We start from the raw sequence: 57,671 nt of genomic DNA, 5'->3' as shown, positions 1-57,671 counted from the left end.
ATACGAACAGGTATTGTTTCATGGCTGGATCGTTATTGTGATCTGTTTTACAATCTGTAAAGCGGAGGTCAGGGAAGAGGTATCCGGATATATCTGTCCGTCACTTCCGTCCGGCGAACTATGTCCGACCAGCGTAGCGACATACGATGTAAGATCCGACAACAGGTCGATATCCGCAGCATAAATAACGGCAGGTTGTCCGCTCCCCTCCTTTCCACCTGAATAATTCTTATCTCCCTCCTGAGCCGATTTTGGATAGTTGTCATTAAAATCGGTGGAATGATTGATCTCTATTTTCACTCTGAACTGCTTCAATCCTTCTGCAGGCTGCATCTTAACATCGAAACCGTCATGCGGGGTCGCTCCTGTCAGACCATCCGTAAAAGGTTCTTTTTTGGTCGGTAGATACAGTCCGTCATCATATTTTACTCCACGTGAGTAACTCCAATGCGGCAAAGACTCCTTCCTCCTGTTTTTACCTGCCATTTGCCAGCTCTGGGTCGCGATCTTATGAGTCACATAAACAGTAGATAGATAGTTGCCGTCCTTGTCTTCCAACCATATAGCAATCTGAGGAGGATTCTTTTTGCTTATTCCCAGGAACAAGGGAAAGTCATGCAGCCATGATTCGCCTTTCTCCAACGTGATTTTCAGGTCATTCTTTTTATATTCCACCAAATCATTGTTGCATGAACAACAAGCCAGCAAAACCATGCAGGCTCCAGCAAAAATACTTGTCTTATTCATTTTTATAATTTTTAATCCAGTTATCGATCAATCGGTCTAATCCTTTCTCCAGTTGTTCCCAGCCTGTCTCACTTTGCAGTTTGAAGCCATTGTAAACCGGACAATTTTCTTCCAGCAGGACAAGATAAGTGATGGAAGAAGTCAGGACAGTCGCCATAACGGCGATATCCTCTTTCGGCCGGTTCGTTAATCGGCTGACTGCTTCAATCAGCCAGATGCCTTTTGCCTCCCTCCTTTCGCGTAACTCTTTTATTACTTTATTTTTCGCTGAAAGCTCCCAGCGATACAACCGTCTCAAGGTGTAACTGTCGCGCAACATCGTGATCTGATCACGAAATAACTTCTTGACAAAGTCTCCCAAATGTGCTACATCAGGCAATTCCGGCTCCAGGTTGATCCAATAGTCATTCCGTTGAATATAGGCGACGATCAGTCCGTCCAACGATTCAAAATAACGATAGATCAACATCTTCGACAATCCGGCTTTTGCTGCCACGGCATTTACTCCGAGGTTTTCAAAACCGTCTTCCTCTATCAAGTCATCTATCGCCTTCAGGAAAGCCAACTCTGTCAGTTCTCTGTTTTTACTCATTCTTTCTTTTTCCATCATTCTTACTGTTGTTACCATTCGGTCACAAACATAAGTTACCCAGCGGTAACATCACAAGAAAAAACTAATTATTTTATTTATTTCTTCAGAAAAAGCGATCCGGTTGCTTTCTAAACAGAGATATATTCGTATGTTTACCAAGTAAAAACATACATAACGAATAAACCTGTTAAAAATGATAGAAGCACCGGAAGCCTTGTACATCTCCGAGCAGATGAATCAAACGATTAAAGGGAAAAGAATTACATTTGTCAGCGCAGGATATACACCTCATAAGTTTGCATGGTTCTATGGAGATCCGGCTAATTATTCGGGGATGCTTACCGGTAAGATAATCGGGGAAGCCCATGCCTATGGTGGTCTGATCGAGATAGATATAGAAGATGTGCGTTTATTATTCGGAGACGGGATGAATATCCGGTACTACGCTCCCGGTGAAAAGATACCGGAAAAACACCAGTTGCTCATTGCTTTCGAAGACGAGAGTTGTATCATGGGATCCGTCCGGATGTACGGGGCAGTCATGTGTTTTCCTGACGGTGCTTTCGATTGCAGCTTCAGCTCCTATCGTGAAGGGGCACGTACCAAACCACAAGTGCTTTCGGAAGCTTTCGACAAAACCTATTTTCTGAGCCTGATAAACAGTGAGGAGAAACAAAAGAAAACGGCAAAGGCTTTCCTTGCGACCGAGCAAACGATACCGGGATTAGGAAACGGAGTTTTACAGGACATCCTGTTCAAAGCATGTATCCATCCTAAGACTCGTATCAACATATTATCTGAAGAACAGAAAGATACGTTGTTTCATTGCACTAAAGCGACACTTCAGGAAATCTATCAGGCAGGCGGACGTAATTCGGAAACAGACCTGCTCGGAAATAAAGGCCGCTATATCCCCATATTATCCAAAGATACAACCGGCAAGCCTTGCCCGGTTTGCGGAGAAGATATACGCAAAGAGAGTTATATGGGAGGAAGTATCTATTATTGCTTTGAATGTCAGAAGTTGACTCAACCGTAAGGTTCCATATCTTCACATACCCAGTCGGAGCTATGTTCTATTGTATAACGTAGCTTTCCTGGTTCTTGGTGAGTATCAAAGAACATGGCTATTTTTACGGCACCTGCTTCTATCCAGTAAACGATCTTTAAATTCGAATGCTGAACAAAAGTCCGAAAACATTGAGGATAGTCTCTTAATGTAGGCTCTACATAACCTAAACCCGGAAAATCAGCCAAAACCTGAAGACATTCCTTTATTGAAAAATATATTTGGTTGGCTCTTGACTCTCCATACAAGACTTGATTAAAAGCTTTCAATTCTTTTAATTGTCTTTTAGCCAAAGGAGACATGATACGTTTTAACTTTTTCATCTATTGCCAGCTTCCTCTTCAATACCCCATTCTTTTTCCAATTCAGCAAAAACTTCATCCGCATCCAACATCCTCCCATTCCGATCATCATCCAGCACCTGATCGATCAGGCTACGAAAATGTTCTGCGGAACGAATCTGAAAACTCTCCGGAGATGACAATGGCTCTCGATCACCTTGCTGTTGGTAAGCAAATATCTGATCTTCCAGAGAGATCAGCAATTCTTCGTCTTCTATTTGACTGATCTGCTTTATCAAGTCTTCCCGACGCCTGTTTATTGAATTGATCGACATGATTTTGATTTTTAAAGTGACTTCACAAAGATAGAAATAATATTATTGTAATTCCGGATTTTATCCGTTTCAATTTGTATGTTTGCAGTATGAAATGGACATATTCTTTTATCGCATTATTCTCTATCCTGATTGCCTGTAACAGCAATACAGAATCAAAAGACAGTCAGGAAGAAAACCAAACATTGGAAACAATCTTCAACCGCAAAAGCGTACGCAAATATACACAACAGCCGGTTGAAAAAGAGAAGCTGGAAACATTAGTCCGTGCAGGAATGGCAGCCCCTTCATCCAGAGACCGCCGCCCCTGGGAGTTTATCATCGTAACAGACCGTGATATCCTGGATACCATGGGAGACGGATTACCCCTGGCACGTATGCTGAAAGAGACTAAACAAGCCATTATCGTATGTGGCGATACCGTCAAATCCGGCAATGCCTGGCAGTTGGATTGTTCTGCTGCTGCACAAAACGTACTGCTGGCTGCCGAATCGTTAGGACTGGGAGCCGTATGGACTGCCGCCTATCCTTATCCCGAACGGATGAATGTTGTACGGGAAGCATTGCATCTTCCCGACCATATCGTTCCGCTGACAGTTATTCCGGTCGGTTACCCTACGGGAATAGAAAAGCCGAAAGATAAATTCAACAAGAAACAGATACATTACAACGGATGGTAAAAAGTAAATCCCGGTATCACTCCCCTGCCTTTTGGCTTTCAGGAGTAATACCGGGATTTTATCTATCATTTAATTCCGGGAAAAAGATCAGAATCCGGCATGTTCTTCTTTATTGATCGACTGGTCCGAATCGCGTTTCTTTTCTCCGCTATACATCCATTCGATCTCATCTTCGTACGTCTTGCCGTCTTTTACAACGACCGTCTTTACAATATTCTTACCCATATCGAGCGTCACATTATCTATAATATAATGTACGGGCGTATAACCTTCACGGATACCGGCCAGTTCTTTGCCGTTCAGGTACACTTTCGGCGTACCGATATTTGAATAAACCGTCACTGAAGTTTCCTTTTTCTCACGATCCCAGTTACGACGTTGTGTCAGGTACAATACCGGATCTTTGCTCCAGTTGGCCTTATACCAGAAATAAGAATCTTTCTTAATCTTACGGTCAAAAGTAACCAGTCCTTTCATATTCCGGGCCGGAACACCGCCACGCACCCACATCGGGGCACAGAAGTCAAACGTATTCCAAAGGTAAGAAGCAATGATATACGGATGGGCCGCGATCACGCTCCACTGATATTCGTGAGTCTTGGTAGCAAATGTCTCCGGATAAAATTCTTTTGTCCAGTTCAGGGCATCTCCCAGATATTCGGTCTGATGGTTCAGGTTGGCATCAGCACCGTACTCGGTCAGCATCAGTTTCTGATGAGGATATTCTTTTTCCAATCCTTCCACCCAGGGTTTGATATCCTGTATTTTCTTTTCATACCAACCGAAATAACGGTTCATTCCCTGAATATCGGCAACCAGGTTCACCGGATGTTCCATATGACCATATCCGTTTACCGATACTGTGTAACGATCCGGATCTTCCGTCTTAGCCAGGTCATGCAGAGATTGCGTCAGTTCTTTGGTATATTGATGCGGCTGATACACTTCGTTATGCAGTCCCCACACATAAATAGACGGGTGATTGAAGCTCTGGCGGATCATTTCACGCAACTGGTTCCGGCAGTTTTCTGCTTCCTGACCCGTGACACGGTTCACAAACGGTATTTCCGCCCAGATGATCAATCCCAGGCTGTCGCAGCGGGAATATAAATAATCCGACTGCTGGTAATGAGCAAAACGGACGGTTGTCGCACCGACATCCATGATCGTAGCCAGATCGAAGTCATGGTTCTCATTCTTCAACGCACTACCCAGTCTCCACCAGTCCTGATGACGGGTAACACCATACATCGGATACTTCTCACCGTTCAGATAGAATCCTTTACCGGCAACGATCTCATATTTACGCAACCCTAACGGCTGTACCATTTCGTCGATCACCTGTCCGTCTTTGATCAGACGGCTGACAACCTTATACAGATAAGGATTCTCACGTCCCTGCCACAAAGTCGGTTTCTTGATCGTGAAAGAAGACTCGTAAGCCTGTTCGCCCTGTGCCGTCAATTCGAAAGACTGACTGTTCGTTGCAATCTGTTTCCCTTCCTGGTCATAGATCGTATTCTGCAAAGTCACAGGGACCGGTTGCAGAGTACCGTTATCCAGTTTCACCTTTACTTTTACCTCCGCCTGTTTCTTAGACACATTCTTTTGGGTAATATAAACACCCGGAGAAGCACAATCAGTCACACTGATGTTATACGGTTCTGTTACGATCAACCATACCGGACGATAGATACCGCCATACACCCCGAACAGATTATGGTTGACGGGAATCACATCCGGACGCGATTTATTGTCCGCTTTCACCATAATCTCATTTTCTTCTCCCGCTTTCAATAACGGACCGATCTCACAGGCAAAAGCCGAGTATCCTCCTTTATGGGTAGTAGCCAACACTCCGTTCACAAACACTTCGGAACAAGAGCCGATACCTTCAAAACGTAAAAAGACACGTTTATCCTTTAATTCCGCAGGGAAAAAATATTGTTTCTTGTAATAAGCAGCCCCTTCATAAAAGCTATTAGCCTGTACCTGCATATCTTTAGCATTCCAGGTATGGGGTATTTCCACTTCTGACCAACCACTATCCCATTTTCGGGCATTTACAGCCAACTCTTTTTCAGCCGGAGCCTTCTTAAATGACCAGCCGGAATTAAAAGATTCCACTTTCCGGCCTTCCGCCTGCATCGACACAAATCCCAGACAGGCTAATAATAAGGTTAAACTTAATACTCGTTTATTCATGATTTGTTAATTGAATGAGTTGCAAATATACCTCCGAGCATCCGTTTCTGCTAATAAAATCATCTCATTACCGATTAAGATCGTCTCTATTTCGGCAAATAGCTCCATATTTATTACCTTTGTACAGATAAAAACAACTATATTGCTCCTGCAAAACCACACGTTGAATACATATGGCGAGAATACACAAACAAATACACATACTTATCATTTTACTCATCCATACCATTTCCGGTTATGGAAACAACAACAACCCGTTCTTCTTTTCACACCTGGGAGTGGAAGACGGGCTTTCCCAAGTCTCAGTGCTTAATATTTTCCAGGATTCGGACGGATATATATGGTTCGGAACCCGTAATGGGGCAAACCGTTATGATGGATATGAATTTAAACTGTATCAAAACGAAGTAAACAACCCGGCTTCAATCAGTGATAATTATATCCGCAAGATCAACGAAGACAAAAATAAAAACATATGGATAGGAACCTCCAACGGTGTGAACTGCATTGACTATAAAACACAGCAGATCTCCCGTTTCTATCCCAGAACAATTAATCCCTCAATTACGACTAATGCCGTCAATAACTTTCTATACCATACCAACGGCGATTTATATGCATTCACCACCCGAAGCGTATTAAAATGTAATCCGGATAAAACGGTAGAGGAAATGTCTTTCCTGAAAAATTTCGAGGCTCCTATTCACTCTGTCATTCAGGATAACGACGGAGATATCTTTCTCGGAACGGAAGACAGAGGATTATATATATTCTCCAGCGACTGGAAACGAAAAAAACATTATCTTCCGGATAGCGCCAATAATCGGCAGAAACTACCTAATAGCACTATATCCACTTTATTAAAAGGTCCTGATAATAACATTTTCATTGGAACCAATGAACACGGGCTATGTATATATAACAAAAAAGATGAGACTTTTACCCGGCTGGACACAGACAACTCCGGCCTGAATAACAATTCGATCCGTCACCTTATTCCATTCGGTAATGACTCTATTCTGATCGGCACATTCAGAGGTTTAAATATACTGAATACTCAAACTATGATTATCAAGTCCATCGATATGGACATGAATGCAAAGGGGGCACTCAGCCATTACTCCATTCACAGCATGCTGATCGACCGTGATCAAACATTATGGGTCGGAACCTATTCTGCCGGAGTCAATTACCACAGCCCGTTTTATAGACCGACCTCATTCATCACGCCGAATGCCTTTGCCGGTATCATAGGACAAGGTCAGGAAGATAACGACGGTAATATGTGGTTCGCAACGGAAGGAGCCGGATTACTTTATTATAATCCGAACAATGAGGAACAAAGGATCTATCCCATTAAACCGTTACAAGCCGGGAATTATGAAATAAATATCCTCAAATCCATTTTGATACAGGGAGATTCTATTTTTTGTGCGACCCATTTCGGGTCTGTTTATCTCTTTTCGATTCATAGTAAACAATATCAAAAAATACATGACTATAAATATAACGACATTAATACCTTATATATTGACAGCAGAAAACGGTTATGGATTCCGACCAATACACCAAGCCAGACAGTTATAGTCGATAAAGGGAAAACAATCAATAAATTCAATGTCGATGGCAGAGAAAAACAATTCAAAGGAATGTGCCTGATCAAAGAACTCGAACAGGATATCTTTTTATTTGGTGCGATCAGCGATAGTGTTTTCGTCTATGACATGAACGAAGAAACAGTAACGGACCTCACTGCCCGGTTACAGAACGGTGAGAAAAACAAACGATTAGGAAGTATCACCGGTGCATTGAAAGATGTCGAACAATACATATGGATAGCCACCACCAAAGGTGGTTTATTCCGGCTGGATAAAGAGTTGAACTTAATACAGAATTATCAGAAAGAGGATGGACTGTCGGAAAGTTACATCAATTCGCTTTCCATCGATAAGAATGGCGATATATGGGTGGTCACCGTGAAAGAACTATATAAATTAAACCGTCCGGAAAATAAATTTGAACTGATCAGTCCCATTGACAGTCCGACACAAGAATACACACTCTATGCCAATAATTGTGTATCGAAAGACGGAACCCTCTATTTCCCGGGAAATAAAGGAATACTGGCGATCAATCCGCAAAAAGTGATAACGAATCCCAATATTCCCCCAGTTTATATAACCTCATTGCTTATAAACACTCAGGAAGATCCGGAAGGGCAAGCAACCTATCAGGAGTTATTGCCTCTGCAGTATGATAATAACGTCACACTTGAAGCCAACCAGGGAAATATCACGATCCGGTATTCAGCTTTAAACTTTATCCATTCTCAGGATAATTCCTACGCTTATATAATGGAAGGAGCCGACCATAACTGGCATAATATCGGTCATCGCCGGGAAGCTTATTACAGTAATCTATCACCCGGAAAATATACTTTCCGGGTAAAAGCAGCCAACAACGACGGCATTTGGAATACCCGGGAAGCAATACTGCATATCACCGTCAATCCTCCATTCTACAAAACGTGGTGGGCCTACCTGATCTATTTGTGTATCATATCCCTGATCGTTATATGGATCGTGCAGCGGCAACACCTCAAACACGAACGGGAACGGGAAGAAAAATACAGGGAGCTGGAACAGGAACGGATGAACGAACTGCATGAAGAACGGATGCGGATGTTCACCAACTTCTCACATGAACTGAGAACACCCCTTACATTGATCATTAATCCGTTGAATGATCTTCTTCAACGGGTAACCTTCTCTCCGGAAGTGAAAGATGCCTTGCAACTGATCAAGAAAAATACAGGAAGAATGTTACTGCTGGTAAACAATTTAATGGATATCCAGAAATATGAAGCCGGAAAAACAATCCTCCAGAAGACTCGTTTTAATTTTAGTGCGTTCATACAGGAAATGTATCATTCATTCGAAAGTGTTGCAGCGAACCGGGAGATTACTTTCACACTGGATAATAAATTGCCGGAATCATTCTTCACTTGTTACGATGAGGCGGAGATCGAAAAAGTCTTTTTCAATCTGTTGTCCAATGCATTCAAATTCACTTCGTCCGGTGGTCAGGTAACCATCCGCATACGGCAAATAGCCCAGCCCTATTGCGAAGGTTTACCGATGTTCCCGGAACAGCAAGTTTCTACTTTGATAGAAAGCAGTTACTTGTTTATCGAAATAACAGATACCGGAATGGGATTCAACCAGGGAGAAGCCGACAAAATATTCGAGCCATTCTACCGTGCCAAAGAAGATATCTACAAACAGGTATCCGGTACCGGTATCGGCCTTAGCCTGACTCGTTCCATCGTCCAGCAACACCAGGGATCTATCTGGGCTACAAGTGCCGAGGGAAAAGGCACTTGCTTTATGATACTCCTGCCGGATACGGAAAAGCAAAAAGAGCAGGCTAATGACGTTTCCCGTTCATATCCTTCCGAGATCAATAAGAAAGTAGCGTTGCTGGTTGAAGAAACAGAAACCCGTAATAAACAAACAGTCTTACTGGTTGACGATAATCAGGAAGTATTGGAATATCTGGAACAGCAACTCCAACACGACTACATTGTCATGAAGGCGATCAATGGAAAAGATGCTCTTGAACAAATAGATAAAACGTATCCGCATATCGTTATCAGTGATGTGATGATGCCGGAAATGAATGGACTGGAACTCTGCATGAGAATCAAAGAAGATCAAAACTTTTGTCATATTCCGGTCATTCTGTTGACAGCTAAATCGATGGTCTCACAAATTGAAGAAGGGCTGGAAGCAGGAGCAGACGATTATATCGTAAAACCGTTCCAGGTCTCTTTACTGAAAGCCCGTATAAAAAATATCCTCTCACTCCGGGAGAAATTGAAAAATATCTACGGAGAATCATCGACACTGAAACAGCTCGGCGTGGAAGAACCGGAAGAGAACAACGACTTCCTCAGTCAATACATAGATATTGTGAAAGCCAATATATCCAATCAGGAACTGGACGTGTCAGTGATCTACCAGGCTTTGGGTATGAGCCGGGCAAACTTTTACAGGAAAGTGAAAGCCGTTACCGGCTTATCCCCTATCGAGCTTATCAAGAATATACGCCTGGAAGCCGGAGCAAAGCTACTTAAAGAATCGAGTATGAATGTGTCTGAAGTAGCGCAGCATGTAGGTTTCAGCAGCCGTTCTTATTTTGCCCGAAGTTTTAAGACGGTTTATGGAATGTCACCGACCGAATATCAGGAAAGTAAACAATGAGACATTTATACTCACATTTGGGATAATTATACTTATCCCAAATGCAGTTCTTTTATTCTTTTGGCTATTGTTAATCATTAATAAAAGAAACTATGTATTCATTGTCATTAAAACACATGGCAGCACTGGCCGGGCTGAGTGCCGCCACCTTGTTGCCCGTAAATCTGATTGCAGAAACGGCCGTCAGCCCTTCCATCGAACAAAACACCCGGTCAGGCTTTGATAAACAGGAAATATTATCGGTTGCCGGAAAAGTTGCCGACTGGCAGATCAAAGAGTTTCCCAACAATAAATATGCAATCAGCGAACCCAAAGGTTGGATTGCCGGTGCTCTCTATTTGGGAATGTACGACTGGGCCGAACTCTGTGGCGATACCCAATACTTCGACTGGCTGAAAAAGGTCTTCAACCGCCAGCACTGGCAGGTAGCCGACCGGATGTATCATGCCGACGACGTTTGTGTCTCACAGACTTATCTGGATATGTATAATAAGTACAAGGAAGAAAAAATGCTTCTCCCTACCGTGGCCCGCATCGACTGGGTCATCAATAACCCATCCAAAGGAGGATTGGATATCGATTATAGCAAACCTGTCACCTATGAAAGATGGTCCTGGTGCGATGCCTTGTTCATGGCTCCCGCCGTTTATACCCGCCTTTACACCCTCACCGGCAATAAAAAATATATGATGTTCGCCGATACCGAATTTAAAGCCACTTACAATCATTTATACGATAAAGATGAAAAACTCTTTTTCCGTGATAGCCGCTATTTCGGTCAGAAAGAGGCAAACGGCAAAAAAGTCTTTTGGGGACGCGGAAACGGCTGGGTGATCGGCGGTCTGGCAGAAATATTGAAAACATTACCTGTTGATGATACGGAATATCGTCCCTTTTACCTCCAGTTGTTTCAGGAAATAAGCGAACGGCTAGCCGGACTGCAAAGCAAAGACGGCTATTGGCATGCCAGCCTGTTGGACCCGGAAAGTTATCCGTCGCCGGAAACCAGTGCGACCGGTTTTATCGTCTATGGTCTTGCATACGGGGTGAATCAGGGGTATCTTCCGGCAGATAAATACCTTCCTGTTATCGAAAAAGGATGGAAAGCTCTTGTCTCGGCAGTAGAACCAAACGGTAAACTGGGATGGGTACAGCCAGTCGGTGCCGATCCGCGCAAAGTGACTCGTGATATGACAGAATTATACGGAACGGGCGCTTTTCTGATGGCCGCATGCGAGATTTATAAAATGAAAAAATAACATCGGACAAAATCATATTATGAAACACATTTTACAAATAATAGCTTTATTTTTTTTCTCAGTCCTCAGTTTATCCGCCCAGGATTGGCTGATCGACGGTTCTTCCTACAAGTCAAATGTACAGACTACCCATGAGGGGAAACGTCTCGAACTGAGCAACGGCCTCCTGCGCCGCACTTTTCTGCTTGCCCCTAACGCAGCAACCATCGCCCTTGACAACCTGATGACCGGAGAAAACGAATTACGGGCAGTGCGCCCTGAAGCCCTCCTTGTCATCAACGGAAAAGAATACCCTGTCGGAGGACTGACCGGGCAACCCGTCAATAACTTTCTGACAGAAGAATTTATCGACACGATGCAGGCTTGCGACTCAGCCTTTACGTTAGTCGATTACCAGATAAGCGAAAGCAAAGAACGCTTTCCCTGGAAACCCAACTCTCAATGGATCTCGAATGTATATCCCTGGCCGGCTCCGGGAAAACGGATCACATTCAATTACCAGGCACCGGCAACAGCTCCCCGGGAATGTAAAGAGCTGAGAGTACGCGTCATCTACGAACTGTATGACGGTGCCCCTATCCTTGCTAAATGGATCGAGATCGAAAACAAAGGAACGGAAACCGTTACGCTCGACTCTTTCAAATCTGAAATACTCGCCTTAGTGGAAACCGCCCCGAAAGTACATTACGGCGAACCGCACGAAGTACGCATGATGGCACAAGAGCCGGGTGTTTACACCCAAGATTTTCGTAAACAACCGGTACAGACAGATGCACCACGTGACTATATAGACCGTTTCACCCAGCTGTTTGTCGTTACCGACTATGCCATGGGCGGCGATATGGAAGCAATGAAAGACAATCCGGCTGTCCGCTGGGTATTCGACCATCCCGAATATGAATTTACCGGAATACGTTACTACGGACAATACAAACCCGCTCGTCTGGAAGTCACTCCCCTACTCGGCCCAGGAATGGAAATCAAGGCCGGTGATAGTTTTGAATCCTGTACGGCATTCGAGATGCTACGGGATGCGACCGACCGGGAACGACGTGGCTTGGCAGAATGTAAGTTCTGGCGCATGATGGCTCCCTGGACACAAGAGAATCCGATATTTATGCACGTACGCCAATCGGATAGCGAAGCGGTCAAACAGGCCATCGACCAATGTGCCGCCGTCGGCTTCGAAATGGTCATCATGACTTTCGGCAGCGGATTCAAGATTGAGAATGATTCAGCTTCTTATCTGCAACGAATGAAAGAATTAAGCGACTATGCCGCCGGAAAAGGTATCGCCATCGGAGGTTACTCCCTGCTGGCTAGCCGGGGAGCAAAAGAGACAGACGCCGCAATTAGTCATAGAACCGGGAAACCGGCCAAAACACGTGAAGAAGGTAGCCGGTTCGGCGTATCTCCCTGTATCGCATCCGATTGGGGAGATACCTACTTCCGTAAATTACAGAATTTCTTTACGACAACAGGCATGAACGTCTTTGAAAACGACGGTTCGTATCCCGGAGATCCCTGCACTTCCACTTCTCACAGCGGGCACAAAGGGTATCTCGATTCCCAATGGCAGCAATGGAAGAAAATCAGCTCCTTCTATCGTTGGTGCCGGGCGAACGGAGTCTATCTGAACGTTCCGGACTGGTATTTCCTCAGCGGTTCCAACAAAACACCGATGGGATATGTAGAGACCAACTGGTCGTTACCCCGTGCCTATCAGGAAATCATCGAACGACAAAATATCTATGACGGAACCTGGCAGAAAACACCCAGCATGGGATTCATGTTCGTTCCCCTCACCCAATATCACGGAGGAGGTGAAGCTGCTACGATCGAGCCTCTGAATGAGCATCTGGACCATTACGAAACACGGCTCCGGAATCTGTTCGGGGCAGGCGTACAAGCTTGTTATCGCGGACCGCGTCTATACGATACCGAAGCAACAAAAGAACTCGTAGACAAATGGGTCTCTTTCTATAAAAAATACCGTCAGATACTGGATTCCGACATTATCCACCTCCGCCGACCCGACGGACAAGACTGGGATGGGATCATGCACGTAAACCCGGCACTGAAACAGAAAGGCTTCATCTCCGTTTACAACCCGCTGGATGTTCCTGTACACAAAGAGATCAAAATTCCTCTTTATTATACAGGGCTGACCGATAAGGTAACCATAAAAGAACAAGACAAAAATATACAGGTATATGCATTGGAACGCGACTATTCCGTTACCATTCCTATTACCATACCGGCCAAAGGATACAACTGGTATATCGTTGAATAACATCAACAGAAGACTAATTAACTCGACTTTATACAAAATGCACTCCTTAGTTATATTCAACTTAAGGAGTGCACTTTAAAGTATAATTCTATCTTTTTTATCTGAAGGCTTCCACCCGATACCCCTTTTCCCGTAAAAGACAAATAACTCCATTTTTACCAGGTAAATGACGAACACCGACTGCTATGAATGTCGGATTATCTTTAATTAATCCGGGTAACTTTTGTACCCAGTCCCGGTTCCTTTGGTCTATCATCTTTTCTAAAAAATCGTCATATTCCTTACTATACAGAGGTTCATCCTGAAAAGCCGAACGAATCTTTTTCTCACAATCAACTATACGGTTTATATCCTGTGACCGGTAAGCACTATGCAATTCATCTATCAAAAGAGTCTGTACTTTCTGGTCTCGTAAAGCGATGATCAACTGGGAGGCTTCCTCTTTCAGATTACCCTCAGGAAATAACATATCCAATTGTTCCTTGATTGTCTCCAAACCCAACACATTATATTGCTTGTCTTTTGCACTTGTGTACAATACCACATCCATGACCTGAGTTCGCATACTATCAATTTGCCCCTGGCTGTATCCTGCCTTCACCAGCTTAGCTTGTTCCTCCATCTGACTAAGTACCAATGCCAGAAAAGCCGGCTTCAAATACATTTTATCCAAAGGAACATTCATTCGGCTAACCAACACAGAGTCCAGAAATGAATATTCAGGTTCATCCAATAAATTTGTATAAGAAGTATCCCTTGGCAATTTGGGGTCAAACGAAGACATAAACTCTTCCATATTATCTATATTTTCTGCTTCTCCCACATATTGCGTACAGGTATCGAACGCTTTTTGAAAACCGGGAATACTATCAACATAACTATACAATATATCGAAAGTTCCATGCCACGTTCCCAAAAGATAAGAAGGCTTTTCAAGCCCATTTCCAGAGATTTCCCACAACACACCTCCTTCAAGATCCTTTTGGGAAGAAAAGGAACAAGACAAAAAGGCAAAAAATAAGACAAGTACTGAAACCAAATTTTTATACATAACAGCCTATCTTATAAGGGTAACTTGCTTACATCCACCTCAGGAACAATGCCGTTCGGCTGACGGGTAAACATAGATTTAAACTCTGTATTATCATTGAAGAAACCGCCGTTACGAAGGAAAAACATATTATCAGCTACGCCACCGGCATAATCCTGACGAACCCCGGCACGGGCTGTAGCATCATAAGTAAACATACCTTCGGTAAGTTCTTTCCATTCCCCTTTTGCCGTACGTGCCCATTGGTTTCCGAAACGGACGCTACGTTCCAGATAGCCTTGTCCGGGTATAAAGTTTTCAAGGAAAGAATGTGCTCCGGTATACCACACATTTGTCTGCGGACGCAAGAACCCGGCTATCAGGCGCCATTGATTTTCTTCAGGGGCAAAAAACCAGGCATAATAAGCGGTATTTCCTTTCCCATCCGGATGAACGCGTGTAATTACACGATAAGTTTCACCTGCTTTCCAGGGATAAATCAAATAACTTTGTCCGCCAGAACCCTCATTACCAAACTCGCCGATATGAACGTCCTTTCCCTGTGCCAGTAATTTAATACGGTGATCTTCCGGTATCGCTTTCGGATCATCCGTTTCAAACGGGCTCCATACAGAAAATAAAATACGACGCTCTTTGTCGCTATTCGCCTGGATACCACAATATCCTTCCCCAAAACCATTGGTCATAAAATAACTACCTATTTTATCTTCTCCCTCAGGTACAGTTATTTCATTATAAAAATATTCAATCGGTTCTTCCGGCAAAGTATATTTCATGTGCACCGAAGGTCCGCGCATTCCCCAGTAAGGTTCAAAATCACGTATAAAATAAAGAGGTTCCCGGGCAGCCGGACCATCTATCAACAGTTCGGAAATACCGGCAAACTGAGTACCTTCTTTTTTCTCTCCCTGCAAATCCACACGCACATAACCTGGTTCGGAAAGTAATATGCTACCTACCGGAATAACCGTTTCCGCAGCATCTACGACCTTCACATCAAAACTCTTTCCGCCAAAAGTAACCTTCACCACCGACGGACCTTCCGTAGCAGAGGCTTTCAGGAACAGTTTCAATTCTCCTGCCTGGCTTACCTTAAACCACGATGAAAGAACAGCTTCGGGTCCCGTCCACGATTTGATACCTTCGGTTGAGACTTTCGCTCCATCTTTCCCTGCTGTCACATAGGTATTTCCACCCAACGGAACAACCACCGCATCCGCTGACAATTCTAACTGTTTCCCCTGGCAACTACACATCAGGACAGCTATACCCATTAAAAAAACTTGTTTAATCTTCTTCATTTTCTGTTTTTAGATTTAAAGCAAAACGGGACGGAAGTAACCTCGCTACTCTCCATCCCGTCTCCTGTTATTTTTTCCGCTACTAATCTACGGATATTATTTGATCATATCAAATCCTGTGTAAGGAATCAGCGCTTTCGGAATACGGATACCTTCCGGTGTCTGATTGTTCTCAAGCAATGCAGCCACAATACGCGGCAAAGCCAAAGCACTACCATTCAAGGTGTGACACAGTTGAGTTTTTTTGTTTTCATCACGGTAACGGCATTTCAGACGGTTCGCCTGATAATTGTCGAAATTGGAAACAGAACTAACTTCCAGCCAACGTTTCTGAGCTTCGGAATAGACTTCGAAATCAAAACAAAGAGCCGCAGTAAAACTCATATCGCCACCACACAGACGAAGGATACGATACGGAAGTTCCAGTTTCTGAAGCAAACCTTCCACATGATCCAACATCTCCTGATGAGATTGTTTTGAATGTTCCGGCTTGTCGATACGAACCAGTTCCACTTTAGAAAACTCATGCAGACGGTTCAGCCCACGTACATCCTTACCGTACGAACCTGCTTCACGACGGAAACACTGTGTATAAGCACAGTTCTTGATCGGCAATTGCTTTTCATCGATGATCACATCGCGATAGATATTTGTTACAGGCACTTCTGCCGTCGGTATCAGATAAAGATCATCTACCTCACAATGATACATCTGGCCTTCTTTATCCGGAAGCTGACCTGTACCAAAACCGGAAGCAGCATTTACTACTGTCGGCGGCATGATTTCCATATAACCCGATTTGCGGGCTTCATCCAGGAAGAAATTGATAAGGGCACGCTGCAACTGAGCGCCCTGTCCTTTGTAAACCGGAAAACCGGCACCGGTGATCTTCACTCCCAGATCGAAGTCGATCAGGTCGTATTTCTTAGCTAATTCCCAATGAGGCAGCGCATCTTTCGGCAACTCGGTTTCCATGCCACCCATTTTCTCTACCACATTATCTTCGGCAGCTACACCTTCAGGAACTTCATCATAAGGAACATTCGGAATTGTATAAAGCAGGTTCTGCATCTCTTCCGAAGCCTGATCCATTTCAGCCTGGATACCCTTGCTGATTTCCTTGATCTCGGCAACACGCTTTTTAGCAGCTTCGGCTTCTTCTTTTTTGCCTTCTTTCATCAGGCCACCGATTGCTTTCGACAGCGAATTTACCTCTGCCAGGTTTGTATCTAATTGATTCTGTGTACTACGTCTTTTATCGTTCAGTTCGATCACCTTAGCGATGCTTTCTTGTGCACCCTTAAAGTGTTTCTTCTCCAGGCCACGAATTACGCGGTCTGTTTCTTCCGTAATCATTTTAAGCGTCAACATACTTGCTCTATGTTTATTTATTTTGAAGTGCAAAGATACATAAAAATGCAACTTCTGCTCAGATGTTTACAAAAATATCTTACTTCACCCGACCACCTGTTATCCAGCTCCGTGTATAATAGGGTTCGCTCAAGTTACTTACTATAACTCCTTTCGAAGTACTGGTATGGATAAATTTACCGTTTTTCAGATAAATACCGACATGGTTAGGTACTTTTTTCTTACCGCTCCCTGTCCTGAAAAACACCAGGTCGCCTTCCTGCAATTTACCCCGACTTACCTTCCGGCAGTTATATTTCAGCATATCCGCCGACGAACGGGACAATTGTTTTCCATAAACCTCCCGAAAGACAATCGCCACAAATCCGGAACAATCGACTCCCCGTTTCGTACTTCCTCCCATCCGGTGAGGCGTACCGAGCCATTTGGCTCCCTCATTATAAAGGAATATATTATCATCGGGAGTAATACGGACTCCATACAAACGCGATAATTCTTTAGGCCCTTTAAAGTCAGCCGGAAGTGCAACACGCTTCTTGCTACCGCAGGAGGTCAGTGCCAGAATAAACAAAAGCATCCAGAGATGGGATATGATAAAATTTCTACGAGTCATGACTTATCATACAACTAATTTTAGGGATATAACCACAAATATAGTATATTTCCAATAAGCTTTTAGGGTTGTAGCCCCAAAAAACCTGCAATACTATTCTTTTGTTATGGTTATAACCCTAAACAGAAGTCCTCAAAGACAGGATATGATGAAATTTCTACGAGTCATAATTGTTCTATAAGACCTATATCAGACTCACTCCGTCTTTATCGACTTCACCGGATTGGCAATGGCAGCTTTCAGTGATTGGAAACTAACTGTCAGAAGGGCTATCAGGGTGATCAGCAAAGCAACCCCAACAAAGATATCCCAACTGAGCACAATACGATAAGCATAATCTTTCAGGTAACGAGTACCGGCATATAATGAGACAGGAATGCCTATTACAAAAGAAATAAGCAGAAGCACCATATACGCTTTCCCCAACAGGAAAAGTATATCTATTATCTTAGCACCCAAAACCTTACGGATACCGATTTCTTTGGTTCGTTGTTCGGCAGAGAAAGCACTTAACCCCAATAATCCTAAACAGGATATGAAAATAGCCAGCACGGCAAACAAGGCGGACAGTTTTTCTACCAGATGTTCATTCTCGAATAAACGATCGAAATCGTCAGTCATAAAGGTCGGTTCGAATGCGTGATACGGCGTAAAAGAACGTAATACAGTTTGCACCTGCCCTATTGCTTTGTATGTCTCGATATCCGGTTTCAGACGGACAAACAATAGGTTCGTTCTTTTCGGATCATAAAAAAACAATGCCGACGCCGGTTCGATTGCATAAAAATCATCGAACACAAAATCTTTCATAATACCTACGATTTCCCATTTACGTTCTGCCGACTGTCCGATCTGTCCTCCTATACGTCCTTCTTTTCCCATTCTTTTTGCCAGAGTTTCATTGATAAGAACCCCAGCCTCCCCTTTATTATTTTTCTTAGTCGGATCAATATCCGTTCCGTCTATAAGTTTTATACCGGCAGCACCGATTAAACCTTCCGATACAAAATTCACAGAGACATAGGCATCATCCTCCGGATCTTTCCCATTCCAGACCCAGGGATTGGTTTTCATACTCGAATTCAGGATCTGATTGGCAGAAAATCCACATTCCTCTACCACACCTGTATTTCTCAATTCGTTCAGCACAGCCGATGACGAATTATATAACTCAGCCGTGACAGAAAAACTCACCAGATTGTCTTTTACTATCCCGATATCACGTTTTTGTATCAGTTGTATCTGAAGATAAATAACAAAAGTGCTGCAAATCAGAATAAATGCCATCGTAAACTGAAATACGACTAACCCCTGACGTATCCATGCGGCACTCCCCCCTTTACTCACTTTCTGCATTTTCAATGTAGCCAACGGATTGTAAGAAGATAAATACAAGGCTGGATAGCTGCCTGCCAGAAAAGTACAGAATAACCCGATTACCAACAACCCTATCACAATCGTCGGATTAAGAAGACTGAAGGATAACCGGACACCTATAAATTCATTAAACAAGGGAAGACTCAGCCAGATCAACCCGACCGACAACAAAAGGGCTATCGACGTTATCAGTCCCGACTCCACCAGGAATTGCCTGATCAGGTACTTCCTTTTAGTCCCGAACGTTTTCCGTACCCCGACTTCCAATGCCCGCTTTTGAGAACGGGCTGTCGACAGGTTCATAAAATTAATACAAGCAATCAGCAGAATCAATACTCCGATCAGAAAAAAGAGCGAAACAGTCTTAATGTAACCCCCTCCGGTTTCCACCCCATTTTTATACTGCCCGTATAAAAGCATTCTATTCAAAGGATAAAGAAATATATGAAAACTTTTATACGTCGGACCAGCTTTCAGGAAAGACAGTTTGTCCAATTTATCATTCAACAATTTTAAATCGACACCCGATTCCAGTTCGACATAAGTATGCAACCAGGAAGCCCCCCATTCGCCTATATCGAATACTTTTTTTACTTTCTGCTCCATGATACGAAAAGGAATCACCCATTCAAACTGAAAGGAGGTATTATCCGGCATATCTTCAAACACACCCGTCACTTGATATATAGCCCCTTCATTGACAAGGCCTTTTCCTATGGGGTTTTCGTCCCCGTAAATCTTCCGGGCCATCGAACGACTGAGGATGATCGAATATTGGGGTTCAAAGACATAGGATATATCTCCGTATATAAACTCCATTCCGATCATATTAAAGAGAGAAGAATCGGCATATGCACCTTTTTCCTCAAAAGAGTTTGTCGTATTCTCCGGCACAAAAACGAGTGTTTCACTATTGTACCTGGCACAACTTTTCACTTCCGGAAAGTCATCATCCAAAGCTTTTGCTAGTAAATTATTTGATTCAAAAGAAGTGATACACTCACCCGATCCCGGATAATAGTGATAAGCACTGACATATATATTCCGGGAATTGGGGATTGCCTTATTGAAATTCACCTTGCTCTCGACCCAAAGAAAGATCAGTGCTGCCGAAGTGATCCCGATTGCCAGCCCGATGATATTCAATAAACTATATGTTTTACTCCGGAAAATAATCCGGATAGATCTTCTTATATTCATTTGTGTAAGCCTTTAGTTTGCAGTGTAAGCCAATTCTTTCAGGAAATTTTCTGTAACCGGTTTCCCATCCAGCATGTGAACGATCCGATGACTGTAACGGGCATCATGTTCACTGTGCGTCACCATAACGACGGTAGCACCCGCATCGTTGAGAGAAGTCAGCAGATCCATAATTTCCAGACCATTCTGGCTATCCAGATTACCGGTAGGCTCATCTGCCAGGATCAGCTTCGGGTCATTGACAATGGCCCGGGCAATTGCCACTCTCTGCTGCTGTCCGCCGGAAAGCTGTGACGGGAAATAGTTACGGCGGTGATTTAACAGAACACTTTTTAAAGCCTTTTCCACCTTCATCTTCCGCAGGGAAGCTTTCATTCCGCAATTTTCCAGAGGTAATTCGATATTCTCAAATACGGTAAGTTCCTCGATCAGATTGAAGCTCTGGAAGACAAACCCTATATTCTCCCGCCGCAAGTCACATCGTTTATTTTCATTCAGGCCGGTCATTTCGACGCCATTAAGAAGATAAGAACCCGAAGTAGGATCGTCGAGCAATCCCAGAATATTCAGCAAAGTAGATTTACCACATCCTGAAGGCCCCATGATAGCAACAAATTCATGTTCCTTTACATGAAGCGACATATTATCCAATGCAATCGTCTCAACTTCATCCGTCCGGTATACTTTTCTCAAATCATTTATTCGAATCATAGTTTTATGAATTATTCAGTATATTACATATTATCAGGAACAAGTAGCGTACCAAAGCATTAACGCACTATCTATTAACCCATTAGTCAAATGCGCTAATTTCCAAAGTGTCCATTAACGGACACCTTCTGTATGCCTGTGGACAAAAAACAGAAACGACTTTGGGATTCACCTCATTCTTGATATATTTGCAACCTACTAAAAAAGAGTTGTTATGAACTTACACCAGGCAAATATACTGATTGTTGATGATGATAAAGACGTTCTGACCGCAGTTCGTTTCTTGCTGAAGATGGAAGCAAAAACGGTATTGACCGAAACGAACCCTGAAAACATCCATAAACTGATCATGACAAACGATATCGACATTGTTATGTTGGATATGAATTTCAGAAGCTCCATCAATACCGGCAATGAAGGTTTGTACTGGTTGAAGGAAATCAAGAAATGGAAACCGGCTCAATCCGTTATCATGATCACGGCCTATGCCGATATAGATCTGGCAATCAAAAGCCTGAAAGAAGGGGCGGCCGACTTTATCGTTAAACCCTGGCATAACGAAAACCTGATAAATCTCCTGACGGAAACATTATATAAACAGACATCTCCTGAGATCAAAGAAAAGATAAATGAAAGGAAAACAGATGTAAAGATTATAGGTGCTTCGGAAAGCATGCAGCTATTGTTCCATAAATTACAAAAGATAGCACCTACCGATGCCAATATATTAATATTGGGAGAGAACGGTACAGGTAAGGATCTGGTAGCCCGTTATATTTATCAGTTATCCCTCCGCCGAAATTACCCGTATATAAAAGTGGATGTAGGTTCCCTGACAGAGACTCTTTTTGAAAGCGAGCTTTTCGGACATAAAAAAGGAGCCTTTACAGATGCACGCGAAGACCGAACCGGATTAATCGAGGCGGCCGACAAAGGCACGCTCTTTCTGGACGAAATAGGTAATATTACTTTGCAACAACAGGCCAAACTGCTGACCGTATTACAAAACCGGGAGGTAACACGCCTGGGAGCCAATGCACCGACACCGGTGGATATTCGTTTATTATCCGCTACCAATCTTCCGCTACGGGAACTGGCTAATGAAACACATTTTCGCAGGGACTTGATCTACCGGATCAATACAGTAGAAATAACGGTGCCTCCTCTCCGTGAACGGGGCGAAGATATCATCCTGCTGGCAGAACACTTCCTGGAGATATATGAGAAAAAGTATTTCAAACAAAAGTTCCGTTTATCCGACTCAGCCAAAAAGAAACTGATGCTGTATCATTACCCGGGAAATGTACGCGAATTGCAATATACCATAGAAAGAGGTGTTATTATGTCCGACAGCAATGTGCTGAAAGCGGAGGATATCACCTTCTCGCCGATGGAACAACCGGAAGAAAACAACCAACCGATACCGACCCATAATCTGGAAGATCTGGAAAGAACCGCTATCGAACAGGTGATCCAAAAACATAACGGAAACATATCACAGGCTGCTAAAGAGCTGGGACTGACCCGGGGAGCTTTATACCGTCGGTTAGAAAAATACGGACTATGACTATCCTGTTATCCAGTATAATTGCCGTACTCCTTATATATATAATGTACGTACGGAAAAAGACCAACCGGGAGATCGACGAATTTGCCGAGTCTATCCTTTACAAAGATTTCTCAAGAAAATATCCCCGGTTCCAGACCATCACGGATGCTTTCCTGAACCTGGCAAGCGAAAAAGAAGCGCAGCAACATTATCTGAAAGAGATGTTGGAACTGGTCGACACCGGCATCCTCGCCTATGAGATAGAAACACACGAAACATTGTGGATGAACGACTCCTTCACAACCATGCTCAATATTCCCCATATAAAGAACATCAACTGGTTGAAAAAACAAAATGAAGATCTGTTCAATGAATTGCTCGATATTCCGGTAAATGAAAGTACATTGATCACGATCCATGCCCGGAAACAAACCATCAAAACGATGACCAATGCCTCCGTTTTCCAAACAGGAGGAAAAACCTATAAACTGATAGCCTTCCATAATGTAAGCGCTACTATGGAAGAGGTCGAATCGGGAGCCTGGAAAGGGTTGCTTAATGTGATGACCCATGAAATAATGAATTCTATCGTCCCCGTCTCCTCCCTTTCGGATACGCTCAGAAGAAAAATACATGTCCTGAAAGAAAGATCATCCCAACTGTCAGAGCCGGATCTGGAAGATATGGAACTGGCATTGGATACAATACATCGCCGCAGTAATGGATTGCTACGTTTCGCCGAGACGTATCGTAGTTTGAGCCAGAAGATAGTGCCCGATATGAAATCCTATAACCTCTACGACCTGTTGAACTCCATTCATTCCCTGATGAACCCTTCCTTGCAGCAAAAAGGGATCGAATTCACTCTCAAAACGGACGATCCGGACGTAACGGCCTATATAGACAGAGATCTGATCGAACAGGTGATAATCAACTTCGTAACCAATGCCACCTATGCTATTTGCGAAAAAAAGAAGCCGGAAATACATCTCTTCTCCGGTTGCGATACCGAAGGGCATCCTTATGTCACCGTTGCCGATAACGGATGCGGTATATCCGATGCGGTACGCGACAAAATATTTATCCCCTTCTTCAGTACAAAGAAAAACGGTAACGGCATCGGCCTGAGTATCTCCCGGGAAATCGTCAAGTTACATAACGCAAAGTTGCATGTGCAAAGCCAGGAAAAGTCAGGAAGTGCTTTTACTGTTTTGTTCAATCCCCAAGGCTAATATTTGTTTCATCCTAGTGAAACGTTTGTTCCTACTTGAAGAAACAACTGTTTCTCCTAAGTGAAACAAAATAAAAAAGCGAAACATCCTTTCGGACATTCCGCTTTTCTTATTCTTTTCGAGTAAAGCGAATTATGCTTCTGCTACGATTTCCTGAATAGAAACGAAAGATCTGTTTTCTTTACCTCTACGGAAAGTAACAACACCATCTTTCAAAGCGTACAACGTATGATCTTTACCGATACCAACGTTTTCACCCGGATGATGAACTGTACCTCTCTGGCGAACCAAAATGTTACCAGCTTTAGCTACTTCACCACCAAAAAGCTTAACACCTAATCTCTTACTTTGTGATTCACGGCCGTTCTTAGAACTACCAACACCTTTTTTATGTGCCATTTCTTTTTTTCTCCTTTAAACGTTAAGCAACAATTTCTTTTACACTCACTTCAGTGAACTGCTGACGGTGACCGTTCAGTTTACGATAACCTTTTCTTCTCTTCTTGTGAAAGATCAGCACTTTATCACCTTTTACCAGCGGAGACAGTACTTCACATACTACCTTTGCGCCATCAACTGTAGGAACACCTACTTTTACATCACCATTGTTGTCAACCAACAATACTTTGTCAAACTCAACAACAGCACCGCTTTCTGCGTTCTGAATGTGATGAACGAACAATTTCTTTCCTTCTTCAGCTTTGAACTGCTGTCCGTTAATTTCTACGATTACGTACATCTGTCTTTTTATATTTAAACAGGTTATGTCCCGGGGGTGGATACATATTAGGTATCACTTGTTTACCCTCTGCAGAATTTCAGACCGCAAAATTACTGTTTCCGAATATATTATGCAAGGATTAACTGGATTTTTTTATTCATCCCAGAAGAATTGTTTATCTTTATGACTGAATTTTATCAGTTGAATAAAATATTATTCCGTATGAAATACAAAATAACCACTTTAGTCGAAAACTGTGTCTACGGACGCCAACTCCGTGCAGAACATGGTTTGTCATTATATATCGAAACCCCTGAATATAATATACTTTTCGATACAGGCGCCTCCGACTTGTTCATTCATAATGCCCATATACTGAACATTGATCTGAAAAAGGCAGACTACCTGATCCTTTCACACGGACACAGCGACCATACCGGAGGCTTACGGCATTTCATGGCATTGAATGAAACGGCAAAGATTGTCTGTAAACAGGAAATTTTTTGTCCTAAATTTAAGGATGACAGAGAAAACGGGATCAGGGAGGTACCGGTGTCCGAACGCTCCCGCTTCTTATACATTAATAGTATAACAGAACTGGTTTCCGGAGTTTTCATTTTTCCTCAGATAGAAATTTCCGATCCGAAAGATACACACTTCGATCGTTTCTATACCCGGGGCAATACGGGTAAAATCCCTGATAACTTCGAAGACGAACTGGCAATAGCTCTGACAACTAATAATTCTTTTTCAATCATCAGTGCCTGTTCACACCGGGGGATCACTAATATTTACCGGACAGTACGAGATAGATTCCCTGCCTTATCTCCCGATCTGGTCCTGGGAGGCTTCCATATCCACAATGCTGAAACAGAGAAATTTGAAGTGATCGCCAATCACTTTAAAACAAATCCGGTCGAACGAATTGGTACTTGTCATTGTACAGGGGTCGATAAATACGCCCTCTTCCATCAACAATTCAACGACCGCGTATTCTACAACTACACAGGAAATGTTATCGAGATAAAATGACTACTTAAAACTTTTTCAGCTCCTGATACAATCGTTGTACCGGCAACCCCATCACATTATAAAATGAACCGTTGATGGCTTCCACACCGATATACCCGATCCATTCCTGTATACCATAACTACCGGCTTTGTCGAACGGACGATATTTATCTACATAATAGATAATATCATCCTCTTCCAGCTTCGCAAAGCTGACGGCCGAAGCTACAGAGAAAGAGACACTCTTCTCTTTGGTCGTCAAGCAAACTCCTGTCACGACCTCATGGACATGATCGGACAAATAGTTTAACATTTCGATCGCCTCTTCACGATTCGCTGGTTTACCCAAAATACGATCGTAAGTAGCCACGATGGTATCAGCCGTAATCAGCAATTCATCATCAGTCATTTTTTCCAGATACGCTTCCGCCTTCCTACGGGCGATATGCAAAGGAATCTCTTCTGCCGTCAATGTTTCGGGATACGATTCATCGATACCGGGAATCACCTCGACCTCAAACTCGAGATCAAGTCCGGACAATAATTCTTTCCGGCGGGGTGAGTTAGACCCCAATACAATCCGGTATTTACGTAGGTTAGTCAACATATGTTTCATTGTTATTACCATCCGAAGGCTTCCGCGCTCATCCAATGGCCTTGTGCTTTCATTGTTTGTTCTATCACATCGCGGGCAACACCTTCGCCCCCGTTACGCAAGGAGATATACCTGGCAATCTGTTTGATTTCCGGTGCGGCATCGGCAGGAGCTACAGGCAATCCCACCAGCTTCATCACATCATAATCCGGAATATCGTCGCCGGCATACATAACCTCTTCCGGTTTTAACCCGGTCTTTTGCAGAAAATCATGGAAGTCATGTATCTTTACAGCACTGCGCATATATATATGTTCGATACCCAACCGGGAGAAACGGATTTGTACGGCTTCCGTATAGCCACCGGTAATAATCCCTACCTGATAGCCTTTCTTTACAGCTAACTGCAAGGCGTAACCGTCTTTGATATTGACTGTACGCATCGGATCGCCATCAGGATGAAGCGGGATCACGTCGCACGACAACACACCGTCCACATCGAATACAAATGCTTTTATCTTTGTCAGGTCATAATTGATACTACTCATTTTGGGCCTCCTTATGTATGCTCCGGCTCAGAAGCTGGTAGATCGCTTTCATATCCGGATCGTCCAGCATAGCCAGATGTTTATTGATCACATTTTCATCATACCGGATCGCCGGACCGGTTTGAGCGGCTGACGGCGACATGGAATGTATTTTGGCTGCCGTTTCATCGATAAGCGGCAACAGGACATCCGCCGGGATGGATTCGTTTTCCAGCAATTTATAAGATAATGTATAAATATGATTGGTAAAATTACAGGCAAACACAGCTGCCAGATGCAGACTCCGGCGCTTTTCAGAAGACATGAAACGGACATTTTCAGAAAGAGCGCTGGCTATATTTTTCAGATAATCTGCCTCCTTCTCCGTATTGGCTTCCAGGAAAAAAGGGATTACGTCGAAACTCACATTCCGGCCTTTACTGAAAGTCTGCAAAGGATAAAGAACTCCGAATCTCCGGGTATATCCTTCAAAAACATTCATCGGCATACTTCCAGCCGTATGAACCCACATGCCGCTGTTCGGTTTGACTTTGGAAATCACCTCCTGCAAAACCGTATCCTTTAAAGAAAAAACATACAGGTCCGCATCCTCCTGCAAGGCAGACAGATCGTTGGTCCACGGACATCCCAGCTGCACAGCCAGCTGACGGGCACTCTCTTCCGTATGGCTGTACACCTGCCCTATCTGCATTCCGACCCGTTGCATGGCAAGCGACAAACGTGTTGCCAGATTTCCGGCTCCGACAAAAACTATTTTCATGCTTCCTTATTTTCTTCCGGCATTTTAAATGTGCCCAGGTGAATCTTCTCCCACTGCAAATGAGCTTCATCAAACGGCTTACGCTCCTGGTCCTTATAACCGAAACCGATTATTGAAAGGACTTCCAGCTGATAAGGGATATCGAGCAGATCACGTACATAAGTATTTGCGTCGGCATCGTCTTCCGTCTGACGGTTACGTATCTGGCACCAGCAACTACCCAGTCCCAGATCTTCCGCCTGAAGCTGCATATAGATAGAGGCAATAGAAGCATCTTCCACCCAGACGTCGCTTTCCATCACATTCGCTATAACCACAACAGCCAGTGCACACCCCTCAAGGAACGAGGAACCTGCCGCTTTACAGCCAGCCAGCTTTTTCAACATTTCCTTATCTTCCACCACTATGAACTGCCAGGGATTCTTACGCTTGGAAGCGGGAGCCATCAAGGCAGCTTTCAAAATCATTTCGACTTGTTCAGGTGAAAGCAACCGGTCAGTAAACTTACGCGTGCTTCTTCTATTCTTGATCAGTGTTGCAAAACTATCCATTTTTATCTTACTTTTGTGCTGTTAATTAATCATCTTCATCCAATAGGGAAGATATTTCTGAACAGGACAAAGATAAAGATTTTTTACACGCTGAATATACGCTTCCTTCATTTTTCGCGTTAGTAAAGCTATAACATTATTTATTATGAAGATTCGTGCGATAGCTGCACTGCTATTTATATTGGTTTCAATCAGTGCTTTTGGACAAAAGCATGTCAAAATAACGGGATATGTACGGGATGCCGACGGTAGTCCGCTCGAACTGGTACTCGTCCAGATAAAAAATACCCTGAACGGGGCTATGACAAATGAAAAGGGTTACTACTCGATCACAACCTCTCCGGGTGATTCCGTTGCGGTCATATTCTCATGCCTGGGTTACAATAAAGCGGAACGCATCCTGCCCAGCCTGCAACAGGATATGCGCCTGAATGTACAGATGAACTATACCAGTATCGACCTGGGGGAAGTTGTTGCCGTAGGTACCCGTTACCAGACCAGCACCCTTCAAACCATGAATGCAGACCGTGTCAAGTTACTCCCCGACCCTGCCGGAGGTAGTATCGAAAGTCTGGTGGTTACCTTCGCCGGGGTATCGTCCAGTAATGAATTAAGCTCTCAATATTCAGTTCGCGGCGGTAGTTACGATGAAAATATAGTTTATGTAAACGGCCTGGAAGTGTTCCGTCCGTTGCTGATCCGCTCCGGGCAACAAGAAGGTTTGAGTTTTATCAATCCGGACCTGACCGAAGCCGTAAACTTTGCCGCCGGAGGATTCGAGGCACGATACGGCGATAAAATGAGTTCCGTTCTCGACATAACTTATAAAAAACCTAAGCTATTCGAAGGCTCGGCATCCGCCAGTTTACTGGGAGCCAATGCTTATGTCGGCAGTGCGGTCGGAAAATTCACACAGATTACCGGTATTCGCTATAAGACCGGACGCTCGCTGCTAAAAACGATGGATACGGATGCGGAATACCAGCCGGACTTCGTCGACTTGCAATCGTATATGACTTATCAGCTGGCTCCGAAATGGGAAGTAAACTTCCTCGGAAACCTGGCTTCCAACACATTCAAATTTACGCCTAATAAGCGGGAGACCAATTTCGGTACGGTGGAAAACGCCCAACGCTTTGAAGTATATTTCCCCAACAGCCGCGAACGGGATAAATTCCAGACTTTATTCGGGGCACTGACCCTTAAACATAACCCGAACGAGAAAACAGAACTGGGTCTCCAGGCTTCCGCTTTCTCCAGCAAAGAGATAGAAACGTATGACATCACCGGCGAATACTGGCTGGGCGATGCAACAACAGAAAACAATAGCGGACAAGAAGCTCTTGAGGTAGCCCGTTATCACGAACATGCCCGCAACCGCCTGAGTTCTACTATTATGAATGTAGGCCATTACGGCAGCAGCAAGATCAGGAACAACACGATTCAATGGGGAGCGACTGTGCAGATGGAAAAAATAAACGACCGTATCAGCGAATGGGAAAAACGTGACTCGGCCGGATATTCGCTGCCTCAAACGGGAGATGGCGTCAATGTGATCTCCAACCTTTATTCGAACAATGATTTATCCAGTACACGTGTATCAGGATACATCCAGGATGTTTTCAAATTCCGTACCAAACAAGGAATGTTTACCCTTATCGGAGGTATCCGCGGAAGTTATTGGAGCTATAATAAAGAATTCATTTTCAGTCCGCGTGTATCCCTGGGATTCATTCCAAATTTCGACCAGAGACTGACATTCCGCGCAGCAACGGGTATCTATTACCAATCGCCGTTCTATAAGGAACTACGAACCACCGTACAGGACGCAGCAGGCAACGATGTCATCGAACTGAACAAAGATATCAAATCGCAACGCTCCATCCATTTCATTCTGGGCGGCGACTATACCTTCAAGGCCGGTGACCGTAACTTCAAGGTCAGCACCGATCTCTATTATAAAAAACTGGATGACCTCATCCCCTATACCGTCGACAACGTAAAGATCCGTTACTACGGTGAAAACTGCGCTAAAGGACATGCAATGGGTATCGATGTCAAATTCTTCGGAGAGTTTGTTCCGGGAACCGATTCATGGATCAGTTTCTCACTGATGAAAGCCGAACAAACGATCCGCGACAAAGTGACCGTCCCGATGCCTAACAGCCAGGGTTATAACGTGTCCTTATTCTTCCAGGATTATTTTCCGGGATACAAACGTGTAAAACTGAATCTGAAGGGCGTTATCTCCGGCGGACTTCCTTTTATTGCACCTCGCACAAAATACGAAGACGTCAAAAGTACATTCCGTACCCCGGCCTACAAACGTGTCGATCTGGGCTTCTCCTATCAGCTGGCCGGAGGCACCGATGCAATCATGGACCGCGGCTTCTTCCGCCACCTGAAAAACATCTGGATCGGGCTCGATGTGTTCAACTTATTTGACATAAAAAATGTTAGTTCCTACTACTGGATCACCAACATCGACAACCAGCAGTACGCAGTACCTAACTACCTGACAGGTCGACAACTCAACGCTCGGCTGATAGTTGATTTTTAGTCTGAAACCAACATTATTCAGGTTCTTTTGAACATATCATTTTCCTGTGGATAATAATTAATGAAATATTTCTTGATTCTTTAAAAAGAATGTACCTTTGCCATCAGAACAAAAAGCATTTATCAATTAATAAATTATTATTGACATGGAAATTACACATATTGAACATCTGGGCATTGCAGTGAAAAGTATCGAAGCTTGTCTGCCGTATTACGAAGAAATTTTAGGCATGAAATGCTATAACATCGAAGAAGTAGCTGACCAGAAAGTGAAAACTGCTTTCTTTAAAGTAGGCCAGACCAAAATTGAATTACTTGAACCGACCAGCGAAGACAGTACTATTGCTAAATTTATCGAAAAGAAAGGCGAAGGTATCCATCACATCGCATTTGCTGTACCTGACGTACAGGCAGCATTGAATGAAGTCGAAGAAAAAGGCGTTAAGCTGATCGACAAAGCTCCCCGTGGTGGTGCAGAAGGCTTGAACATCGCATTCCTTCACCCGAAATCAACTTGCAGCGTATTGACAGAACTTTGCATGCCGGGCAATAAATAATTCAGTTGACAGTTGACAAGTGACAGTTTACAGGTTGAATAACCTGAAAAAACTGTCAACTGTCAACTGTCACTTGTCAACTAAATAAGTTCATTTCTAACAACAAATCAGAAATACAATGAGTAACCAACTTGAAAAAGTAAAAGAGCTTATCGCTCTTCGCGAACAAGCCCGTTTAGGTGGTGGAGAAAAAAGAATCGAATCTCAGCACAAGAAAGGCAAGTACACAGCACGCGAACGTATCGCCATGTTGCTTGATGAAGGTAGTTTCGAAGAGTTTGATATGTTCGTTCAGCACCGTTGTACTAACTTCGGTATTGAAAAAACAAAATTCCTGGGTGATGGCGTTGTAACAGGTTATGGTACGATCGACGGCCGTCTTGTTTACGTCTATGCACAAGATTTTACCGTATTCGGCGGTGCGCTGTCTGAATCGTTGGCGATGAAGATCTGTAAAGTAATGGATCAGGCGATGAAAATGGGTGCCCCTGTTATCGGCCTGAACGACTCCGGCGGAGCCCGTATCCAGGAAGGTGTAAACGCATTAGCCGGTTATGCTGAGATCTTCCAGCGTAATATCCTGGCATCAGGCGTTGTGCCGCAGATCTCCGGTATCTTTGGCCCTTGTGCCGGTGGTGCAGTTTATTCTCCGGCACTGACAGACTTTAACATCATGACACGCGGAACCAGTTACATGTTCCTGACTGGTCCGAAAGTTGTTAAAACAGTTACAGGTGAAGACGTAACTCAAGAACAACTGGGCGGTGCAAGCATACACACCACTAAATCGGGTGTTGCACACTTCGCCGTTGATACGGAAGAAGACGGTCTGCAACTAATCCGCAAATTGATCAGCTTCCTTCCGCAGAACAACCTGGAAGAAACTCCGCTGGTCGAATGTACAGACCCGATCGACCGTCTGGATGACGTATTGAACGATATAATCCCTGATAACACCAACCAGTCATACGATATGTATGAGGTGATCGGCACGATCATCGATAACGGTGAATTCCTGGAAGTACATGCAGATTATGCTAAAAATATTATCGTAGGTTTCGCCCGTTTCAACGGACAGACTGTAGGTATCGTTGCCAACCAGCCGAAAGTAATGGCAGGCTGCCTGGACAGCAATGCTTCACGTAAGGCAGGTCGTTTCGTACGTTTCTGCGACGCGTTCAACATTCCTTTGGTTACATTGGTAGACGTTCCGGGATTCCTTCCGGGAACAGGCCAGGAATACAACGGTGTGATCCTTCACGGTGCCAAATTGCTTTACGCTTACGGCGAAGCGACTGTTCCTAAGATCACAGTTACCCTGCGTAAATCTTACGGTGGCGCTTATTGCGTGATGAGTTCCAAACATCTGCGCGGCGATATGAACTACGCATGGCCGACTGCTGAGATCGCAGTAATGGGTCCGAGCGGTGCTGTAGAAGTAATCTTCGCAAAAGAAGTTGCCGCATCCGAAGATCCTGCAAAAGCAACAGCAGAAAAAGAAGCAGAATACAAGAAAGCATTTGCAAACCCGTACAATGCTGCTCAATACGGTTATATCGACGATGTGATCGAACCGCGTAACACACGCTTCCGTATCATTCGTGCTTTACAACAATTGCAGACTAAGAAGTTGAGCAATCCTGCTAAGAAACATGACAATCTGCCTCTATAATTCTAAAACAGGAAAATGAATATGACTAACAAAAGATTTGGAGTATTGCTGCTGTTCGTTTTGCTCGTCTCATTCGGGGCACAAGCACAGCGTGCAACCTCCATGCGAATAAATGAAGTGCTGGTCATCAATGACGATAATTTCGTTGATGACTATGGCAAACGGCACCCCTGGCTGGAGTTATTTAATACTTCCGCCGGATCGGTTAATATTGCCGGTTGTTTTCTGACAGACGACAAGAACAATCCCAAAAAATATCCGATCCCTAAGGGTGATGTAAAAACTATTATTGCTCCTCGCCAGCATACGTTATTTTGGGTTGACGGAGAACCGAATCGCGGTACATTCCATGTTAATTTCACATTTGATCCGTCAAAAGAAAACTATATTGCATTATATGATGCAGACGGGAAAACACTGATTGACGAAATAACCATTCCGGCCAACCAGATAGCAGATGTAAGTTATGGTAGGATAATTGACGGAAAAGAAGAATGGGCGCAACTGAAAAAAGTAACTCCCGATACAAACAACCTGACGCTCGATTCAAACGAAAAGATCGAGAACTTCAAAATGAACGACTCGCTGGGTATCGGCATGACCATTACCGCGATGGCGGTTGTATTTCTAGGATTGCTCCTTCTTTTCCTTATCTTCAAACAAGTGGGCAAAGCAGCTATTGCAGCCAGCAAACGTAATGCACAGAAAGCCGGTGCGACGGTTAGTGGCGACAGTGCGGAACAGGTTTCCGGAGAAATATTTGCAGCTATAGCGACTGCATTGTATGAAATGAATGACGATAACCATGACATCGAAAACACTGTTCTTACAATACGTAAAGTTCGCCGCACATATTCTCCATGGAGTTCTAAGATCTACAGCTTACGTGAAACCCCTAGAAAGTGATTATCTCATAAAACAAAACAAGAATGAAAAGTTTTAAATATACCATCAACGGTAACGTATATAAAGTACATATCAACTCAGTGGTTGACGATATCGCTGAAGTAGAAGTAAACGGTACTCCCTACAATGTAAAAATGGAGAAACCGGCAAAAAAACAAATGGTGACACTGAAGCGTCCGGCACAGGCTCCGACCACACCCAGCGGCGAATCGGTTATTACCCGTCCGGCAGCATCCACTACTCAAGGAGCTATCAAATCTCCGCTTCCCGGTGTAATCCTGCAGATGAAATGCAATGTAGGCGATACGGTTAAGAGAGGCCAGACATTGCTTATCCTTGAAGCCATGAAAATGGAAAATAACATCAATGCTGACCGCGACGGAAAGATTATTGAAGTAAAAGTACACAAAGGAGATTCCGTACTGGAAGGTGCTGATCTCGTCGTAATCGGATAAGAGTATGCAAGAGAGTTTTATGTCATTCCTGGGTGAAAACTTACAGTTGTTTCTCACCTACACAGGAGTATATAATGCGACTCCGGGGCATCTCGTGATGCTTTTGGTCGGTTTGCTCTTTATATTCCTTGCGATCAAATATGAGTTTGAACCCATGCTTTTGATCCCTATCGGATTCGGTATTCTGATTGGTAATATTCCTTTCAAAGATGCAGGACTTCAAGTAGGTATTTATGAGCAAGGGTCAGTATTGAACATCCTCTACCAGGGTGTAACCTCCGGATGGTATCCGCCATTGATCTTTCTCGGTATCGGGGCCATGACCGACTTCTCCGCTTTGATATCCAATCCAAAGCTGATGTTGATCGGTGCTGCCGCCCAGTTCGGTATCTTCGGCGCTTACATTATCGCTCTTCAGATGGGATTCGAACCGAACCAGGCCGGTGCTATCGGTATTATCGGTGGTGCTGACGGTCCTACGGCTATCTTCCTTTCCTCCAAGCTAGCTCCAAACCTGATGGGGGCTATTGCGGTGTCGGCCTACTCGTATATGGCGTTGGTTCCTATTATCCAGCCGCCGTTCATGAGACTGCTTACTACCAAGAAAGAACGTCTGATCCGTATGAAACCGCCGAGAGCCGTTTCTTCCACAGAAAAGATTGTTTTCCCGATTATCGGTCTGTTGCTGACTTGCTTCCTGGTTCCTTCCGGTCTGCCTTTGCTGGGTATGCTGTTCTTCGGAAACCTGTTGAAAGAAAGTGGTGTAACACGTCGTCTGGCTGAAACGGCCCGTGGTCCGCTGATCGATACGATCACGATCCTGTTGGGTATCACAGTAGGTGCTTCAACACAAGCAACTCAGTTCCTTACATTGAACTCAGTTAAGATCTTCGGTCTGGGAGCGCTGTCATTCGTTATCGCAACTTGTGCCGGTATCCTGTTCGTGAAGTTCTTCAACCTGTTCCTGAAAGAAGGAAACAAGATCAATCCGCTTATCGGTAACGCCGGTGTATCTGCCGTTCCTGACTCAGCACGTATCTCTCAGGTTGTAGGTTTGGAATACGATCCGAGCAACTATCTGTTGATGCACGCTATGGGTCCGAACGTAGCAGGTGTAATCGGTTCTGCTGTAGCAGCCGGTATCCTGTTAGGATTCTTAGGATAAGATTTTATCTGGGTATTCAATAGATACCTAAAAATAAAGGATGGCATGTGAAATGGATATTAAACTCCATTTTGCATGCCATCTCTGTGTTAATAGCAGTTCACTTACATACTTTATTCAACTACCATCGGACTCACTACCGGATCTGCCACTTCTTCCACTGTCGTTCCGACGAATAACCATATCATCAGAAGAACAATTGCTACAACTATTCCGATGATCAACCATACATTTTTCTTTTTCATACTTTTGCAAGTCTAATTCTTAATATATGACCATTAAACAACAGAAATCCGGATTTGGTTTAAAAATCATTATCCCTTCTTTTATTGTCTGTGTAGTTTTGGATATATACGAAATATACTGTCATACTATCATATTCACAAATAAATCACTTATTATAAAGCATTTAACACCATGATAGTTAAAACAAATAACTATCATGGCATCTATCATACTATCATACACAATTCGCACAAACAACTAACAATCAAGAGTATAGTTCTTCCAGATAATAGCAATTCCCCCGTGTTGTCCGCTTATTGGGTACGCTATTTCGCTTCAAAAGCTTACCAAAATTGAGTATCATCTTCTTTGTGATAACAAAACCGGGCTGTTTCTCTGCAATTATATCCAATATCTCCGACGCCAGTAAAGGCTTTATCCCTTCCGTATCGTCCGGAATACTGAAATAACGTAAGAATAACTGTTCTTCTGCCGGTAATTGCTGGAAACGCCGGTTGTTCTCAACAATTACCGCCTCCTCCTCATGTGTAAACCAGAAACGTTCCCCACGGCGCAGCATCTCTTTCGCTTCAGCATAAAGCTGTTCATAATCGACCGGCTGGATATAGTCGATCAATCCTTCTACCTCCACACAGACAAAACGACGACTTCCGGTCGGATCGGTCAACAAATCGAAATTATTACTGGTAGCAATAAAGGTGGCATAACGCCGCAAGCTACGCGTCGTACTCTGGTAAGGCAACCGCGCATTGACCGCAGCCTTTTGCAATACATGCTTCAGGAAACTTTGGTGTGACGGTTTTACCGAATCGAATTCGTCGATATTGATCAATGCATACCGGTGCAAAGCCAGTTCCGCCTCTTTCTTGTTGCCGAAATCGATGCTGTCGGTATAAAAAGGACGGAGCGGCGGAGGTAACAAATGCAGACAATAGGTCGACTTGCCACACCCCTGGTCACCGACCAACAACGGCGTCGTACTGTTCCCATGATCCTTATCCAGTTGCATCCAATGGGCAACCATACTCAGGAACCAACGGTAAAAACAATCGCTCCACGACGGATTACTATTAGGAACCCTGTCGGCCATCGCACGGATATACGGTTTCCCATCCCAAGCCGGGAGATTCGCCAGATACGACCCGATCGGATGGAATTGAGGGATCTGGTCGGAATTCACATACCGGTCTATATCCTTATCCCATACATTCAATCCTTCCTTCTGTGCTTCCAGACAAATACTGTTACGGACTTTCAGTGTATAAGGACGGTACACAAACTGTATGACTGAACGGTCGAGATATTCCACTCCCCCGCTCATCTCATTCATACGGAAGAAATAACGCCTCGACATAAATTCATCCAGTTGCATTACCATCGAAAGACATTCCGGCAAAGGCAACTTATTCCCCATCGCCTTTTTCAACAAATAAACAGAACGGAATACCTGTCGTACCAATAACGCATGCGGCTCCAAAGCCTCATAACGCAAGGTCCATCCCACCGCTTCCTCCTCCGGGATACCCAGACGGCAACAATTTTGCGCCATCTCAGTAAACAAGGCATGCAGATCGTTGCTGTTACTACCGGCGAACTTACGGACCGCCTCCACCAGCACGACACTGAACAACGTGGCTATCTGCGTATTACGCTCCACTCCGGGTAGCAGACGTTCGACCGGATCGACCGGCATATCCTGAATAACACGCAATTCGCTCTCACCCGGCATTTGCAACGGTTGTTCCAACCGGATAGGAACTGCCGCAGGGTTATAGTACAGTCCGGTATCGTAACTGACACGCGTCCCCCGCATCAGCAAGGGTTCTTTCAAGGTGATCATACTGCTCAACTGCGGCTGAAAATGTCTGACTGCCAATTGATAGGCCGCCGCATGAAACATTCCGGCTTTTTCCTTGTTATGCGGCAGCTTACCGTCGGGCAATGTGAACGGTACGATAATCTTCACTGACTTACCGCTCAGTCCGATAAAAGCCAGCAAAGTCTGAGGCATGGCGGCAGCTTCCTCACGTATCGAAGCCGCCTCTTCAGGAGACGACAAACCGTTTATCTCCAACAAGACACATCCGTTATAATTTTTCATCCGTACCTTTCCATCTTTCCTCAGAAACGTTGCGCCCCAAACGATAACAGGTAATTTCCGTACCCATTCATTGGCACGCCCCGGCAAGAAAAAATGCAGGCTATTACGCACATTAGCGACTTGTACACCCATATTCTCAGAGCGTAACATCTCTACCACAGGCTCCAGGCTACGTATCTGTAACATAAGCTGGTCTTTCTTATAACGATATTGGCTTACTTTCATTCGAACGGGTATCTTTCAAATTTAAAAAACTTCATTTCCTTACGTAGCCGCGTGCCCATCCTGAAACAAACCCGCTTCGCTTTTACCCGATGGGGAGTACAATCCTTCGCTTTCTCATAACCTTCACTCCCTGCCGAGAGATACAGATCGCCCATATCTTTCAGTTCGACCGAATAACCATCTTTCAAACGTTCAAGAATAATGTCGCTCATCTCGCAGACGGCAGCAAGCACATCTCCCCGCGTCAATGAACAACGGTCGGCAATCTCTTCTGCCAACTGCTCGGTAGTGACCCGCCCCGTCGTAACGGGAACTCCATAAAACAGCTTCTTTTCTATCGGACCTGTCTTATCCGATTTCGTGCGAACAACATAGAAATGTGCCATAAACAGGTATTTTAGTTTAATAATAATACTGGAAAACTTCATCAGGACGGGCATTTCACCCCATTTTACACCCGGATCTGAACGATGCTCACACCCGGGTCTCAGGGGTATCTACACCCGGGTGTCAGCAACTTCTTATACTTACAAATATAAGAAAAATATTATATATAAGCAATGTTTTTCAATTGTTTGTCTGATTTTATTCAGTCTATTTACAGCATTTTAAACTATGGTTTTCTGTTCCGGAACGTAATTATCATATATGATAGTTCATGATAGTTAAATGATAGTTATTTTCCACAACTATCATAATATAACAAACTCACAATCTGCTATTTATATTAAAAAATGATAGTATGATAGTTATTTTACAAATAATGTATGTAGTTAGAAAAAGAAAGACACGAACTTAGCAGGCACTTACAATTCATCGAAGTACCTGAATGATTTCCTGAAAATGGGATGTGGTTAACCGGGGAGTTTATCCTAATACCTTATTTTTAGCGATAGTCGCCTGGAACTCTTTCAGATAGAACGGTTCGAAATAAGCGACATCTTTAAATTGACCTTCTGCGAAAGCTTTTTCCGACAGAGGGATCATATTGACTGCCAGCGGGTGGATATCATCCATAAATACAGCGTTCGGAGATGCGATCACCTCACGGCATTTGGCAGCGCCATTACCGAAAAAGCAAACCTTACCTTTTTCCAGATAAGAAGCATATGTATCGGCATCCACAATATCGGCCAAAGTAGTACGGACCTCTTTCAGGTCAGCATCATAAATAGCGGCATACACTTCCATGCGGCGGGCATCCAGCATGGCACAATAGAAAGCATCTTTTTCAGCATGCTGCTGCTTCAAAGCGGCAACTGTCAAAACTTCAAGGGTAGGAACACCGATCAGAGGGATACCGTATCCGAAGCATAATCCTTTGGCTACCGAAACACCGATACGCAATCCGGTATATGAACCTGGACCGCTACTCACAGCAACAGCCTCCAGCTTCAAACCTTTATCTTTCACTACCGCAATGGCTTCTTCCACGTAAACGCCCAACAATGCTGCATGTGAAGGACCTTCAAATGAACTTTTCTCAAAAAGCACCTCACCGTTGGCAGACAAAGCTACGGAACATACAGAGGTAGATGTTTCAATATTTAAAATGCAAGACATAATAGTTGACAGTTGACAGTTGACAAGTGACAGATATTTTTCAAAACTACTCTATCAGTTATCAACCGAATTAATTGGTCGCAAAAGTACAAAAACGTCGCTGTAACAACACGAAAAAAACGAACTTTTTCTCTATCCTGACGAAGAATTGTCAACTGTCAACCGTCAACTGTCAACTGAATACCCTATCTTTGCACAAATTTTTAGCACAATGATACAATCAATGACTGGATTCGGTAAGGTTACTGCCGAACTTCCTTCAAAAAAGGTAACCGTAGAAATAAAAGCGCTTAACAGCAAACAACTGGATTTATCGACCCGTATTCCGTCCATTTATAAGGATAAAGAGATGCAGATTCGTAGTCAATTGCTTCAGTCGCTTGAACGGGGTAAAGTCGATTTCAGCATTTATATTGAATACATTGGAAAAGATACTCCTACTCAGATCAACCTGACAGCTTTCGAAAGCTATTACAGCCAGATCAAGGATATTGCTGAAAAATTGAACATAGGATTGCCCGCAGACTGGTTTCAGACTTTGCTGAAAATGCCGGATGTGATCAAATCGGAAATCGTAGAGGTAGACGAAAGCGAATGGGAAGTCGTTTTCAATGCAGTAAAAGAGGCCATCAAGCATCTTTGCGACTTCCGTATCCAGGAAGGCGCCATGCTTCAGAAACTGTTTGAAGAAAAGATCGGCAACATTGCCCGCCTGCTCACCGAGGTAGAAGAATACGAAGGCGAACGCATCGAAAAGATCAAAACACGTATCATGGATAACCTCGAAAAAGTGGCCAATCAGGATTACGATAAGAATCGTTTCGAACAGGAAATGATCTATTACATAGAGAAACTGGATGTAAACGAAGAAAAGAACCGTCTCGACAATCACCTGAAATATTTCATCAGCACGATGAAGGACGGACACGGCCAGGGAAAGAAACTCGGTTTCATCGCCCAGGAAATGGGACGCGAAATCAATACGCTCGGCTCGAAAAGTAACCATGCGGAAATGCAAAAGATCGTCGTTCAGATGAAAGACGAACTGGAACAGATCAAAGAACAGGTATTAAACGTTTTATAATATGGCTGGTAAACTCATTATATTCTCTGCTCCGTCAGGCTCAGGTAAATCAACCATTATCAACTATCTGCTGAAGCAGAACCTGAACCTGCATTTTTCCATCTCGGCAACAAGCCGTGCGCCGCGTGGAACAGAAAAGAACGGTGTGGAATATTACTTCCTGACTCCCGACGAATTTCGTGCCCATATCGCGGCCGGTGATTTTCTGGAATATGAGGAAGTGTATACCGACAAGTACTACGGAACACTGAAAAGTGAAGTAGAACGTATCCTGAATGAAGGTAATAATGTGATATTCGACGTCGATGTGGTAGGTGGTTGTAACATCAAGAAGTTTTATGGCGACCGTGCTTTGTCGGTTTTCATTCAGCCCCCCAGCATTGATCATCTGCGTAAACGTCTGGAAGGCCGCGGAACAGATGCGCCGGAAGTGATCGACAACCGTATTGCAAAAGCGGAGTTTGAATTGGGGTTCATTCCTCATTTCGATGTTTGTATCATGAACGACGATCTCGAAACAGCACAAACGGAAACGTTCGAAGTAATTAAAAATTTCCTTGCTAAATAAATGAACAATAACGGACAATTACCACGTAAGTGGGGATATATCTTTGGCATGACCGCTCTTGCAGCACTGGGAACCTGCATCGCCGGACTTATTTATAAAGAATATATCATAGCCTTAGCCACCGGACTTGTATTCGGTGTGCAAGTCTTTAATTTTATCAAGTGGAAAAGACAGCGATAAAGGAAATAAAAAAACTGAATACCGGAATCTTCTCCGGTTCGTTCAACCCGGTTCACATCGGCCATCTGGCTTTGGCTAACTGGCTGTGTGAATTTGCCGGCTTGGATGAAGTCTGGTTCGTCATCACTCCCCACAATCCGCTGAAAGACCGTAGTAACCTGATGGACGACCGGCTTCGGTATGAATTGGTAGAGGCTTCCATTGCCGGGTATCCTAAATTCAAAGCTAGTGATTTCGAGTTTTCCCTCCCCCAGCCTACTTACACCATCGACACGCTACGTGCACTTGAAAAAACATATCCCGACCGTCAGTTCCATTTCATCATGGGTGCCGACAACTGGGCTTTCATAAAACGGTGGAAAGAGTCTGACCAGCTGATCTCTAACTATCCAATCCTTGTCTATCCGCGTAAAGGGTACGAGATACAGATCCCGTCCGATATTCCCTCCATCCGCAAAGTGGATGCCCCTTTAATGGAGATCTCCTCTACGTTCATCCGCGAATCATTGAAAGCCGGGAAGGATGTGCGTTTCTTTCTGCCGGAAGCTATACGAAACCATAAGTGCTTTTCTAATATATAATTAAGCAAACTACTACCCACATTTAGCCGATAAGTGAGAAAAGTTTTGTACTTTTGCGCCGTATTATACAAAATAATAGCGTAATGAATCTATTAGAACTGAGTGAACAGGAAATCATAAGACGCAATAGCATGGAGCAATTGCGCCAAATGGGGATAGAACCTTATCCCGCTGCCGAGTACGTAACAAACGCATATTCCAATGAAATAAAGGCATCCTTTAAAGACGATGCAGAACCTCGTCCCGTAAATATTGCCGGACGTATCATGAGCCGCCGTATCATGGGAAAGGCTTCTTTCATGGAGTTGCAGGATTCTGAAGGCAGAATACAGGTTTATATCTCCCGCGATGATATTTGTCCGGACGAAAACAAAGATTTATACAACGTCGTTTTCAAAAAGTTGCTCGACATCGGAGATATTGTCGGAATCAAAGGCTTTGTATTCCGTACACAGATGGGTGAAATCTCCGTACATGCACAAGAGATAACAGTCTTGTCCAAATCACTCAGACCTCTGCCGGTCGTTAAGTACAAAGACGGTGTAGCTTATGACGGATTCAACGATCCTGAACTACGTTACCGTCAGCGTTATGTCGACCTGATCGTAAACGATGGTGTAAAAGATATTTTCCTGAAACGAGCAAAAGTGATCAAAACGATGCGCGCCGTACTCGACGAAGCCGGATATACGGAAGTAGAAACTCCGATCCTGCAATCTATCGCCGGTGGAGCAAGTGCGCGTCCGTTTATCACACATCATAACTCATTAGATATCGACCTCTATCTGCGTATCGCTACCGAACTGTATCTGAAAAGACTGATCGTCGGCGGTTTCGAAGGTGTTTATGAAATAGGTAAGAACTTCCGTAACGAAGGTATGGACCGGACACATAATCCGGAGTTTACCTGCGTGGAACTGTATGTCCAGTACAAGGATTATAACTGGATGATGAGCTTCACGGAACAATTGCTGGAAAAAATCTGTATGGCAGTCAACGGAACATGCGAAACTGTAGTCGACGGCAAGACCATCAGCTTTAAAGCACCTTTCCGCCGTTTGCCTATTCTGGAAGCAATCCAGGAAAAGACAGGTTATGACCTGAACGGCAAAAGCGAAGATGAAATCCGTTCAATTTGTAAAGAGTTGAAGATGGAGATTGACGATACGATGGGTAAAGGTAAGCTGATTGATGAAATCTTCGGAGAATTCTGCGAAGGCACATTCATCCAGCCGACTTTCATTATCGACTATCCGGTTGAAATGAGCCCGCTTACCAAAATGCACCGCAGCAAACCGGGATTGACCGAACGTTTCGAATTGATGGTGAACGGTAAAGAATTGGCGAATGCTTATAGCGAGCTGAACGACCCGATCGACCAGGAAGAACGCTTCAAAGACCAATTGCAATTAAGTGAAAAAGGCGACGATGAAGCGATGTTCATCGACCAGGACTTTTTACGTGCATTGCAATTCGGTATGCCGCCTACATCCGGTATCGGTATCGGTATCGACCGCTTGGTTATGTTAATGACAGGCCAGACAACGATCCAGGAAGTTTTATTCTTCCCACAGATGCGTCCGGAAAAAACAATTAAGAAAGACGCTGCTGATAAATATGTAGCATTAGGAATCGATGAAGCTTGGGTTCCGGCATTACAAAAAGCCGGATACGTAACTGTTGACACTCTGAAAGAGTTAAATCCTAACAAGTTACGTCAGGAGCTTTGTGAAATGAACAAGAAGTATAAGCTGGAACTGCAAAATCCTGCGGCTGAAGAAGTTGAAGCCTGGATTGCTAATGCGGCCAAATAAAAGGGAATGCCATGAAATTACCCGGTAAAATTGCAATAATGGGAGGTGGTAGCTGGGCTACCGCCTTAGCCAAGATTGTTCTTTCTACACAGGATAGTATTAACTGGTATATGCGTCGGCAGGACCAGGTTGACGACTTTATAAAAACCGGACATAACCCCAGTTATTTGTCGGCTGTAAAGTTCGATACAGATAAAATAAACTTTTATACAGATATAAACGAAGTTGTTAAAGATTCCGATACACTGATCTTTGCAACCCCTTCTCCTTTCCTGAAACAGCATCTGATGAAAGTCACCACTCCGTTGAATGACAAATTCATCATCTCTGCCATCAAGGGAATCGTCCCGGACGAGAATATGTTGATTGCAGATTATTTCACGGAATATTACAATGTTCCGACGGAAAATATTGCTGTAATAGGCGGTCCGTGTCATGCGGAAGAAATCGCACTCGAACGGCTTTCCTACATCACATTGGCCTGCTCCAATATAGAGAATGCCCGGGCTGTCGCACACGTATTTCAGAATCCGTACTTAAACAACTATTGCTGCAAAGATGTTAGAGGAATAGAATATGCTTCTGTTCTAAAGAATGTATATGCAATCGTTGCCGGTATTTGTCACGGAATGAAATATGGCGATAATTTCCTGGCTGTATTTATTTGCAATGCGATCGAAGAAATGCGCAATTTCCTGAATTCCGTGCACAGCCTGGAACGCGACGTGACCGATTCTGTTTATCTGGGAGACCTGTTGGTAACAGCTTATTCCCGTTTCAGCCGTAACCGTACATTCGGCACCATGATCGGAAAGGGATATTCAGTGAAGATCGCCCAACTGGAAATGGAAATGATCGCCGAGGGATATTACGGAACCAAGTGTATTCATGAAATAAATGAAAAATATAAGGTAAACATGCCGATCCTGGATGCCTTATACGATATTTTATATGAAAGAAAATCGCCGACTACCGTTATACGGCAGTTGACAGAAACATTTAAATAGGTATGAAAAACATCAGTATTAACATCGACAAAGCACTGGGCACTGTTACAAAAGAACAGATCTATGCACAGGAAGCTAAGGCAAACGAATGTATTGCCACTTTACATAATGGGAGCGGAGCCGGTAACGACTTTTTAGGCTGGTTAAACCTCCCCTCTTCTATCACGGATGCAGAATTGACAGACATCGAGAACACAGCCAATGTGCTTCGTTCAAAATGTGAAGTTGTTGTTGCTATCGGTATCGGCGGAAGTTACCTCGGAACAAAGGCAGTTGTTGAAGCATTGAACAATAGCTTCGATTGGTTGCAATCTGATCGTAAGAACCCGGTTATCCTGTATGCCGGACAAAATATTGGTGAAGATTACCTGTATGAACTGTGTGAGATCCTGAAGGGAAAACAGTTCGGTCTGATCAACATCTCCAAATCTGGTACGACAACAGAACCTGCTCTTGCATTCCGCATGTTGAAAAAACAACTGGAAGATGCTGTCGGTAAAGAAGAAGCTAAACATCGTATCGTTGCTATTACTGATGCTAAAAGAGGTGCCCTGCGTACTTTAGCAGATCAGGAAGGTTATAAGACATTCATTATCCCTGATAATGTGGGCGGACGTTTCTCTGTACTGACTCCGGTCGGTTTGTTGCCCATCGCTGTTGCTGGTATCAGTATCCGTGACCTGGTTGCCGGTGCTGTATCTATGGAAAAAGCGACTGGAATGAACGTTCCTTTCAATGAAAATATTTCTGCAATCTACGCTGCTACACGTAACGAATTATATAAGAGTGGTAAGAAGATCGAAATCCTGGCAAACTTCCATCCGAAATTGCATTACATCGCTGAATGGTGGAAACAGTTATACGGCGAAAGCGAAGGTAAAGACGGTAAAGGTATTTTCCCTGCTTCTGTCGACCTGACAACCGACCTGCACTCTATGGGGCAGTGGATACAGGATGGCGAACGTACGATCTTCGAAACTGTTATCTCTGTTGAAACTCCTTCTCATAAGGTAGAAGTTCCGACTGACGAAGCAAATCTGGACGGATTGAACTTCCTTGCCGGAAAACAAGTGGACGAAGTAAATAAAATGGCAGAACTGGGTACTCAGCTGGCACATGTCGACGGTGGTGTTCCTAACATCAAGATCACTATGCCGGAAGTAAATGCGTATTATATCGGCCAGTTGTTCTATTTCTTCGAAAAAGGTTGTGGCATCAGCGGTTATATGCTGGGAGTCAACCCATTCGACCAGCCGGGCGTTGAAGCTTACAAAAAGAACATGTTCGCGTTGCTGAACAAGCCGGGATATGAAAAAGAGAGCGAAGAGATTCGCAAAAAGCTGTAAGCTATAAAAAGATACATACAAGAAAAGGTGAATTGAAGTTCGATTCACCTTTTCTTTTTATCCATCGTTTACTTAACATTACATTCTATACCGTATTCCAGCCATCGCAGTACCCATATGACCGAAACCGACTTCGACAAATCCAGCTATCTGCCGTCCCAGTTCAATACCGATCGGGGAAACCTGATACATGAAGAATGCTTTCACCTTTGTTTCTTCATCCGGACGATTCTCTTCGTTGATAAAAGAGGCTTTGGCCGTAGCAATAGCGACACCTGCATTCAAACGTGAATATAACGTGACAAAGTTGTAGTTATACCAATTATACTTAAAAGAAGGACAGATGGAGTGGAAAGAACTTACGAAGTCTCCGACAATCTTTTCATTCGCAATAATACGCTTGTCACTATTTGTATAAGAATATACCAATCCAATCCCCCAATCCTCATCCGGATAAAAGATATAGCTGATATTCAGTGCTCCGAACTTGCCTTTATCATCATACAAATTGACCGATTCAGTCGATGGGTCGAAATAATTCTCATAATGATGTAACAAGTCGACTACCGGCAGACCACCGTAACTCAAAGAAACTTCATGCTGCAGATCCGTCCAGTCCTGAGCTTTGCTCTGAAAACAGAAAGCAAACAGCATCATCGATAACAATAGTAAACTCTTCTTCATATCCTTCAGTATTTAAAGGTTAATAACAGAAAGCCGAATTCCCGGAAAAACAAAACTATATCCGACACACCTCTAGTGCTATCAAAGATAGAAAATAAGTACAACTTTACGAAGATATTTAAAAATAAAAAAGATAAAACCGTTTGTATTTCAAGTTTGCCTTTTCCAGTCTTTGTAAATAAAAGAACTATCAATTCAATTCATCATCCAATGTGCTACGAAGCTGTTGAAACTCCTTTTTAATCCGGCTTCGTATCCGTAAACCACAAAAAATACCCACGATTGATCCGCAGCAAGCACCATATAAGGCATACATTTCATGCATATGATAAAGATCCAGCATAAAAAAGGCTATAATAATAAAGGCAAAGGGAAAACCGATCAGCATACCCATCTTTTGGATTTTTTCCAACTTATAGGTAGAAATTAAAGCCTCTTTACCCGTCATTTGCATAAAATTCAGCCTTGACAGGCGCATCCACAAAAAACCTTTATGAATAGCCATCACGATAAAGAAGACGTAAAAGCCACCTTTTGTCCATGTCCCAATATCACCGAGCCCCAAATTATCAATACTAAAAAAACTCGGAGCCATCAGACATAAAGCTGTCATCAATCTAAATCTGCGTGCCAGACGTTCCTGAACGGAAACAATACGTTCTTTTATCACTTTCTGTGTAATCTCATTATTATCTTGCAGGTAATCAATATGTTTATCCATCTCTTTCCACCCTTTTTTCAATTCTTCCAGTTCCATAATTCTTTCCTCTTTTATTGATTTGCCAATACATTTAATTTCTCTTTAATCCGCTTCAGCTTAGTCGCAATATTGTTGCGCGACAATCCGGTGATTTCGGCAATCTCCCCATACGACTTTTCGTCTAGCCATAACAGGATTATGGCTTTTTCCAACCGGTTCAGCCGACCGATGAGTTGATACATTTCACGTAGATGTGCAGGCTTCTCTTCATCGTCGGAGGTGAGTTCAAACAGGCTCTCCAACGGCATAGTTCCGGTTATTTTGCTATGCTTGCGATAAAACGAAATACAAGTGTTCAGAGCCACCCGATAAATCCACGATGAAATCTTCGCTTCTCCCTTGAAACTTTTAAATCCCTGCCACAGATTTATCAGAACTTCCTGATGCAGGTCTTTCAAATGTTCTTCATCTATGGCATAAAGATAACAGACCTTATAGATAAGCCTCCTGTTTTCTTGTATCAAGGTCAGAAACGCCTGTTCATTCTCTTTTCCTTCTCTCATAATCTCTTTTTTACATAAGACGCCATCTTCGACGATTAGTTGCAAAGGTGTGAAAAAATAAATACCTTTGTATGGCTATATAAAGGATATAAATAAAATGATACAAGAAGCTATCAACCGTTATCTGCTAAGAACTAAGCAGAATTTCCTCTCTCCCAAAGCTGTACTTTTCGATATGGATGGTGTCTTATACGACTCTATGCGTTTTCATGCCCGTGCCTGGCATGAAACAGCCATGAACCATCACCTGCAGGCTATAGAAGAAGACTTTTACATGTATGAAGGACGTACGGGAGACAGTACTATCAACGAACTATACCAACGTACTTTCCAGCGTGATGCGACCGAGAAAGAAAAGAAAGAAATATACGAAGAGAAAGCAACGTTTTTCAACCGGTACAATGACGGGAAAGCGATGACCGGGGCAGCAGATGTCCTGGCTGCAGTTAAAAACGCGGGCTTACAGACGTTAGTCGTTACCGGTTCCGGACAACATAGTCTTATCAATAAGCTGGAACATACTTATCCGGGATATTTCACACGCGAGAAGATGGTAACGGCCTTTGATGTAAAATACGGAAAGCCTCATCCCGAACCTTACCTGATGGGGCTGCAGAAAGCCGGAGTAAGGGCTAATGAGGCATTTGTCGTAGAGAATGCCCCGATGGGGGTAGAAGCCGGTGTCGCTGCCGGTATTTTTACGATTGCAGTCAATACAGGACCGTTGCCGGATAAAGTATTGCTGGATGCGGGGGCAGACCTGTTGTATCCGGATATGGCAAGCCTGGCAAAGGATTTTGGGAAAATTGTGAAGTGTCATACCTAGAAGAAGTGATTTACGCAAGATACTATCCATACCAATAACTCATTTTTTATTTCTGCATATTAAAAATGAATCTAATTTTTTGTAAAGAGGTACGTCTAATTGGATTTTGACGTACCTCTAAATTTAATCATATATCCTTAACTAAAATCAACATGTTTATTTATTCATATAATTATAATCATACATTTGAATTATACGACCTCCATAATCCTTGCTATTCACTAATCGTCCATAATTATCGTATTCATAATTTATTTTTATTCCCTGAGGATCTGTTATAGAAATTACACCTACCAACGGCTTATAAACATACGTAGTTACCATTGTACCTGGTAGTGAACTTCTTAAAGCATCAATCGGTGATATATTTGGATTGGCCGATGAAGCTATAGAATTGATAGTGTTTACCCCTCCGGAAATCGCTTGCACCACCTGATCATAAGTTGCATTTTCTATTTTTCCGACGATATACTGATAATTATATCCCCACAAGTATACAACCTTCTTGGAATTATCTTTAGATACATATAATACATTTCCTTTTGAATCATAATTATGATAAGTAATCCTCGTTTCTTTGGAACCAGTCCCCTGCTGTTCTGTAATACCTGAAGGCGCAATAAACGAATTTACCCAAAAAGAATAAGTTGTTTGAGTTTCCTGTAGAAACTCGTTATTTATATAAGTTGTTGTAACAATGACAGGAGAAAGCATGTTCTTTTCCACCATACTCTTATAAATAGTTGTATTTATATCTTTAGGGTATTTAAAATTCTTTTTCAACACAGAACCATCACTCCTGGTTTGTTGAAGAGAGGTTATTTCATACTGGTTATCCAACCGGTCATAGGCATAAGTTGTAGTCTGAATTACAGATTGCCCACCAAAATAACTTATATCTTCTACTTTGGTCAGTTTAACCAATCCGGTTTCCGCTGTAATATCAGAATACTGAAACAATTCATTTGTAGATACTTTTGAATTATTATAAGGAGATGGTAAATTATGATTAGCAGGAATAAAGTTTGGATATGATTTAAAACCAACTACACCACTTTGTTTTTTATATGTCGTATAGGTATAATTTATTCGTTTTGCTAAAGAGAATGAACTCCCTATTTTGGTATAAATGTCCTTACGTGATATTCTTCCTCTTGTCCATCCCCTATCAATAAACATATAGTCAAATTTAGGGATAAACTGATATCCACCCGAATAAACACCAGGAATTATGCACGGAGATTGATTGATGTATTCAACATCATTTGATGAATAAAGATAATAATACTCTGTTTTACCATTACTTGCCTGCGGCGTTCCTTCAAACTCTATTACCTTCCCATAATATACAGAAGCTCCACCACTATGTGACAATGGTACATTCGGCTCAGACATATAATAATCGTATAATAACATTTCCGTACCATAAATAGTACTTGATACGCTTTTACCTTGTGTATATAATGCGCCTTGAATTTGTGACCATCCCGTCATATTATTCATTCCTTGTTCATATTGATAACTATGCACTTCCGGAGATGCATCCGATAGAGAATAAGAAGTCAGACTCTGTATCCGAAGTCCTCCTGCTGCATTTCCCGAAGAATATTTATTACCTTCATACTTAAATTCAGTATATCCTCCTGTCGGATATGTTATTTTCTTTAGAATACATGCCTGAGCATAAGTTGGATTCACTGATCTGTCAGCCTGTACTTCCTTCAAATTATAGGATTGCTTTCTTGCATATGTAAAATAATTCTTATTGGTAGTAACACCATTATAATATCCCCAATAATCCTGCCCGAAATACCTTTGTTTATCACCTGTGACATAAGGTGTTATTGATAATGCATCGAAATATGTGGGTAATAACACACTTGAATTATAATCTAAATCATATATCCCCACTACACTACGCTGATTATTCAGAAGTTTAACTTTATTCAATTTCAATCTGTAATTATAACTAGCATTATAGTTTGTAGCAGGTTGTACCTGACTAAAACTTAAAACAGTTGAAGGAGAGAAATACCCATGTTCCAATGAATAAGCCTTTACCAATTGACTATTATTTTTAATATCAATGCCAGTCAATCTGTATTTTCTACGGTCAGCTCTGTCTCCACTGTAGTTAAAGATAATAGTTCCATCTGGAAATTTAATTGATTTAACCAATAACGTATTATCGACTCGTGAATATTGGGTAGCACATTTTAAATTACTTAAGTTCGGGGTATTTTGCGGAACCTCCAATACATAGTTCACATAACGATCGATATAAAGAGTATTATCCGTCATATATTCAAAATCAATCTCCCGATTATCTATTGTTTTTATCCAAGTCAAATACCAACTGGATGTATACTTATTTTCTGTTGCTTGAATACTACTAAATTCCTTACTCTCAAATCCATAAATTGTTCCATCACTTCCTGTAATTTGAAACACATCTCTGCCCGAATCGTATCTAATATTATTATTAGTTAAAGGTATTTGGATCAGGTTGTTATTTATATCAAATCTAAAACTTCCAGACATGCCTGCTACATTATAATAATAAATATCAGATTCAGAGTCATAAGTTCCAGTAAGACCCTGACTATAAATATTATCTAAATGATTAAGCCTGACGTCCTCAGAAAGATTTACAAACCATTGTTTGTTATGAATTGTTCCAGAAGCACCAAAATTTTTATCAGGAGCACCTTTTACTGAACGCGTTATAACTCCTCCGGCATTCAATACCCATCCCAAACCGACCGTAGTAGAAATATCATTCACTTTTATACCAGAAGCATGATAAGAAATTGTTATCGGCACACTGGTCAAGGGCAACTGAATTGTATAAACCGGAATATCAATTTGAACTAATCCGTTATACAAAGACACTGGATATTGTCCATATTTACCAAGAGCTGCAGCATCCGGAGAAGGAGGAATGGATGGAAGAGACAAATCTTCTGATCTCATTATATTGAAATTACAGAAGATCATAATCAGTAGATAAATAAATTTTGTCTTCATGGTTCGTTTCATTTTATTATTAAGGAAAACACATAATCAAATGTAAAATCACATCTCTAACCTACTATAACAGCAAGTAGAATCCTCAACAATACCAAAATTACAAATATAAAAATATTTTTAGTAAAAAAATATCATTGAAACATATTTGTTTTAGAACATATCTTTATATACTTTTTTACATCCAACAACAACTAAATCTATCTTTCAACAGATATATAACTCAAGAGAATATTTTTCCATATATTAAATTCAAATTTTATGATGATTAATTTTAATATTTTGATTAATTTTGTAAACAAAGATATTTGTTATCATATCTAGGATATCTTAGCAAACAAATTATTAAGACACAAGAGACAAATCCATATTTATCGTTTACCTAATATTTTGAATCTTATGAAAAAAAACGATCTCTCTTTTAAAATATTAGTTCTATTGTTGACTTTATATCTTCCTCCCGTTTATCTATCTGGGCAAATAGACTGGTCTACAAACCGCCCCCGTAGTGGAGACAAAGTAATAAAAAAACAAATTAATTACATTGAACCTGGAGAATCAGGAGAAAATGTGACATGGGACTTGAGTCGATTGAAAGATAGCGATACAAAATTCATCCAGAATTATACCTCTCCAAAACTAATTGCAGACAGTATTTATATAATGGGAACGGATACATTTTTAAAAGAAGATGTATTGCCGGAAGAGTTGGTCATTGGCATCGAAAATTACACCGTTTACTATTATCGCGTCCGCTATGAAGGAATTACTTTACTAGGATTTGAAAATCCGGTAACAGAAATACATTATCAAAACCCGTTGTTACAAATCAATTATCCGTTCAAGTTAAACGATTGTGATAGTATGATATTTGAAACGACAGGACTTTATTCAAAGGAATTACCTTTAAAATCATTCGGAGACATCCGCATAGAATCGGATGCTAGAGGACAAATCATTTTGCCTTCAGGGGATACACTATATAACGTATTACGCATGAAAACCATCCAAAACATTCGCGATACCTCATCAATGAATATGACTCAAACATCCTATAATTGGTTCGCTGAAGGTTATCGTTATCCAGTGTTGGAAACACTCCACACGGAAAATAACACAAGCGACGGTACGCAGGAAGTATTTAGAACATCTTTTTTCTATCCTCCCGAACAACATCAATATTTGGAAGATGATATAAACAACCAGCAAGTATTGAATCGTTCCTCTGAAAAAGGAACAGTTCCCCCATCCTCCATTACCCCCGGCTTTGCCGATTACTCAATCAAAGGAGACAGATGGGGTTGCAATGTCTATCCTACTCCCGTCGAAACAAATCTGAATCTGGAATATAAAACAGAGAAAGAGGCTAAGGTAAAAATTTCACTCTACGATATGGGAGGCAGATTACTCTATTTATCCCCCACCCGACATCAGCAATCCGGTTATTATACGGATTTAATCGATTGCCGTAATCTGACAACCGGCAACTACGTATTGAGAATTATGGTCGGAGAAGAAGAAATGAGTCGTATTATCACTAAAAAATAAAACAGCTATGAAAAGTCGAATAATAATCCTGTTTAGCTTGTTATCCACCGTTTTTATGCAATACTCACAAGCTCAGATCAGCAGCCAAAATTATATCAGGACACGTACCATGACGACTGAAAGCGGAACATCATTCGTAGAACAAGTTGATTATTATGATGGATTAGGACGACTTCTAGAGACTGTGCAAGCGAAAGCCGGAGGTAATTCCCAGGATTTGATAGTATTAACTGATTATGACAGCTATGGCCGTAAAGATAAAGTTTGGCTTCCGGTAGCTGTAAACGCCAATAACAGCAATTACGCTACTCCCTCTACACTTCGCAGTAACGCGCCAGGTTTTAATGCCAACGACAGCAAACCTTACTCACAAATTATTTATGAAGCATCACCGTTAAACCGGACAATGAAAGAGTTCGGACCCGGAAACAACTGGTACGCCAACAACAGGGCGATCCATACTACATACCTGACCAATAACAGTAGCTATCCGTGTGCTTTGTTTTCTTCCTCGAGCAGCGGCACAACAATCAGTATTACACGTTCAGGAACTTATGCCAATAACACTTTATTTGTTACTAAATATCAGGATGAAGATAATAATATCAGTTACGAATTCAAAGACAAACAAGACCGCATCTTATTAACAAGACAGGTCAATGGTTCGACTAATTTCGATACATATTATATATACGATGACTATGGTAATCTGAGAGTAGTTTTATCACCTTTAGCTTCCGATGTTTTTACCAGCAATACTACATGGAACGAATCCAATGTAACTTTACAAAAATATGCTTATTTATACAAATACGACAACCGCAATCGGTGTATCGCCAAAAAATTGCCCGGTGCAGATTGGACGTATTATGTGTATGATAATGCAGACCGACTAATCTTTAGTCAAGACGGGGAACAACGTTTACGTAGCGAATGGAGTTTTAACATTCCGGATAGATTCGGACGTATCGCCATCAATGGCATTTGCAAAAACTCGTTCAGTTATAGTAGCAATCCTCTAAATGGGAAAGTGATCAATGCAGTCTGGGCTACTAATGGAACAGGAACTTACAAAGGTTATAATCTGGAAGGAGGCATTGGTCTAACGAATGCAATCATTCAAAATGTCAACTATTATGACTCTTATGAATTTATTGGAAAAAACAATGTACCTTCCTCACTGACATTTGAATCCCGTAGCGGATATGCCACCACATATTTATCAACACCGAAAGGACTTCTAACCGGACAAATCACATCGGAACTGGGAAATAACAGTACTTTGTATTATTCAGTCAATTATTATGACTCCCGCAGCCGCCTGATACTGAACAGATCGACCAACCATCTGGCTGGAATCGATAAAGAATTTCTATCATACGCTTTCGATAATAACGTTGAAAAACGGTGCCATATACAAACAGTCTCAGGAAAGACCCAAACGGAGGAATATGCCTATACCTACGATCAGGCCCGGCGTCTAAAAAACACTTCGCATACATTAAATGGAGGTAGTTCGCGAATGTTATCGGAAAAAATTTATGATGATTTGGGACGCCTTCTAAGTGAAAAACTAGGAGGTTTCGATATGTTGAAAGCAGCCTATAACTATGATGTCCGTAATCGTCTGATAAGAAATTGGTGTAGTCAAATGGGGGAAGTACTGACCTATACATACGGTAGTAATGTCCAAACACAATCTATTGCCTTGGGAACTGGTACCCGCATATATGAATATGCTTATGATGGTTTATCCCGTGTGACCAGTGGAGCTTACACCTCCGGCCCCGGTGATTATACATCATCTTATAGTTATGATAAAAACGGAAATCCTTTGACGGTAAAGCGTAACGGACTAATCTCAACAGGAGTGTTCGGAATCGTGGATAACCTGACTTTCAGTTATGATGGAAATCATATTGTAAGCATTAATGATGCTGCAGGAAATATAGCCTATAATTTTTCGCATGATTTTAAAAATTACAGTAATCAATCCGTGGAATATATCTATAATGCAAATGGCTGCATGACAAAAGATTTAAACCGTGGAATTTCGGAGATTCAATATAATTCATTAAATTTACCAAGTCGTATAGATATCAAAAGTCCAGTAGGTGAAGCTCGCAATGAATACCTCTATAGTAGTGATGGTCAAAAGTTGCGTGTGAAGCATAGCTGGAATCCTAATTATTCGTCAAGTCCGATCATCGGGTCGGGAGTGACGGTCTCTTCTTTGAGTTCAATCGAAACTACAGATTATATAGGTGATTACGAATATGTCAACAATACGTTGAAACGAATCCGTACCGAATATGGTTATATCGAAGGCGGAGTCTATCATTTTTATGTAAAGGATCATCTGGGTAGTAACCGTTTGGTTGTTTCTGAACCGATGAGTTCCCAGGCCGTAAACTACTACCCATTCGGAATGGCGAATGGCGACCAGCGTGCAGCCGACTTGCAGTCATATAAATATACTGGTAAGGAACTGGACATGAAACAAGGTATTAATTTGTATGATTATGGGGCAAGGTATTATGATACTGTAACCTGTCATTTTACGGCAACGGATCCAAGGCAACTATCACATTTGGTTTACCTCCCAATTTAGTACGTACAGGACAACAATATATGAAATTTCAGCTATGAAAAATATTATAATAATAGTTTTATTTACTCTGTTTTATGTTATAAGTATGGCACAGACAAATTGCTCTCAGGACTCTACAAGGTATTTAGATGCATATAATTATATTATTCAAGAACCTGTAAATCAAGAAAAAACAATAGTAGTATCAGACTCAATTGTAGATTTAGATAGATTTTGGTTTTCGCAGGATATTGCAGATTATCCTACTGAAAAGGAAATATTAAATCAATATCGTGCGAATAAGAAGTTTGTTTGGATGGACGCTTATTATTCTCCATATTTAGCATCTCTGTTTTGTAGAAAAACAACAATGCCGAAAAATGTATTGTTTTTTTCAAAAATAGAAGATTATATGCTTAGGGCTGATCTCCTCCTTTATAAACAACAATCTAATAAGTTTGATTATAAGAAAATGACTATCCAGAATATTGGACAAATCTACCTATTTATCTTTAATAAAGATGGTTCTCTCAAATTTGCTTTTAGCCATGAGATAACTTATGATTAGTTGGCAAGTTTGTATTTTGACCTTACCTAAACTGAATAAATAGAAAAAAACGATGGTCTGAAAATGATTATAGAATATGAATAAAGTAATATTATATAGCTTGAATATATTGACTATTTTATCTTTTGTATTGTCTTGTGATTCGCAAATAAAAGTTGAGAATGAAGACACACTAAAAAAAATATCTTCAAAATTCATTGAAGAAAACGGGGTTGAAATGATCAAATGGATGATGAATGACAGTATAAATCTTATGAATATTGTAATATATAAAGAAGAATATTTAATTTCTAAAGACACACCACCTCCCCCTCCTCCATTAGGAAAAGAACCAACTAAATATATTTTTCCAGCATTGGATCTATATTTATTTTATTATAGTATGGGATGTATTGAGTGTGATAATTGTTCTCTTCCTGCAAGTTTATATTATATAGATGGCTATCCGGTCTTATTATATGATAAGAACAAACCTTCTATAGAAAAAAAAGAAATGCCACAATATTTATATAAATCTAAATATTTACATACAAAAGAAGTTGATTGGTTAGTTGCTATTTGTCGAAAACGTCAGGAATACATAATCTTTAAGGAGTATTGGAAATTAGGAGATGAGGTGTTAGATGAACTTAAAAGGTTTAACGATAAGTGCTCTGAAGATAATTAATCTATTGTCTTCTTTCATAAAATATGAGACAAGTCATTCGAAATAAATATTTAAAAGGGTTTAGCTTTTTATCTCTAAGAGAAGCTCTAACCTTTTTAGACAACCAAGGAGTGAATAAAAATTTATCTCTTGAGGAAACTTTTGGAGAAAATTAT

52 protein-coding genes (1 of these 52 cut by a window edge) are annotated in these 57,671 nt (G+C 42.3%); 26 read left to right on the top strand and 26 right to left on the bottom strand.

The features are described from left to right. The 3 genes in view from DWW23_RS04720 to DWW23_RS04710 are tightly spaced (each overlapping or abutting the next) and all read right to left on the bottom strand, a layout consistent with a single transcriptional unit that may run on beyond the window. On the bottom strand, positions 1–22 hold the 5' portion of the coding sequence (locus DWW23_RS04720; protein ID WP_122352129.1) for a hypothetical protein. The gene continues 509 nt to the left of window position 1, outside the view; 22 of the gene's 531 nt are visible here — the first part of the coding sequence; it begins with the start codon at positions 20–22; its stop codon lies off the left edge, out of view. Further along, positions 19–747, bottom strand: a complete 729-nt coding sequence (locus DWW23_RS04715) for a hypothetical protein (RefSeq protein WP_122352128.1) — start codon at positions 745–747, stop codon at positions 19–21. The genes DWW23_RS04720 and DWW23_RS04715 overlap by 4 nt, the downstream gene beginning before the upstream one ends. Further along, the gene (locus tag DWW23_RS04710) at positions 740–1,354 is read right to left on the bottom strand and encodes a TetR/AcrR family transcriptional regulator (RefSeq protein ID WP_122352356.1); all 615 of its coding nucleotides are present in this window, start codon (positions 1,352–1,354) and stop codon (positions 740–742) included. Before DWW23_RS04710 ends, DWW23_RS04715 begins: the two co-directional genes overlap by 8 nt. Positions 1,355–1,532: 178 nt before the next feature. Here DWW23_RS04710 and DWW23_RS04705 point away from each other — a divergent pair, with 178 nt between their 5' ends. Next, a complete protein-coding gene (locus DWW23_RS04705; RefSeq protein ID WP_122352127.1) occupies positions 1,533–2,378 on the top strand; it encodes an endonuclease VIII in 846 nt (281 codons plus the stop codon). On the opposite strand, the gene DWW23_RS26675 is transcribed toward DWW23_RS04705, so the two are convergent. Both DWW23_RS26675 and DWW23_RS04695 read right to left on the bottom strand, forming a co-directional pair. Continuing rightward, positions 2,369–2,731 (bottom strand): type II toxin-antitoxin system RelE/ParE family toxin, encoded by a 363-nt coding sequence (locus DWW23_RS26675; RefSeq protein WP_233564265.1) that lies wholly within the window; start codon positions 2,729–2,731, stop codon positions 2,369–2,371. The genes DWW23_RS04705 and DWW23_RS26675 overlap by 10 nt on opposite strands. Next, positions 2,728–3,024, bottom strand: a complete 297-nt coding sequence (locus tag DWW23_RS04695; protein WP_122352126.1) for a hypothetical protein — start codon at positions 3,022–3,024, stop codon at positions 2,728–2,730. The genes DWW23_RS26675 and DWW23_RS04695 overlap by 4 nt, the downstream gene beginning before the upstream one ends. An 89-nt stretch (positions 3,025–3,113) precedes the next feature. Between DWW23_RS04695 and DWW23_RS04690 the strand changes: the two genes are divergently transcribed. Then, on the top strand, positions 3,114–3,704 hold the full coding sequence (locus DWW23_RS04690; protein ID WP_122352355.1) for a nitroreductase family protein: 591 nt from the start codon (positions 3,114–3,116) through the stop codon (positions 3,702–3,704). An 87-nt stretch (positions 3,705–3,791) separates the two neighbouring features. On the opposite strand, the gene DWW23_RS04685 is transcribed toward DWW23_RS04690, so the two are convergent. Further along, complete coding sequence (locus DWW23_RS04685; RefSeq protein WP_122352125.1) at positions 3,792–5,909, bottom strand: glycoside hydrolase family 2 protein; 2,118 nt, start codon at positions 5,907–5,909, stop codon at positions 3,792–3,794. A 173-nt stretch (positions 5,910–6,082) separates the two neighbouring features. Here DWW23_RS04685 and DWW23_RS04680 point away from each other — a divergent pair, with 173 nt between their 5' ends. From DWW23_RS04680 to DWW23_RS04670, 3 genes are all read left to right on the top strand, one after another. Beyond that, a complete protein-coding gene (locus DWW23_RS04680; RefSeq protein WP_122352124.1) occupies positions 6,083–10,171 on the top strand; it encodes a two-component regulator propeller domain-containing protein in 4,089 nt (1,362 codons plus the stop codon). Positions 10,172–10,263: 92 nt separating this feature from the next. Further along, positions 10,264–11,430 carry a glycoside hydrolase family 105 protein gene (locus DWW23_RS04675; protein ID WP_122352123.1) on the top strand — a complete coding sequence of 389 codons (1,167 nt, stop codon included), beginning with the start codon at positions 10,264–10,266 and terminating at the stop codon, positions 11,428–11,430. A 19-nt stretch (positions 11,431–11,449) separates the two neighbouring features. Continuing rightward, the gene (locus DWW23_RS04670; protein WP_122352122.1) at positions 11,450–13,723 is read left to right on the top strand and encodes a hypothetical protein; all 2,274 of its coding nucleotides are present in this window, start codon (positions 11,450–11,452) and stop codon (positions 13,721–13,723) included. A 97-nt stretch (positions 13,724–13,820) separates the two neighbouring features. Here the strand turns inward: DWW23_RS04670 and DWW23_RS04665 are convergent, their stop codons facing one another. The 6 genes from DWW23_RS04665 to DWW23_RS04640 all read right to left on the bottom strand — a co-directional run bounded on the left by DWW23_RS04665 (position 13,821) and on the right by DWW23_RS04640 (position 21,347). Then, complete coding sequence (locus DWW23_RS04665) at positions 13,821–14,774, bottom strand: TraB/GumN family protein (protein ID WP_122352121.1); 954 nt, start codon at positions 14,772–14,774, stop codon at positions 13,821–13,823. Positions 14,775–14,785: 11 nt separating this feature from the next. Next, entirely contained in the window at positions 14,786–16,075 is a 1,290-nt protein-coding gene (locus DWW23_RS04660) for a DUF3472 domain-containing protein (RefSeq protein ID WP_122352120.1), read from the bottom strand. A 96-nt stretch (positions 16,076–16,171) separates the two neighbouring features. Then, positions 16,172–17,446, bottom strand: coding sequence for a serine--tRNA ligase (gene serS, locus DWW23_RS04655; protein ID WP_122352119.1), 1,275 nt, complete (start codon positions 17,444–17,446; stop codon positions 16,172–16,174). A gap of 79 nt (positions 17,447–17,525) precedes the next feature. Further along, positions 17,526–18,059, bottom strand: a complete 534-nt coding sequence (locus DWW23_RS04650; RefSeq protein WP_122352118.1) for a C40 family peptidase — start codon at positions 18,057–18,059, stop codon at positions 17,526–17,528. 195 nt (positions 18,060–18,254) lie between these two features. Beyond that, a complete protein-coding gene (locus DWW23_RS04645; RefSeq protein ID WP_122352117.1) occupies positions 18,255–20,636 on the bottom strand; it encodes an ABC transporter permease in 2,382 nt (793 codons plus the stop codon). A gap of 12 nt (positions 20,637–20,648) precedes the next feature. Then, on the bottom strand, positions 20,649–21,347 hold the full coding sequence (locus tag DWW23_RS04640) for an ABC transporter ATP-binding protein (protein WP_122352116.1): 699 nt from the start codon (positions 21,345–21,347) through the stop codon (positions 20,649–20,651). A 214-nt stretch (positions 21,348–21,561) separates the two neighbouring features. Here DWW23_RS04640 and DWW23_RS04635 point away from each other — a divergent pair, with 214 nt between their 5' ends. Together DWW23_RS04635 and DWW23_RS04630 are read left to right on the top strand one after the other, a co-directional pair. Then, positions 21,562–22,914: a sigma-54 dependent transcriptional regulator gene (locus tag DWW23_RS04635; RefSeq protein ID WP_122352115.1), complete on the top strand. Its 1,353-nt coding sequence runs from the start codon at positions 21,562–21,564 to the stop codon at positions 22,912–22,914. Beyond that, entirely contained in the window at positions 22,911–24,128 is a 1,218-nt protein-coding gene (locus DWW23_RS04630; RefSeq protein WP_122352114.1) for a PAS domain-containing sensor histidine kinase, read from the top strand. Before DWW23_RS04635 ends, DWW23_RS04630 begins: the two co-directional genes overlap by 4 nt. A 132-nt stretch (positions 24,129–24,260) precedes the next feature. On the opposite strand, the gene rpmA is transcribed toward DWW23_RS04630, so the two are convergent. Both rpmA and rplU read right to left on the bottom strand, forming a co-directional pair. Continuing rightward, positions 24,261–24,527: a 50S ribosomal protein L27 gene (rpmA, locus tag DWW23_RS04625; RefSeq protein ID WP_122352113.1), complete on the bottom strand. Its 267-nt coding sequence runs from the start codon at positions 24,525–24,527 to the stop codon at positions 24,261–24,263. 22 nt (positions 24,528–24,549) lie between these two features. Beyond that, complete coding sequence (rplU, locus tag DWW23_RS04620; protein ID WP_122352112.1) at positions 24,550–24,867, bottom strand: 50S ribosomal protein L21; 318 nt, start codon at positions 24,865–24,867, stop codon at positions 24,550–24,552. 204 nt (positions 24,868–25,071) lie between these two features. Here rplU and DWW23_RS04615 point away from each other — a divergent pair, with 204 nt between their 5' ends. Then, positions 25,072–25,881, top strand: coding sequence for an MBL fold metallo-hydrolase (locus DWW23_RS04615; protein ID WP_122352354.1), 810 nt, complete (start codon positions 25,072–25,074; stop codon positions 25,879–25,881). 4 nt (positions 25,882–25,885) lie between these two features. On the opposite strand, the gene DWW23_RS04610 is transcribed toward DWW23_RS04615, so the two are convergent. The 4 genes from DWW23_RS04610 to DWW23_RS04595 are packed head-to-tail and all read right to left on the bottom strand — an operon-like array spanning position 25,886 to position 28,314. Further along, on the bottom strand, positions 25,886–26,467 hold the full coding sequence (locus DWW23_RS04610; RefSeq protein ID WP_122352111.1) for a Maf-like protein: 582 nt from the start codon (positions 26,465–26,467) through the stop codon (positions 25,886–25,888). Between the two features lie 14 nt (positions 26,468–26,481). After that, positions 26,482–27,003: an HAD family hydrolase gene (locus DWW23_RS04605; protein ID WP_122352110.1), complete on the bottom strand. Its 522-nt coding sequence runs from the start codon at positions 27,001–27,003 to the stop codon at positions 26,482–26,484. Continuing rightward, the gene (locus DWW23_RS04600) at positions 26,996–27,763 is read right to left on the bottom strand and encodes a Rossmann-like and DUF2520 domain-containing protein (RefSeq protein WP_122352109.1); all 768 of its coding nucleotides are present in this window, start codon (positions 27,761–27,763) and stop codon (positions 26,996–26,998) included. The genes DWW23_RS04605 and DWW23_RS04600 overlap by 8 nt, the downstream gene beginning before the upstream one ends. Next, positions 27,760–28,314 (bottom strand): nitroreductase family protein, encoded by a 555-nt coding sequence (locus tag DWW23_RS04595; RefSeq protein WP_122352108.1) that lies wholly within the window; start codon positions 28,312–28,314, stop codon positions 27,760–27,762. The genes DWW23_RS04600 and DWW23_RS04595 overlap by 4 nt, the downstream gene beginning before the upstream one ends. Before the next feature lie 145 nt (positions 28,315–28,459). Here DWW23_RS04595 and DWW23_RS04590 point away from each other — a divergent pair, with 145 nt between their 5' ends. The 6 genes from DWW23_RS04590 (at position 28,460) to DWW23_RS04565 (ending at position 35,628) form a co-directional block, all read left to right on the top strand. Then, the gene (locus DWW23_RS04590) at positions 28,460–30,874 is read left to right on the top strand and encodes a TonB-dependent receptor (protein WP_122352107.1); all 2,415 of its coding nucleotides are present in this window, start codon (positions 28,460–28,462) and stop codon (positions 30,872–30,874) included. 145 nt (positions 30,875–31,019) lie between these two features. Continuing rightward, positions 31,020–31,430: a methylmalonyl-CoA epimerase gene (mce, locus tag DWW23_RS04585; protein ID WP_122352106.1), complete on the top strand. Its 411-nt coding sequence runs from the start codon at positions 31,020–31,022 to the stop codon at positions 31,428–31,430. A gap of 118 nt (positions 31,431–31,548) precedes the next feature. Beyond that, entirely contained in the window at positions 31,549–33,102 is a 1,554-nt protein-coding gene (locus tag DWW23_RS04580) for an acyl-CoA carboxylase subunit beta (protein WP_122352105.1), read from the top strand. 21 nt (positions 33,103–33,123) lie between these two features. Further along, entirely contained in the window at positions 33,124–34,008 is an 885-nt protein-coding gene (locus DWW23_RS04575; RefSeq protein WP_122352353.1) for a lamin tail domain-containing protein, read from the top strand. Positions 34,009–34,031: 23 nt separating this feature from the next. Then, positions 34,032–34,463 carry a biotin/lipoyl-containing protein gene (locus DWW23_RS04570; RefSeq protein ID WP_122352104.1) on the top strand — a complete coding sequence of 144 codons (432 nt, stop codon included), beginning with the start codon at positions 34,032–34,034 and terminating at the stop codon, positions 34,461–34,463. 4 nt (positions 34,464–34,467) lie between these two features. Continuing rightward, the gene (locus tag DWW23_RS04565) at positions 34,468–35,628 is read left to right on the top strand and encodes a sodium ion-translocating decarboxylase subunit beta (RefSeq protein ID WP_122352103.1); all 1,161 of its coding nucleotides are present in this window, start codon (positions 34,468–34,470) and stop codon (positions 35,626–35,628) included. 113 nt (positions 35,629–35,741) lie between these two features. On the opposite strand, the gene DWW23_RS26930 is transcribed toward DWW23_RS04565, so the two are convergent. From DWW23_RS26930 to tsaB, 4 genes are all read right to left on the bottom strand, one after another. Beyond that, the gene (locus DWW23_RS26930) at positions 35,742–35,873 is read right to left on the bottom strand and encodes a hypothetical protein (RefSeq protein ID WP_255419599.1); all 132 of its coding nucleotides are present in this window, start codon (positions 35,871–35,873) and stop codon (positions 35,742–35,744) included. Positions 35,874–36,118: 245 nt separating this feature from the next. Beyond that, the gene (locus tag DWW23_RS04560) at positions 36,119–38,200 is read right to left on the bottom strand and encodes a BT4734/BF3469 family protein (protein ID WP_122352102.1); all 2,082 of its coding nucleotides are present in this window, start codon (positions 38,198–38,200) and stop codon (positions 36,119–36,121) included. Next, positions 38,197–38,586 carry an HU family DNA-binding protein gene (locus tag DWW23_RS04555; protein ID WP_122352352.1) on the bottom strand — a complete coding sequence of 130 codons (390 nt, stop codon included), beginning with the start codon at positions 38,584–38,586 and terminating at the stop codon, positions 38,197–38,199. Before DWW23_RS04555 ends, DWW23_RS04560 begins: the two co-directional genes overlap by 4 nt. A gap of 481 nt (positions 38,587–39,067) precedes the next feature. Further along, the gene (gene tsaB / locus DWW23_RS04550) at positions 39,068–39,763 is read right to left on the bottom strand and encodes a tRNA (adenosine(37)-N6)-threonylcarbamoyltransferase complex dimerization subunit type 1 TsaB (protein WP_122352101.1); all 696 of its coding nucleotides are present in this window, start codon (positions 39,761–39,763) and stop codon (positions 39,068–39,070) included. 211 nt (positions 39,764–39,974) lie between these two features. Between tsaB and DWW23_RS04545 the strand changes: the two genes are divergently transcribed. The 7 genes from DWW23_RS04545 (at position 39,975) to DWW23_RS04515 (ending at position 46,343) form a co-directional block, all read left to right on the top strand. After that, positions 39,975–40,847, top strand: coding sequence for a YicC/YloC family endoribonuclease (locus DWW23_RS04545; protein ID WP_122352100.1), 873 nt, complete (start codon positions 39,975–39,977; stop codon positions 40,845–40,847). Between the two features lies 1 nt (position 40,848). Further along, positions 40,849–41,415: a guanylate kinase gene (gmk, locus tag DWW23_RS04540; protein ID WP_122352099.1), complete on the top strand. Its 567-nt coding sequence runs from the start codon at positions 40,849–40,851 to the stop codon at positions 41,413–41,415. After that, positions 41,416–41,595, top strand: coding sequence for a hypothetical protein (locus DWW23_RS04535; RefSeq protein ID WP_122352098.1), 180 nt, complete (start codon positions 41,416–41,418; stop codon positions 41,593–41,595). Continuing rightward, on the top strand, positions 41,577–42,176 hold the full coding sequence (gene nadD, locus DWW23_RS04530; RefSeq protein WP_122352097.1) for a nicotinate (nicotinamide) nucleotide adenylyltransferase: 600 nt from the start codon (positions 41,577–41,579) through the stop codon (positions 42,174–42,176). Before DWW23_RS04535 ends, nadD begins: the two co-directional genes overlap by 19 nt. Before the next feature lie 83 nt (positions 42,177–42,259). After that, entirely contained in the window at positions 42,260–43,990 is a 1,731-nt protein-coding gene (lysS, locus tag DWW23_RS04525) for a lysine--tRNA ligase (RefSeq protein ID WP_122352096.1), read from the top strand. An 11-nt stretch (positions 43,991–44,001) separates the two neighbouring features. Beyond that, entirely contained in the window at positions 44,002–44,997 is a 996-nt protein-coding gene (locus tag DWW23_RS04520) for an NAD(P)H-dependent glycerol-3-phosphate dehydrogenase (RefSeq protein ID WP_122352095.1), read from the top strand. Between the two features lie 2 nt (positions 44,998–44,999). Next, positions 45,000–46,343 carry a glucose-6-phosphate isomerase gene (locus DWW23_RS04515; protein ID WP_122352094.1) on the top strand — a complete coding sequence of 448 codons (1,344 nt, stop codon included), beginning with the start codon at positions 45,000–45,002 and terminating at the stop codon, positions 46,341–46,343. A gap of 78 nt (positions 46,344–46,421) precedes the next feature. Here DWW23_RS04515 and DWW23_RS04510 read toward each other — a convergent pair whose 3' ends face one another. The 3 genes from DWW23_RS04510 to DWW23_RS04500 all read right to left on the bottom strand — a co-directional run bounded on the left by DWW23_RS04510 (position 46,422) and on the right by DWW23_RS04500 (position 48,290). Then, positions 46,422–47,027, bottom strand: coding sequence for a hypothetical protein (locus tag DWW23_RS04510; protein WP_147382546.1), 606 nt, complete (start codon positions 47,025–47,027; stop codon positions 46,422–46,424). Positions 47,028–47,217: 190 nt separating this feature from the next. Then, on the bottom strand, positions 47,218–47,784 hold the full coding sequence (locus tag DWW23_RS04505; RefSeq protein WP_122352092.1) for a hypothetical protein: 567 nt from the start codon (positions 47,782–47,784) through the stop codon (positions 47,218–47,220). A gap of 14 nt (positions 47,785–47,798) precedes the next feature. After that, the gene (locus DWW23_RS04500; protein WP_122352091.1) at positions 47,799–48,290 is read right to left on the bottom strand and encodes an RNA polymerase sigma factor; all 492 of its coding nucleotides are present in this window, start codon (positions 48,288–48,290) and stop codon (positions 47,799–47,801) included. A gap of 97 nt (positions 48,291–48,387) precedes the next feature. On the opposite strand from DWW23_RS04500, the gene DWW23_RS04495 reads away from it, so the two are divergent. After that, entirely contained in the window at positions 48,388–49,116 is a 729-nt protein-coding gene (locus DWW23_RS04495) for an HAD-IA family hydrolase (protein ID WP_122352351.1), read from the top strand. Positions 49,117–49,272: 156 nt separating this feature from the next. Here DWW23_RS04495 and DWW23_RS04490 read toward each other — a convergent pair whose 3' ends face one another. Then, on the bottom strand, positions 49,273–52,143 hold the full coding sequence (locus tag DWW23_RS04490; RefSeq protein WP_158583154.1) for a hypothetical protein: 2,871 nt from the start codon (positions 52,141–52,143) through the stop codon (positions 49,273–49,275). Positions 52,144–52,542: 399 nt separating this feature from the next. Here DWW23_RS04490 and DWW23_RS04485 point away from each other — a divergent pair, with 399 nt between their 5' ends. The 4 genes from DWW23_RS04485 (at position 52,543) to DWW23_RS04470 (ending at position 57,516) form a co-directional block, all read left to right on the top strand. Continuing rightward, a complete protein-coding gene (locus tag DWW23_RS04485; RefSeq protein ID WP_147382591.1) occupies positions 52,543–53,691 on the top strand; it encodes a T9SS type A sorting domain-containing protein in 1,149 nt (382 codons plus the stop codon). 7 nt (positions 53,692–53,698) lie between these two features. Next, the gene (locus DWW23_RS04480) at positions 53,699–56,302 is read left to right on the top strand and encodes a DUF6443 domain-containing protein (protein WP_122352088.1); all 2,604 of its coding nucleotides are present in this window, start codon (positions 53,699–53,701) and stop codon (positions 56,300–56,302) included. Positions 56,303–56,387: 85 nt separating this feature from the next. After that, the gene (locus tag DWW23_RS04475) at positions 56,388–56,849 is read left to right on the top strand and encodes a hypothetical protein (protein ID WP_158583153.1); all 462 of its coding nucleotides are present in this window, start codon (positions 56,388–56,390) and stop codon (positions 56,847–56,849) included. 76 nt (positions 56,850–56,925) lie between these two features. Then, positions 56,926–57,516, top strand: coding sequence for a hypothetical protein (locus DWW23_RS04470; protein ID WP_122352086.1), 591 nt, complete (start codon positions 56,926–56,928; stop codon positions 57,514–57,516). Positions 57,517–57,671: the final 155 nt, after the last annotated feature.

It is taken from the genome of Parabacteroides sp. AF14-59 (assembly GCF_003479515.1).
Classification (GTDB): domain Bacteria; phylum Bacteroidota; class Bacteroidia; order Bacteroidales; family Tannerellaceae; genus Parabacteroides; species Parabacteroides faecis.
The sequence above is the reverse complement of the archived record's forward strand: the minus strand, read 5'-3'. Positions and strand labels throughout refer to the sequence as shown.

Coding starts and splice junctions, on each gene's coding strand:
- DWW23_RS04715 (WP_122352128.1), bottom strand. CDS start 747: ATGAATAAGACAAGTATTTTTGCTGGAGCCTGCATGGTTTTGCTGGCT.
- DWW23_RS04710 (WP_122352356.1), bottom strand. CDS start 1,354: ATGGAAAAAGAAAGAATGAGTAAAAACAGAGAACTGACAGAGTTGGCT.
- DWW23_RS04705 (WP_122352127.1), top strand. CDS start 1,533: ATGATAGAAGCACCGGAAGCCTTGTACATCTCCGAGCAGATGAATCAA.
- DWW23_RS26675 (WP_233564265.1), bottom strand. CDS start 2,731: ATGAAAAAGTTAAAACGTATCATGTCTCCTTTGGCTAAAAGACAATTA.
- DWW23_RS04695 (WP_122352126.1), bottom strand. CDS start 3,024: ATGTCGATCAATTCAATAAACAGGCGTCGGGAAGACTTGATAAAGCAG.
- DWW23_RS04690 (WP_122352355.1), top strand. CDS start 3,114: ATGAAATGGACATATTCTTTTATCGCATTATTCTCTATCCTGATTGCC.
- DWW23_RS04685 (WP_122352125.1), bottom strand. CDS start 5,909: ATGAATAAACGAGTATTAAGTTTAACCTTATTATTAGCCTGTCTGGGA.
- DWW23_RS04680 (WP_122352124.1), top strand. CDS start 6,083: ATGGCGAGAATACACAAACAAATACACATACTTATCATTTTACTCATC.
- DWW23_RS04675 (WP_122352123.1), top strand. CDS start 10,264: ATGTATTCATTGTCATTAAAACACATGGCAGCACTGGCCGGGCTGAGT.
- DWW23_RS04670 (WP_122352122.1), top strand. CDS start 11,450: ATGAAACACATTTTACAAATAATAGCTTTATTTTTTTTCTCAGTCCTC.
- DWW23_RS04665 (WP_122352121.1), bottom strand. CDS start 14,774: ATGTATAAAAATTTGGTTTCAGTACTTGTCTTATTTTTTGCCTTTTTG.
- DWW23_RS04660 (WP_122352120.1), bottom strand. CDS start 16,075: ATGAAGAAGATTAAACAAGTTTTTTTAATGGGTATAGCTGTCCTGATG.
- serS (WP_122352119.1), bottom strand. CDS start 17,446: ATGTTGACGCTTAAAATGATTACGGAAGAAACAGACCGCGTAATTCGT.
- DWW23_RS04650 (WP_122352118.1), bottom strand. CDS start 18,059: ATGACTCGTAGAAATTTTATCATATCCCATCTCTGGATGCTTTTGTTT.
- DWW23_RS04645 (WP_122352117.1), bottom strand. CDS start 20,636: ATGAATATAAGAAGATCTATCCGGATTATTTTCCGGAGTAAAACATAT.
- DWW23_RS04640 (WP_122352116.1), bottom strand. CDS start 21,347: ATGATTCGAATAAATGATTTGAGAAAAGTATACCGGACGGATGAAGTT.
- DWW23_RS04635 (WP_122352115.1), top strand. CDS start 21,562: ATGAACTTACACCAGGCAAATATACTGATTGTTGATGATGATAAAGAC.
- DWW23_RS04630 (WP_122352114.1), top strand. CDS start 22,911: ATGACTATCCTGTTATCCAGTATAATTGCCGTACTCCTTATATATATA.
- rpmA (WP_122352113.1), bottom strand. CDS start 24,527: ATGGCACATAAAAAAGGTGTTGGTAGTTCTAAGAACGGCCGTGAATCA.
- rplU (WP_122352112.1), bottom strand. CDS start 24,867: ATGTACGTAATCGTAGAAATTAACGGACAGCAGTTCAAAGCTGAAGAA.
- DWW23_RS04615 (WP_122352354.1), top strand. CDS start 25,072: ATGAAATACAAAATAACCACTTTAGTCGAAAACTGTGTCTACGGACGC.
- DWW23_RS04610 (WP_122352111.1), bottom strand. CDS start 26,467: ATGTTGACTAACCTACGTAAATACCGGATTGTATTGGGGTCTAACTCA.
- DWW23_RS04605 (WP_122352110.1), bottom strand. CDS start 27,003: ATGAGTAGTATCAATTATGACCTGACAAAGATAAAAGCATTTGTATTC.
- DWW23_RS04600 (WP_122352109.1), bottom strand. CDS start 27,763: ATGAAAATAGTTTTTGTCGGAGCCGGAAATCTGGCAACACGTTTGTCG.
- DWW23_RS04595 (WP_122352108.1), bottom strand. CDS start 28,314: ATGGATAGTTTTGCAACACTGATCAAGAATAGAAGAAGCACGCGTAAG.
- DWW23_RS04590 (WP_122352107.1), top strand. CDS start 28,460: ATGAAGATTCGTGCGATAGCTGCACTGCTATTTATATTGGTTTCAATC.
- mce (WP_122352106.1), top strand. CDS start 31,020: ATGGAAATTACACATATTGAACATCTGGGCATTGCAGTGAAAAGTATC.
- DWW23_RS04580 (WP_122352105.1), top strand. CDS start 31,549: ATGAGTAACCAACTTGAAAAAGTAAAAGAGCTTATCGCTCTTCGCGAA.
- DWW23_RS04575 (WP_122352353.1), top strand. CDS start 33,124: ATGACTAACAAAAGATTTGGAGTATTGCTGCTGTTCGTTTTGCTCGTC.
- DWW23_RS04570 (WP_122352104.1), top strand. CDS start 34,032: ATGAAAAGTTTTAAATATACCATCAACGGTAACGTATATAAAGTACAT.
- DWW23_RS04565 (WP_122352103.1), top strand. CDS start 34,468: ATGCAAGAGAGTTTTATGTCATTCCTGGGTGAAAACTTACAGTTGTTT.
- DWW23_RS26930 (WP_255419599.1), bottom strand. CDS start 35,873: ATGAAAAAGAAAAATGTATGGTTGATCATCGGAATAGTTGTAGCAATT.
- DWW23_RS04560 (WP_122352102.1), bottom strand. CDS start 38,200: ATGAAAGTAAGCCAATATCGTTATAAGAAAGACCAGCTTATGTTACAG.
- DWW23_RS04555 (WP_122352352.1), bottom strand. CDS start 38,586: ATGGCACATTTCTATGTTGTTCGCACGAAATCGGATAAGACAGGTCCG.
- tsaB (WP_122352101.1), bottom strand. CDS start 39,763: ATGTCTTGCATTTTAAATATTGAAACATCTACCTCTGTATGTTCCGTA.
- DWW23_RS04545 (WP_122352100.1), top strand. CDS start 39,975: ATGATACAATCAATGACTGGATTCGGTAAGGTTACTGCCGAACTTCCT.
- gmk (WP_122352099.1), top strand. CDS start 40,849: ATGGCTGGTAAACTCATTATATTCTCTGCTCCGTCAGGCTCAGGTAAA.
- DWW23_RS04535 (WP_122352098.1), top strand. CDS start 41,416: ATGAACAATAACGGACAATTACCACGTAAGTGGGGATATATCTTTGGC.
- lysS (WP_122352096.1), top strand. CDS start 42,260: ATGAATCTATTAGAACTGAGTGAACAGGAAATCATAAGACGCAATAGC.
- DWW23_RS04520 (WP_122352095.1), top strand. CDS start 44,002: ATGAAATTACCCGGTAAAATTGCAATAATGGGAGGTGGTAGCTGGGCT.
- DWW23_RS04515 (WP_122352094.1), top strand. CDS start 45,000: ATGAAAAACATCAGTATTAACATCGACAAAGCACTGGGCACTGTTACA.
- DWW23_RS04510 (WP_147382546.1), bottom strand. CDS start 47,027: ATGAAGAAGAGTTTACTATTGTTATCGATGATGCTGTTTGCTTTCTGT.
- DWW23_RS04505 (WP_122352092.1), bottom strand. CDS start 47,784: ATGGAACTGGAAGAATTGAAAAAAGGGTGGAAAGAGATGGATAAACAT.
- DWW23_RS04500 (WP_122352091.1), bottom strand. CDS start 48,290: ATGAGAGAAGGAAAAGAGAATGAACAGGCGTTTCTGACCTTGATACAA.
- DWW23_RS04495 (WP_122352351.1), top strand. CDS start 48,388: ATGATACAAGAAGCTATCAACCGTTATCTGCTAAGAACTAAGCAGAAT.
- DWW23_RS04490 (WP_158583154.1), bottom strand. CDS start 52,143: ATGAAGACAAAATTTATTTATCTACTGATTATGATCTTCTGTAATTTC.
- DWW23_RS04485 (WP_147382591.1), top strand. CDS start 52,543: ATGAAAAAAAACGATCTCTCTTTTAAAATATTAGTTCTATTGTTGACT.
- DWW23_RS04480 (WP_122352088.1), top strand. CDS start 53,699: ATGAAAAGTCGAATAATAATCCTGTTTAGCTTGTTATCCACCGTTTTT.
- DWW23_RS04475 (WP_158583153.1), top strand. CDS start 56,388: ATGGCACAGACAAATTGCTCTCAGGACTCTACAAGGTATTTAGATGCA.
- DWW23_RS04470 (WP_122352086.1), top strand. CDS start 56,926: ATGAATAAAGTAATATTATATAGCTTGAATATATTGACTATTTTATCT.